We start from the raw sequence: 56,277 nt of genomic DNA on the forward strand, positions 1-56,277 counted from the left end.
CTCGTAAGTGAGGGTTTGACCGCCATACCGGACGGCTGCCCTGGCAGAGTGGCGCCGGGTGGAGGCAACGAGAGCCTGCGCAAGCATCAGCTCACCTCCTGTTCACCCGCTATAGAGCCGGAATGGCTTAAGGGACGGCTCAGCAGCGGTGATAAATAGAGTAGAACCACGGAAGCAACACCGAGGCATATTACGCCGGCGAGCAAGGAGGACAGTGACACGTTTCCGTTCATTGCGAAGGACAGCAACGGAATTACAAGCATTGTGGCCGCGGAAATAAAAAACTGCCGGATGCCGGATATTCTTCCATGGAACTCCGCCGGCGCCGTAAGCTGGAGCGAATAAGTGAAGCTCGATACCGAGAAAGCATTGGAGACTCCCAGAAACAGCATTAATGGCGAGAGCCAGACCGGGTGGTTCATGAGTCCGATTGCGGCAATATTCAGTCCCTGCACAACCAGCGCCAGCGCGGTGCGGTTCATACGGATTTGGGAATGGTCCATCCTTCCGAATAGATAGGCTCCGGCAATGGCGCCAATCGAGAAGGCGGAATCCCATATGGATAGCCACCAGGAGGGTGCATCCATAGTCTCCAGAATTGGCGCATAGGAAATGTTGATGAAGGATACAACGATGAAATCGGCAGTGCACAGCACGGCCAATCCCAGTACCTTTGCATTTTTTCTGAGCACCAGCGCAAGCAGATCGGTCCATTCCCGCCAAAAGCGCTTGGGACTGATGGAGGCCAGAGCGGAACCGAACCCGCTGCCTTGACGGGCTCTGAGTTTTTGTCCCGGAATGGCTGCTAAACCTATACAGAGTGCTGACAGAAGATAGGAGATACCGTTAAGGGCGATGGCCACTTCGGGTGACAGGAATGAAATAACCACACCGGCGATACCGGCTCCCAAGAACTGTCCAATCTGAAAAAAGGTGCTGGTCCGGGCGTTATAAACGGCTAGCTGCTTGCCATCGGCAATCATGGGGCCGATGGCGAAGCTGGCCGTTCTGTAGAACGGGCGCAGCAGGTTGATAATGACCGCAGCGAGCAAGATACTTGCCGGATGACCGGCGAATACGAAAGCGGCTGCTGTCAAAACCGCTAAGCCGCGTATCGATTCGGCGATAAATGCACATTGCTTGGCACGTCCTCTGTCAACGGCGGAGCTGGCAATAGCCTGGGTAGAGAAGGTCAATACCGCTTCCATCATCAGCAGCAGCGCAAAGGGAGTGGAGGAACCGGTCTGATCGTACAGCAGTTTGCCGACAGCCAAAGTATACATACCGTTCCCTATATTGGTAATCAGAACTCCAAGTGGCAATAACATTCTGGGATTTGTAAACCGAATGTTCATGATTCTCCCTCCGTAATATCCGGTCAGCTAGTTTTGTAACCAATTTCAATTGAGGTCTCCAGCCGACTAAGCCATTCATGGTAATCCAGAGCCGGATCCGGCTCTGGCAATTGTCCCGTAATCCAGCCGAAATAAGCAAAGGAGTCGCTTTCCGGGCTAAGGTAATCACCGGTATTCTTACGGATCGCCAGCTTGCTCACATAAGGATTGGACAACACCTTCTCGGTTCCGTGAATGCTGTTAATGATGCCGTAGCCCTTATAGCCCATGTTGTACCAGTACATCCGTGTCTTATGCTTGGCCGACCTTGAAGACAGTTCTTTCAGATAGCGGATATCATCCGGTGAATGTGCTCCAAGAGAAACTAGAATAAAGGCTTCGGAGAATGGAAGGCCGGTGGCCCGCTCGAATAATTCGTAGAAGCATCCGCCCGCACCCGGGCGAAGAGCCGCCTCCAGCACATAACCCTCCTGCTTGCGCATACGGATTTCCGTATGACTCGCTCCGCTATACACACCGGCCGCACTTACGGCGGCATGGGACAGGGCCAGCAATTGCTGTTCAATCTCTTCGTCAAGGGATGGGTCGGTGAAATATAAGCGGTCCGGAAAGGTGGGACCCTGCGGATTTCCTTTGCTCATAATTCCGTCCATTAGAGGCTGGCCCTTGTACCAGATCGTGTCCACGGAGTACTCCTCACCGTCGATATATTCTTCAATCAGCGCTCCGGGCTGTTCCACCGCTTCGTTACCCAGGGTCGTCGCATTGAAACGGAAGATTTGCCTGATTTGTTTCACAAGCTCCTGCTCATTGCCGACAATTCGTACCCCGGCGCTTGCTGCGCCATGCGTGGGCTTGACGATGACGGGATAATCCAAGCGGGCGGATTGAAGCTCTGAAGTACGCTGGATCAAGGCGGAAGAGGGAGTGCGCACACCTGCCGTTTCCCAAATGGATTTCATCCTCGATTTGCTGCGCAAAATTTCACATGCGGTGACCGGACCGGGGGAAATCCCGAGCCATTCGGCCGTTCGGGCTAAGTTCACTGACAGTTGTTCGATGCAGGACACGATGCCGAGCGGAGTCCCCATTGCTTCCTGTATCACTGTCCCAAGCTGCTCTGGAGGAAGATAAGGATCTGCCTGATGCCAAGGATGCCTTAACGGTTTGGAAGGCGGTTTGACAAAAAACAAATGCGGCTCAACGCCGACTCTTTGCGCGGCATCGGCCAGCAGAGGACCGGTTTCGTCGTCCGAAAAAATAGCAACTGTTCGATGGGCCATAATTATACCTCGCCTTCAAATTGTAGTGGGGCGTACGAATATGTACGGTAGCTGTCAGCTGACTTGTCCGGAAGCCAGCATATTCATGATAAGGCGCGGAGTTGCCACTTGTTCTACCGAGAATGTCTCGTAATCAATGATAATATCCAGTGATTCTTCAATCCGTAGCACAAGCTCCATAATCGCGAGAGAATCCACGCCCAGTTCTTTAATATTTGTATCGGCGATATCATCATACTGGCAGGCGATTTGCTGCAGAGTCTCCGGAGGAACGAGTCCGCTGAAGATCCCTTCAAGTTTATTGTTCATGACTTTCCTCTCCTATCATCATTGCCTGGACTCCCGCAGCTGCTGAGCTTAAAAGAAGCTTGTCCGCTTCGGCAGCAAGGTTCTGCAATACGCTGAATTCCCGGATCAATTCCGAGAACTCCTGCACATAGGAATCCAGAAAGCCGGGCCTCGGACGGGAGCAAATAAGACTGGTCCATTTCAAAACGGCCTTTAACCGGATGGCGATGCTGTTTATGGCTGCAAACAAGGCATGCGAGCGGTGATCCCCGAGCCGCGCCGCACATTCCGGATCGGACGCAATGGAGGACCAGGCCCACAATAAAGGCTCTATTTTATTCGCCACATGCTTATGCATTCTCAGCTGATCTCTCTTGCTTAAAGGCGGGGTGAGCAATTCCTGCCTGCGCTTGTCAATGTCGGCTAACAGATCATCCAGACCGTCTGTGGTTAAAGTACGTGGTTCGCCATGGTTGTAGAGCAGCTGATGAATCCGCTGATAAAGGGCAACACCTTCCCCCTGCAGACTGTTCAGCAGAGCCGGGGAAGCCTGCAAGAACTGCAGGCTGACGGTAGTATCCTCATTTCTCGCCAATCGTTCCGCGAATTCTTCAAGCGGCAGAGGCAGGCATGCCCGGGAAGAAGTTTCGTTGGTTTTGGTGTAGATGACAATGTCGTTATCCATTCCTTCAATTAAAGTGCTGGTGTAATGAGAGCTTCCGTCAGGACGTTCGAAGCGGACCATCGCACTGGCTTTCCAGCCATCCGCAAGTCTTGGACGTATCGCTTCCCCAAGTTTAGAGGGGGATACCGAGACATGCTCTCCAAGCGCATCAACGATAGAAGCAAGACCATTGTGGACCGGCTGGACCGGCTCGTTGGCTTCGGAATAATGGAAACCCCAATAACGGTCCGAGAACAGCCAGGAAAAATTGCGGATGCCCAGGTTTCTTTTGAAAAAATGATAGATCACCCGGTCATAACAAACATAGATCAAGCTTTCTTCCATCTCTTCCGCGCTAAGCTCTACAGGTTCGAAACGGCGCAGCATGGATTTCATAATTTGTTCTCCTTTGCAGCTGGCGAATGTGTTCTAGAGAAGAACCGGCTGCTGTTTTAGTTTCGAACATACCGGACAATCCGGATCAGGCTTCAGTTCAATCTCGCGGAAGCTGGCAGATAATAAATCAAAATAAATCATCCGGTTTTTGAGCGATCGACCCGTTCCGGCCACATATTTAAGCACTTCCGCCGCTTGAAGCGTGCCTACAATTCCCGGGGTTACGCCAATTACACCAAATTCCTGTTTCTTGGGCGGCTCCTGAGGCTCCGGATATACGCATCGATAGCACGCGCTATCCTCGTCCGGAGAGATGAGCATCACCTGACCTTCAAAGTGAAAGATACTACCTTCCACCAGAGGTATGCGAAGCTCTACACAGACATCGTTCAGCATATATCTGGTATCCAGATTATCGACGGCGTTCACGACAATATCATATTGCGGCACGATGGACAGCGCGGTTTCACGGGTTAATCTTTCCGCATGAAGCTCGTAATGTAGCCCGGGGTTCAGACGATTCAAGGTTTGCTCCGCCGATTGTACCTTGGGGACACCGACATTGCCGGAATCATGAATGATTTGCCGGTTCATATTAGTCAGGTCCAGAACATCATGATCATAGATGCTTATATGTCCGATGCCTGCGGCGGCGAGATACAGCAGCAGCGGAGAGCCGATGCCGCCCGCGCCAATGACCAGGACTTTGGCCTTTTTGATGCGTTGTTGTCCTTCGGGGCCAATCTCCGGTAAGATCAGCTGTCTTCTATACCGTGCGAGCTCGTCTTGCGTTAATTCCGTTTCGGAATGAGTGGTCATGCGGTGCACATCCTTATCTAATTAGTGTTTGTTAGCAGAGGGGCTTCAGCCGCCGGCAAATTGCAGGATGATGCCAAGCTCATCGCCGGAAGCAAATTCGGTATTCTCGTTGTTAGCCTTGATCAGTTCATCGTTAAGCACGAACAGTACATTCCGTTTGGCCGCTCCTTCTTCGGTCCAGATTCTTTCGCCGAATTCGGAGTAGCTTTGTTGGAAGAAGGTCTTCAACTCTTCCATACTGCCAGCTTCAACATGCAATTCTTGCTTTTGTTCAATCAGGTGGCTCAAAAATTGCGGGATCAATACTTTAACTGTGGACATAGGTCAACCTCCATTTATCTTTTGGATACTCTGAAACCCAAGTCATATGCGTAAAAAGAAGCGGGCTCATGATGTCTGAACGCAGGACGGCACATATCTGTAAAAGAGTGAAAGCTTCCACCCCGGCAGCTTTTGTTACCGGGAACCATCAAGTTGACGGGATTCAGTACATCGCTCTTGTGATAGAATTCACTATCATACGTATCCAAACACCATTCCCATACATTTCCGAGCATATCGTACAGCCCGTATGGGTTAGCGGCATGTTGGGCGATTTCATGCAGAGAACCTTTTGAATTCTCGCTGAACCAGGCATGAGCGGCTAAATGCTCCTCGGCGCAGAAGAAAGGGCCGTAGATGCCGCCGCGGCAGGCATATTCCCACTCAGCTTCAGTGGGCAGCTCTGCATCACACCAGACCGCGAACATGAAGGCGTCATACCAAGTCACGTTTACCACAGGAAACCGGCTGCCTGATACCTCATAGCTTGCGTTATATTCATGATACATTTCCTCTGTTACAGGAATTTTGGAGATCCTGTAGGGTGACAGTCTGACGGGATGCAACGGCTCCTCTCCACAATACAAGTACTTAGAGTCAGGTCCCGAGCCCATGTTGAAAGGCTGCGGCTTCAGATCCACCATATGTGGAGCTATGAGCGCTTCGTAGCGCTCCTTCCGGTCTTTATAGAACCGGTAATATAGAATTTCTTCCTCCAGCGCGTGGGGCATTTGCTTCAGCAGCTGATAACCGTTGTACAAAATTTCTCCGTCGGTAACGACGGGGCGGCCGAAGCGGTCCGTCTTGAATATTTCCCTTACCAGCCGGATCAAATCATCCGGTACGGTTTCCTGCTCCAGTAGCTCAATAGCTGCGTCCTTGCTCACCTTACCATCCCCTTATGAAGTATATTGGATATCAACTTCGCCCACCCGCTTGGCGGAATCCACCGAAAAGATACGAATTTGCGGATATTCAACGGTCCGAAGCGAAATAAGCAAATGCCATACTTCCGGGGAAGGATGCAAATCAACATCCACTTTGGCCAGAATGGCAGGATGGCGCTGGTGGCTGTGAAAGACGCCGACTTTGTGCAGGTGGCTGTTTCTTATGTACTTCTCAACCCGCACCGTCTCTTCCGGAGAGGTTAAGAATCCGGCGTCTTTATGATCCAGATAATAATTTCCGTAATCATAGAACTTATCCATCATATTGTCCTTCTGGTCCTCTTTCATAATGATGTACTCCGTGGGGGCCCCGGATCTCTCATTAGACAGAAAGAAACCAAACGCCTTCTTCGGATACTGGGCTTTCACTTCATTAACAAATTGCTGTGCTAAAGTGCGATTCAATACTACGGACTTAACTGCCATCCAATCACTCCTTTATTATGAGAATTATTAAAAATAAAAGAAAAAATTCCCATCTATTTTTGGATTATAAACCAGTTCCCACAGCTCGTATGTAGCGAAAGTGTGAAAACTATGTTAATTAACCCAATTTATGTTTTCGTTGTGTAAACTCACATGATATGTTGCCTTTTCAGAGAGGACAAGTGATAGATATGTTTTCATTAGGTGGACATTATTAAGTTCGTGTAAAATTAAGAGGTTATACAAGAATACTTTGAATTCATCTCCCGAGACTATAAGGACAAATTTGCATATCATGAAATAGAAAAGCAAATTAGAAGACTAGTCCGCTTCGGGCTGTTTGAACAAGAGAGAATAACAAACATGTTAAATGATCTTTTAATCAATGAGGCAAAATCTGAGCAACTGGAGATATTAGGTATACTGTATGAGGAGTATTGCAGTGGCTGCAATTTCCTGAGATACCTTGCTCTATCTTATATTCTAACTTCCGATGAATATTTTACAGAATCCTTTCCCGAAAAGTTTGTAACTGAGTACGTTAGCAATGGAAACCGGGGTGAAAATAAAGCTTCGGTTTTTTTGTTGGAAAAAAATCACATGGGGGAAGTTCTTTTGGAAGGGCAAAAGGGGATATTGTCGAATATTAAAAAGATTATGGGAAGCAAATCGGTCAGGGAGTGTGCCAATAGTGAACAAAAAGTTTATAATGTCTAGTTTTCTTATCATGTTTTCAGTGGTATGTCTATCCATTACGGTCTATGCAGCCACTGCAGCATACTCTTTAAGGGTAAACGGGGCTGCCATTAAAGGGGAAGCTAAAGTCATTGATGGAGTGACCTATGTACCTTTGCGCACAGTTATTGAAGGGATGGGTGGATCATATCATGTCATGCCTGAGTCGAATACAATTAGTATTTTGAGAAGAGATATAAGTATGTACGGCGGGTACAATGAGTCCAATCCATTAATGTTTGGTTCAAAAGCGTATTTCGAAATGAATGAAAATTTTGATAAATTCATTGGTTCAGTCTCTATCGAAGAAGCGAATACGGGAAAGGACGTTTTGAAAAACCTAGAGGAGAAAAAAGGAACTGCTCCAAGCGGTTATACCTATGTTCTTGTAAAAGTGAACCTTGAAATCTTAGCATCTGAAAAACCTGGGGCATCGCTATCAATAAATAATTATAGGTTTGAGTATATTGACGCGGTAACTTTAAAGAGAACCCCTTCTTTTATGTTCTCCAAATATTCGCCCAGCGTATCCGAAGGAAATCCCTTCAACGGTTGGGTTGGATTCTTAGTTCCTGAAGGTCATCAATCTGGGATGATGGTTTTATCAAGTCCAGATGACCGGCAGAATGCTCTATGGATGAAGATAGAGTAACATCGTAATACTTAAGGATAATTACATAAGCTTCCGGTACCAGGTCTCTTGACTCTAACGTCGCGTAAACCTGTATATTTACTCTCAGAAGGAGGGATAGTCATCGAACTGCAAACCATCAGTCAGGTGTCAAAGCACTTTTCAGTCTCTACCCGTACCCTTAGGTATTACGAGCAAATCGGATTGATTACGCCTGCGAAAAAGGAAGATTCCGCATACCGCGCATACGATGCCGAAGCCATTACACGTCTGCGTCAGATTATCGTTCTGCGTAAACTGCGGATACCGCTCAAACAAATTGCCGGGATTCTGCAGAGCGCGGAAGCGCGCGTTGCCATCGAAGCCTTTGAGCGTAACCTTGCGGATATTGAGGACGAAATCACCGCGCTCTCTACCATTCGCAGCGTCATCAAAGCCTTTGTCGAATATCTGAATCTCAGAGGTGCGAAATTCGCGCTGCCTGACGACGCAAGTTTACTGGAGGTTGTGGATTCCTTGACTGTCTCGAAAATCAACTTCAAGGAGGAAAAATCAATGGAAGAATTAAACAAGGCAAATGAAAATTTAAACAAGCTGGCGGACAAAGATGTGCGGATTGTCTATCTGCCGCCCATGACTGTAGCTGCTGCTTATGCAACAGGAGAAGGCTGCGAAGGCAAAGCACTGGATATGATCACGCAATTTGTAACCGAAAGCGGACTGCTAACCATTAAACCCGACGCCCGGAGTTTTGGTTTTGACTGCTCTAAGGGGGCAGCAGGAATCGGAGAACCATCTCATGTATATGAGGTGTGGGTATCCATTCCGGGCGACACAGAGGTTCACGCGCCTTTAGTCAAACGAACGTTCGACGGCGGGTTATATGCCGCACATGTGCTCAGGGCATGGGACTTCGAGGACTGGCGTTTATTAAAAGAATGGGTTGACGCAAGCAATAAATATGATAATGATTGGGATTCTCCGCGCTGGACATCGCTGGAGACGGTTGCGGGGCAAGGATTTGAAGAAACGTTGAATTTTTATAATTACGTACAAAAAGGCGGTAAAATGGACGATTTACAGCTTGATTTATTGTTTCCGATTAAGGAGAGGGTATAAGAGTAGATCGCCGGGTAAGGCAGATTGAAATCGGCGGTTATAATTGGGTGTACTTAACATACAAAACTACACAGCTGTGATTATAACCGCAGATACTATAGAACAACGTGCCAGTGAATTCCAATCGGTATTTCCTCTTACATACGATAAACCTCCCAAACCATGATCAACTACTCCATATATATCTTCGTACGTGTAACAAAGCTGAATTCATTTCGTTATAGTCAATGAGTAATGGTTCCCAATAAGAGCGAGAAATCAATGGAGGAGGGGACGGTTTGGTCAGAATTGTCTTAACATTAATGACGCTTCTATTCAGTTTAACGGGCTGTTCCGCTTCCCATAGTGCCACAACATTAGACCACAATGCTACTGCGGCAAAAGATTATTTGGAATCTAAGGGTTACAAGGTCTCTTCGTATGAAGGCTCCAGTGAAGTCTACACCTTAACAAAAGAAAAGTTAATGAATTTACCGTATTCCAATTACTGGGGGCTGCAAACCGAAGATCCCAGTGTTTATCTGGACAAAGAGGTTAACGTACAAAAGTTCATAGTAACAAACCATCCATTGGATAACTGGAAATCCACAAGCGCCAAACCGGAGAATATTGTTAAATCTAAAGGGAAAACCGCAATTTGGATCTATGTCGTGGATAACCAGGCAGTAGGCGGACATTCTTATCCAGTAATCGATCAGGCCATGGATGGCGGCGTATGGTCATTAGATGGAAGAACATTAGAAGAAGTGCATTCTATGAGTTATAAAGCTTGGTTAGAGCAATGGGAAGCAAAGTTTGGCAGCTAATGAAATATTAAGAATCGCAACGATTCGTTATGCCATGGGTGTCACATATCTAAGAAAGGGTGGATCCGATGTTCTACGTTAATTCAAGAGCAATCATTGAACGATTCAATGATGGAGAACCTGAGATTGTCATACAAAGAAGAATGAAAACAGATTCCTCCTTTAAGTTCGAGCTTCCCGGGGGGAGAATTGAACCCTTTGAGTCGTTGATCCAAACACTGATCAGAGAGGTTAAAGAAGAGACTGGATTAGATGTATACGAAATAGAAGGAAATGAGACAAGAATTGATACGATAGGAATTAATCCGGAATTTGAGGTGGAATGCCTTAAACCATTCGCAGCCTATCAAACGGTTAAAGGTCCGGTCGATTCGGTCGGATATTATTTTAGATGTAAGGCAAAGGGTGAAAGAACAACGAACATGTAAAGCAAGCTGCGTTTCAGGAAAGCGAAGCCTTTAAAGCCAAAACTAAAGAACGCTACAAAATTGAAGCCGAAAATAGCGAACTCAATCACAGACACGGGTACGATGTTGCATCCTCCTCGGGTTTAGTTGGCGTGGAAATTCAGGGAGCTATGGCGATATTCACTGTTAGGTTAAAACGAATATTGAAACTTATGGACGAGAGCAGTTTTTTCAAACTTATTTTTTGCTGGATGTCCCCAATTGGCCCTGATCGTTCGCTGCACATGTATACACTACACCGTACTCGGTAAGATGCAGAAAAATCATATCCTGTTAAAATTCCTTTACTTCTCGGAAGCCCTTGCACTTGTACAGGCGAAGAGCGAAACGTCGTCGCCCAGTTGTCCTTTGTCATTCATCCCCCAAGGGTCAGAAGCTTTTGTCATCCTTTAATAAAAGACCATGATTCTATAGAAACGATACTTTCACAAACTTTGAACTGGGGGTGGATGCAAAGATAGGCGTCGGATTCAAAACTAGACATATCATAAATAATAGTACATACCTTTTCATGTTACTCATTCGGAAAAATTCCTTAATAGTTGATTTAATTTTCAATTACACTTTCTGGTTTAATTTGGTCTAACTTAGTTTCAAAGCGGCTTTAAATTTGACTTATATAGAGTGAACTTAAGAATCTGACTTACTGCATCAGTGAAGTCCTTGCTCAGCAAGAGGTTCGCTCACCGGCTCGCCAACATTGTTAAGTTCAGCTTATATAGTGACATTATTCATGCAATATATTAGTAATTTATGGTAAAGTTCTTATATCAAAAAAGAAGGGATTGGTATTATTGAAAAAATTAACCTTGTATGCATTTTCATTTACATTAATTGCGAGTCTTTCTCTCTCTTCGGTAGTTTTGGCTGCTCCAATTGATAATAGTACATTGAGACAGGTGCAAACATCTGGGGCAGATAAGACTTGGGTCGGTGAATGGCAGGGGGAGGATACAATTATCGTTGACTCCCTTGGCAATGTTACTACCTCTGGGGAACTCAAAAAAACATCAAGTTTAGTATTTCCAACAGAATCTACAACTATCCGAGACGTATTAATTCAACCGGACTTACTAACTCCCACTTTTGAACTCCCAAACGAATCTTTTGCCACCTTGGCATCCGATTATGGTCATGCATGGCCCTATTCGGCTGTTAATAGTTCTGCAGTTAACTGTTATGGTTATGCTACCAAAGCCCCAGGGAAAATGAATCCTGGCGATGGAGATGGTGTTTCGAATCTCGCAGATTCACAATATTTTACGAATGTAAATTATGTTGCTAACCTGGTTGTCCAAGATGGAAATACAAATCCATTATATTTTATATCTGGCTGGCGAATACTAAGTAGCAGAACTGCTGCCGTTAACGCCGATGAACATCGAATAGCTTTAAGAATAGGTTGGATTGATACCAATGGTAATGGTAAAGTTGACCTTCCCGACCAGTATGGTTTTGGTGGAGATAATGTCGATTATCATTTTATGCTTCAAAATAGCACAGGAACCTGGTCAGAAAAACACGGTCCAAATCCATCGCAAAATACTGGAATTACTGATCCAAGTAATTTTATCTGGAGCAATGGTATCTACTATAATTTTTATAACAGTTCTACGGTTTATATTGCTGCCAAGGTTCACTAATATCTAACACACATACAAGCGGTGGTTGTCATTTCTGCCGCTTGTTTATCTTATTTTGATAAAAATATATTTCATTAAGAACTCAGACTTAATTAACGTTTTTAAATAATCATTTTTAACAAAACTCCGCAATCCGCTACAGTCATGATCATCTTTCTCTAGAATATCCTTTAATAGCGCTATCCCCTTATCGACTGGAGAGTCTTTATCCTTTGATGTTATGAAGTTGAACGAAGTGCCGGACTCTAAGGGATGGTTACTTGCGGTTGTGGTTTCTGTTATCGCAATTATTGTTACCACTATTGTTTGGGGTGGCTTTAAGGACTGAGGATCAGCTTTATTTGAATTTTCCGCTTGCTGTAGCAGTCCCGCTACTGGATTGTAAAGAAATGATTATGAAATTAATGAATGAAATGCATAATGATTTGATTGTGGTAACGGAGGAGCTGGGTTTTGGATTTGTTCTGAGTGAAGATGAATATTCAGATGTGACGATAGAGTATTGGAAGAAATGAGATCGCCAAGTATCACCAAAGATTCTTTATCCGCGGAATCACGTTAGCATCTGTTAAGGAAGACAGGCTGCTGTTCCATCATGCAGATTAATAATCAGAGCAAAGGAGATATAACATGCTACCATCACTTGCGTTTCTTAAACATCAATTAGAGGGGATTCTGCGTAATAAATTTGCCCAGGGGCACCAAACCTCCGGTTATCTAGCCCGGTTGGGACAGCTTCCCGCAAGCTATGATGCCTATTTAGAATTCGCCCATAGCCTGGCTGATATTCCAATGCGGGACAATTGGCCTTACTATGAGCCGGATGATTTGGAGGAGATATGGCGGGAATGCGACCCGGATAGACCTCTAGGCCAGATCGGAGTATTGAATCTGAAGGACAGCTCCAAGCGTGTAGAGGCAGGATTCCTCGCTTCAGTCTGTGGTTCAATGTTGGGCAAACCGATCGAGATCAATCCCAATTTGTCTGAATTACGTCAAGCGTTAATCTCGGCAGGCGAATGGCCGCTGAATGATTATATTTCTGAAGAAGTTCTCCATGCCTTGGATCGTCGTCATTGGTCCTGGTTCGAGACAACGCGGGGGCGGATTCGTTATGTAGCACCTGATGATGATATCAATTACACCTTAATGGGAATGATGGCGTTAGAGCAATTTGGTGAGGGTTTTACGAAAAGGAATCTAAGAGATTTATGGATCAATCATCTTCCGATAAGTACAACGTGGGGGCCGGAGAGGGCCATCCTGATTCGGTCGGGGATTAGCTATTTGGAGCATGACCGGGAACGATTCAATCCTTCTGAAATAGAGGCTTGGCCCGACTTCCTGGTGCAAGATACAGAACTATGCGGGGCGGCGATTCGTGCAGATGCTTACGGCTATGCCTGCCCCGGTCAACCCGCTCTTGCCGCTGAGCTGGCTTGGCGTGATGCAAGTTTTACACATCGCCGGACGGGGATTTATGCCACGATGTTCATTGCCGCTGCAATTGCTGCCGCACACGTACTGCGCGATCCGCTTGAAATACTAAGCACTGCACTACAATTCGTACCTAGAAGGAGCCGATTCTATGAGATTACCGAGGATTGCCTGCAGATGGTAGGGAATGCAGATAACTGGCTGGAAGCTTATCAGGGCATTCATCAGAAGTATGCGAATTATTCCCACTGTCAGGTGTATCAGGAAATGGGTACTTTAATGAATACATTTCGATTTGCAGACAATGTCGGTGACGGGATATGCAAGCAGGTCATGCAAGGCAATGATACGGACAGCTTCGGAGCAACAGCAGGTTCGCTGCTCGGGGTGTATTTCGGCTCGGACAGCTTGGAAGCGAGATGGCTTGAACCTTTTCAAGACCGGATTCATACGGGGTTATCTAACTTTCATGAGCAACAACTATCCCGCTTGGCTGAGCGCATAGGGCGTTTGCCAGAGCTGTTACATACCGGCCAGCACCGAATTCAACCCAGCGAGCTGTATGTGAATGAGAATTTGGGTATTTGAAGCAGGATTGGCTTGGCGGTTAGGTCTGGAAGTGTAAACATGGCTATAGCTGAGGAAGGACTAGATACATATGGGAAATATTGTACGGCAAGTTATTCATGAATGGAATCCATGCGGTTTATTACCAGAAGCACCTATAGATGAGTTTGATGCTGAAATTGAAAAAGTCGTCCAATCCCTAACAGCTGAAGTGGTTAAGCATTTGATATTCAAAGGTGACTTTGAAGTTATATCTGATAAATGTGTCGAGGATAACATGGACGAATGAAGACAGGATTTTATCGCTAAGGGGATCAACACGCATGACAATACAGGATGTATTGAAGGAAGTTGTAAAAGAAACCATTGCTCCCTTGTTTAAGGTAGAGGGGTTTAAGAAGCAGGGCAATAACTTTGCCCATGTTTGTTCTAACATCTCTGCGACAGTGAACATTCAGTCATCAAAGTGGAATACACAAGATGAAGTTGAGTTCTTTTTCAATACAGGCATTTATATAGAGGAATTATTCGGAACAGTTTATTTATACCCGAAACCATCTTTTCCAATGGAAATAAACTCCGTTTTACGGATTCGTGGCACTGAACTAACGAAAAATGATAGTTGGTACAGATTGACTATCAATACTAACATTGAACAACTTAAACGAATGATAATGAAAGACATTACAGAGTATATACTCCCTCACCTTCGGCAGTTTGAAAGTATTAACGATGTAATCAAAGTAATGGAGTTACGAGAGAAAGATGGGATTTACGAGAATCCCCACTACTTAACGGTACTCTATTGCTCAATAGGTGACATGGAAAAAGCACAGGCTCGCATGACAAGAGTGTTTAACGAACTGAAGCTAAACTCTCAAAAAGAGTTTGCTACAGGATTGGCTTACCGATTAGGTCTGCAAGTGCAATTACGGTGAACCTTATAAGTAAACACAATGTCGTCGTTTGGGATGTTCGTTATGCGACTTACAGATACTCTTCTCTAGACAAGAGGTGATTGACGTGGATAACAGAATGGTTCATGGCATACATATGCGGATGTTGCTTTTATAGGTATTATTTGACTCATATAAGGGACACGAGATAATGATATCAAAGATAATTTGCTAAATGAAGTTACTAACACTTACTCAAATGAGCTATAGAATTGTCTGGAGGCTGAATATTCAGTCTCCAGATTTCTTCAGTAGGAGGTAATTCATGAAAAAAATGAGTATCTTTTCAATTTCAATTTTACTTTTAGTCATTTTGATTTATGTATTTGCCAGACCAAAACCAGATATCATTAGTGTTAATCTTGTGTCCGAAACGAATGAGATCACTTACTCTGACAGTGAAAGCGTTCAAATCTTCGAAGATGCTATAAGAACTGTTAAAAAAGTACGCGGGTCTGTTGATGTGGGTCCACCAACTTATCGAATGACTGTTACTTACGCTAATTCTAAAGTTGTTGAATACAGCCTTTATATGGATTTTAAAACCAAAAACGGCTTCTTGATTAAACAAAGTAATAGTGAAAAGATGCTGGACTTAAAGGATCATAATTCGGAAGAACTCGCCGATCTGTTAAGTAAAGAAAACAAAAAATAATTTCTAAGGTATAGGGTCTGCTTATTTTTCTAAGTTATTGAACTTCTATAATATCCATAAGTAAGACATGGATTAGGTATGCGAAACTATGAGACACTAACTTCCCTTAGTGTCTTTTTTCCTTTTAACGGGTAATACTGACTATGATCAAAACCGCTTAAGGAGGCTACATAAATGGAGAGCAAGGAAGGCAAACAGCCTAATCGATTAATAATTAATCAAATATTTTTTGAAATGCCAGGAGGTCGTTGTCCTAGTGAATAATATATTTGATCTATCACATTCAAAAGAAATTTTAGTGCGCATTGATCAATTAATGCAAAGCACTCAACCGCAATGGGGTCGAATGGATGTTGCTCAAATGCTAGCGCATTGCTCCTCTTTTCAAGATATAGCAATGGGAAAGTCCCATTCCCCAAGAAGTTGGTTAGGAATGTTGATAGGAAAATTTGCAAAACCAATTTTTTATAACGACAAACCACTTCCTCGCAATATGTCTACTATTCAAACCATAATGATTGTGGATAAGAGAGAATTTGAAGTAGAAAAAGAAAAGCTAAAACAAAATATACTAATATTACAAAGTGATGGTCCTAAGAATTGTAACAATCGTCCACATCCTTTTTTCGGAGTACTCACTTCCGAGGAGTGGGGGAAAGGGATTTACAAGCATTTGGACCATCATTTAAAGCAATTTGGCGTTTAGATTAAGTCCAACAAAAGGGAATCGATAATACTATGACAATATGCAGCCGAGAGATCGGCTGCATATTCAGCTTAAGGGCAGGATAACACTATAACTTCGGTAGGAACAAGTAAGTACTTAGACATTCTTTTGCGAAGAACAATAAGAATTCTATCCCTCGTCTCTATGTATATAATCGCTGAGTTTGAGCAATCAGAAGTCAAACACTTTGTCGTCAGTGATTTGAGGTAGGTAAAAGTTCGGAACCGCTGTTGCCTTTCAAAGTGTGATTGTTGAGGGAGGGAATATGGAAATAGAAGCGGATTATTTAAACTTTATAGTAAATAAATGAGGAATACAGAGGTTAGACCATGGTATTCGCTATGATCTCGCATGAGAATAGGGTATTAACAACAAGAAAATAATATACTCTAGTGTAAAGACATTTTTATTAACTGCGCCTACCCCCACAATTTTGGGTAAACTATCCCTAGACAATACTTTACCCAAATTATCCGAAATGAGGGGACACCCCGTGACAATTCACAAATCATCTAATAGATTAGCTAACGAAAAATCACCCTATCTTTTACAACACGCCCACAACCCCGTGGACTGGTACCCATGGGGAGAGGAGGCTTTTACCAAAGCGAAGTCGGAGAATAAGCCGATCTTCCTTTCAGTCGGCTATTCAACTTGTCATTGGTGTCACGTAATGGAACGCGAATCCTTCGAGGACCCAGAAGTCGCGAAGCTCCTCAACAATCACTACGTAGCCATCAAAGTAGACCGCGAGGAGCGGCCGGATATTGATGCGCTGTATATGTCGGTGTGTCAGGCGCTGACGGGGAGCGGGGGATGGCCGCTGACGGTGCTGCTGACGCCGGAGAAGAAGCCGTTCTATGCCGGGACGTATTTCCCGAAGCGGCAGATGTTCGGGCGGATCGGGCTGATGGATGTGCTGGAGCAGATTCATACGAAGTGGGAGCAGGATGGCGAGGCGCTGAATAAGCTGGGCGATGACCTGCTTGAAGAGCTGCATACGCTTGACCGTAAGAATGCGTATAACTCGGCTGATGTGGACGGCGGTATCCCGGGCGATGAGCTGCTGCATGAGGCGTATGAGCTGTACCGGCGCCAGTTCGACGAGGAATATGGCGGGTTCGGCAATGCGCCGAAGTTCCCTTCACCGCATAATTTGTCCTTCCTGCTGGCGTACAGCCAGATGCACAATCAGCCGGAAGCGCTCCGCATGGTGGAGAAGACGCTGGAGTCGATGTACCGGGGCGGAATGTACGACCATGTGGGCTTCGGGTTCTCGCGGTATTCCACGGACCGGGAATGGCTGGTGCCGCATTTTGAGAAAATGCTCTATGATAACGCACTCCTTGCGAACGTCTATCTGGAAGCCTTCCAGATTACCGGGAAACCGCTGTATGCGGAGATTGCCGAGCAGATCTTCACCTATGTCCTGCGCGATATGACCTCTCCCGAAGGCGCTTTCTACTCTGCGGAGGATGCGGATTCGGAAGGTGTGGAAGGGAAGTTCTACGTCTTCTCCCGTGATGAGATTGAGGAAGCTCTGGGGCTGGAAGATATGCATTCGTATTGTCATGTCTACGGGATTACCCCGGAAGGCAACTTCGAGGGAGCTAATATTCCGAATCTGCTGCAGGGGCTGCCGGAAGAAATGGCGGAGCGCATGGGCATGAACCCGCTGGGTCTGCGGACCCGGATGGAGGAATGGCGCGGGAAGCTGTTTGAGTACAGGGAGCAGCGCATTCATCCGCTCAAGGATGATAAGGTGCTCACTTCGTGGAACGGGCTGATGATCGCGGCGCTGGCCCAAGGGGCCATGGCGCTGCAAAAGCCGGAATATGCCCAGGCCGCAGAAGCGGCGGCGAATTTCATCTGGGACAAGCTGCGGCGTGAGGATGGCCGGCTGCTGGCCCGTTACCGTGACGGGGAGGCGGCGATTCCGGCTTATGTGGATGACTATGCCTTCATGATCTGGGGACTCAGCGAATTATATGAGGCTACGGGTCAAGCGGTCTATCTGGAACGCGCTCTGATTCTTAAGGATGGGCTGTTGGAGCTGTTCCACGATTCTGAAGGCGGAGGCTTCTTCTTCACCGGCCATGACGGGGAGAAACTGCCGATCCGCTCGAAGGAATTGTATGACGGGGCTATTCCATCCGGGAATTCTGTAGCGGCGAAGCTGCTCTGGAAGCTGTCGGTGATTGCCCAGGATGTGGAGTTAAAAGGCATTGCAGAGCGTACAGCTGCGGTGCTCTCATCTGCAGCAGCAGAGTATCCTCCTGGTTATGCGATGTATCTGCAGGGTCATCTGGCGATGGCCTCCGGCGGCAGGGAATGGGTCCTTTCCGGCAAAAAAGAAGACCCGGCCCTGCACGGAATGCTGGCTCAGGTCCAGCAGGCCTATCTGCCAGACGCTGCGTTAATCGTCAAATGGGAAGGGGATAGCGAAGGCATTCTCCGCCTACTGCCTCATTTGGCCGACAAACCGGCGATTCGCGGCGATGCGACCGCCTATGTCTGCCGGAATTTTTCCTGCCGGGCGCCGGTTACGAATATGGAGGCGGTCCGGGAGCTTTTGGCCTCCGGCAATCGCGAAGGGTAGTATATATAACAAAGAGCAGCCTGCGGTTAGGGCTGCTCTTTGTGTTAAGTGCCTTGCCAAGAATATCTTACCGGACGAAAGGGGCATAGAACGAATCCGCAGGGATTGCCTGTGCGGCCTTGCGCATATGTTCGTTCATTGCGGCGATGATCACTTTACCCGGCCAATGGTCCGGCAGCAGTTCATCCGGGAGATAAGGATCGGCCATAAACAGGCCGCTTAACTCCTCTCCCATCTGCAAATATAGCAGGAATAGCTGCAGAGGCTGACCCGCATGGAGAGCTTCGTGTAAAGATGGAACGAATTCTTCCTGCAGCCAGACCGATTTTAGCTGATACATGGCTTCGATTTCGTCCAGATGCCAGATCGCTTGTGCTTTGTGCGGTGTAATGGAGCCTTCCTGGAATTGGCCTTGCAGAATGGACACCTTACCTTCCAGCTCCAGCTTCTGGATATACGCTGCGACTTCGTCGCGATAGTTCCAAGGTGAAATGTACACACTGTTATATAGAAGACCATAGCCCAGCTGTCCGAGCGCCGTACGGAACTGGTCGCGCTTCTTGCGTTCAGATTCAGGAACCTCCAGCATGACCACATCCCAGGTGTGATCCCACTGCTCCTGATACCGGGCGGGCTTGCTGTTAATCGCTTTAATGTAAGCGAGGCCCTCGGCAGTAACGTTGTACCAGGAGCGTGACGGGGAAGCGATATAGCCTTCCTTTTTCAGACGGGACAGGGCATTGCGGATATAGGTGGAGGTATACCCCCTTTGCTCGTAAATCTCAACAAACTGCTGGGCGCCCATCTGCTCCACCTTGGATACCAGGAACAGCATGGTTTTCTCAACGGACAGCAATGTTCTTCACACCTCTCTTGACAGCTGGCAGAAATGAATATATCATAAAAACGAACGAACGTATTAAAAATAGTTATATTGTATCGATTCACTAGCATGTCTGGTTTCAGAGCAGCTTGGTGTCATTGTAACGTAAACTTTGGGTTTTTGCACGATTCAATCGCTTAATGCCCATTGAAAATAACAACGAAGAGGAGAGACAATCTATGAAAATTATCTACCACGGCCATTCCTGTGTGCAAATTGAGGTGAACGGCAAGTCACTGATTATCGATCCGTTCATTAGCGGCAATTCCGCTGCTGTCACGAAGGTCGAGGATATTAAGACAGATGCCGTGCTGTTGACGCACGCTCATGGGGACCACATTTTGGACGCTGCACCGATTGCTGAGCGCAATAGCGCCCCAATTGTAGCCACTGTGGAATTAGCTTCTTACTTCGAAGGGAAGGGTGCCAAGACGATTGGCATGAACATTGGGGGGACGGTGGATCTTGGTTTTGCCAAAGCGACGATGATCCATGCCTTCCACACCTCCAGTATTACACTCGAAGACGGACAGCGCATCTATGGAGGCACACCTACGGGTTTCATTATTGAGGCTGAGGGACGGACTATCCTGCATGCGGGAGACACTGGGCTATTCAGTGATCTGAAAATGTTCGGGGAGCTGTACGAGATTGATCTGGCGATTCTGCCGATCGGCGGGCATTTCACTATGGGACCTGAGCATGCACTCCTTGCTGCGAAATGGCTGGGGGCCAAGAGTGTGCTGCCGGTACACTACAACACCTTCCCGCCGATCCGCCAGGATGCGGGAGCTTTCGTCCAGGCGCTGGAAGATGCGGGAATCCGTGGTACAGCACTTGCTTATGGAGAGACGCTGGAGCTGTAAGGTTGGATACAGAAAGATTAAGGATGAACTAACTGATACGTGATTTAAAATGACTAAACAGCCGTTTTTTTGCTTCCGCAAAGAAACGGCTGTTGTTATATGGCGGATGACTCTACTTGGCGAACCGGGATAGCTCCAGGTTGAATTTGTCGCGTTCGTCATAGAATAAGCCGTGGCCGCTATTCTCGAAGGGGATCAGTACCGAATTACGGATTCCTTGATGCTGTGCCTCAGCCAGCGGGAAAAAGCACACTTGATCATGAATACCGTGCAGAATCAGCGTAGGCACCAGTATCCGGGGAAGATCATCAAACAGCTCTTCCTCAAGCCAGGCTTTGGAGACAGCGATGGTAGACCAGCTTGCGGCCTCAAGCCCTAATTGGAAGAACCAGTCTGAGAACGGCTGCGATACTTTTTGATAGAAGAAAATTTCTCCGAAATCATGCAGCATCTTGGGACGATCCTCATAAGTAGTCTGAATGATCTGCTCAATAGCTTCTCTGGTCGTCCCGTAAGGGAAACCCGGCCGCTGAATCAGACTGGGGGCTGCCGAAGCGAATAGTGCAAGCCTGGAGACACCATATCCCTGGTGCCGGGCCATATAACGGATCGCTACGGCTCCGCCGGTTGAATGCCCGCCGAGCGTAATATCCTGCAGTCCCAAAGCTCCGATCACACAGCGGATGTCATCAGCTAAGCGGTTGTAGTCGTACCGGCCCAGCGGTTTATCCGATTTGCCGAATCCCCGCATGTCCATCCCGATGCAACGGTAGCCCATCGGCACCAGCTGGTTGTACTGATATTCGAACATCTGGTGGTTAGCAGGCCAGCCATGGATGAAGAGAATCGTTCGGCTGCCCAGAGGGTTGATATCATTAATATAAATCTTCACGTTCGGTTCGACTCTGATCCAATGTTCCATATAGCTTCCCTCATTTATCCGTTGTATTGTTTAATTGGGATATATTATTCAGGCGCCTGAGGAAAGTGCCTAGAATACAAGCAATTGAATTTACAGCAGCTGCATAATGCAAGGCGTAAAGGAATCATTCATAAGAAATTCAACCGAAAGGAAGGTTCATAACCATGAATAATATTCTAAGCAATGTCCGCTGGAAAGATCGAAGTACAGAGTGTGAGTTGCTACTGGGTAACGCTGGTGAGGCAGTTATAACCCCGCTTAAGGGCGGGCTGGAAGCCGAGGTGTACAAAGTTACAATGCCGGATACTGAGCTTGTGTTCAAAATATGGAACCGGGATTCCCGGCCGGATATCTCTCTTCAATATAAAGTGCTGGAGCAGATGTACAGGCACGGCTGCGCGGTGTCACAGCCGTATGCCTGGGGATTGGACCCTGAGGACAATCAGGTGCTGTTAACCAGCTTCGACGGTGTGCCCCTCAAGGAAGCGAATCCCTCAATTCTTACAGCCATAGCAGAAAATCTGCTGGATATACATAACCTTCCGGGCGAATCTTTAACCAGAATAAACGTACCCGCATATGATTTCGCAGATTACTTCTTCCCGGAGTGGGGAGGTCAGCCGGAGATCAGAAGGCTGGCGCTGGGGTTGGCAGACAAGGCTGGAATAACCTCGCATCATCTGATTCATGGAGACTACCATGCGGGCAATATTCTGGAGGCAGCCGGATCATACACCATTATTGACTGGACGAATGTCCAGCTGGGCGATCCTAGATATGATATAGCCTGGTCTATTCTAATCCTCCGGATCTATGCGGGGGAGCAGTACTCAGAAGTCTACCGTGCGGCATTTCTCGCCAAAAGCAGTTACTCAGCAGCAGAGCTTGAGCTATTCGAGGCGCTGGCTTGTCTGCGCTGGCTCCAGCTGCATAGAACTACAGGTATTCCGGTGTTTCAAGATACACTTTCAGTTGTACAGACTGTCCTGAGGCGGAATTCATATTTGCCGGAGGGCCTGCTCTGAAGCAACGCAGAATGATATTCAAACTTGATTGTGGTATGATCTGGGAAGACAAGCGTTCAATTTCAAACCGGGAGGCGGAGGCAGGGAATGAATACTAGAGTGTTAGGCGGTAAACTGAAGGTATCCGCATTAGGATTGGGCTGCATGGGCATGTCCGATTTCTACAGCGGCCGGGATGAAGCGGAATCCATCCGCACGATTCACCGGGCTATTGACCTGGGCGTTACTTTTCTGGATACGGCAGATATGTATGGTGTGGGAAGGAATGAGGAACTGGTCGGCAAAGCGGTTAAAGGCAAACGGAACGAGCTTGTGCTGGCGACCAAATTCGGCAATGTGCGCAGTCCGGAAGGGCAGATGCTCGGCATCAATGGCCGTCCGGACTATGTGAAGTCGGCTTGCGATGCCAGTCTCCTGCGGCTTGGCGTTGATCATATTGATCTATATTATCAGCACAGGGTAGATCCGAACACGCCCATTGAAGAAACCGTTGGTGCGATGGCCGATCTCGTTGCAGCAGGCAAAATCCGCTACATTGGGCTGTCTGAGGCAGGGCCGGCTACTATCCGCCGCGCTCATGCCATTCATCCGGTAACGGCGCTGCAGACCGAATATTCCCTGTGGAGCCGTGAGGTGGAGGACGAGATTCTGCCGCTTGTCCGCGAGCTGGGGATTGGCTTCGTGCCGTACAGTCCGCTGGGACGCGGTTTCCTGACCGGACAGATTCAGAGCTTCGAGGATCTGGCCGAGGACGATTACCGCCGCAACTCCCCCCGCTTCCAGGAGGATAATTTCAAGAAGAATCTGGATCTTGTGGAACGCATCAAGCAGATTGCTGCCGGGAAAGGCTGCGAGCCCTCGCAGCTTGCGCTGGCCTGGCTGTTGAAGCAAGGGGAGGACATCGTGCCGATCCCGGGAACGAAACGGACGAAGTATCTGGAAGAGAACGTAGGTGCACTGGATATAGAGCTGACCGCTGAGGAGCTGCAGCAGATTGATGAGGCTGCGCCTCAAGGGGCTGCCTCGGGCATGCGTTATCCGGAGCAAAGTATGAGAAGCTTGAATCTATAGCAGCTGCACTTCGGGAACCAGCTAAGAGTGTGCGTTTTATGATAAAAGAGGAGCCGCGTAAGGCATGCGGATCCTCTTTTTTGGATGCAGGTAATCTTCAGCTGCTGCCTATACAAGGCAAGCTACTTATTGCGCTCAGGGTTCTGCGGCTTCACGCGGGCGGGTCTGGATACCCAATTGCTGCGGTTCATCGGCTTCACCGTATCAATCCGCGGATTCGGAGTCTCCAGGGGGCTGATGTCCTCTGACGGAGCCGTATCTGCTGCGCCTTCGGATTCTACGTTAGCGGGGGTCTTTTTGGACAGGCCGGCACCATTATGTTTGCCTCTGTTCCACACTCTGTTCTTGCTCATCGTTACACTCCATTTCTATTCACTTATGCATAAACCATATCATAAGACGGGAAGTTAAGAAAGAACCTGATGCAGCTATGGGTAGCCGCAGAGAGTCACAATCCTTCAGGGAGAATAGTCTGCTGAGCTGTGAAAAATAACACTGAGCACAAAAAAATGCTTTTGACAAGTTATAAATTGTACTATTGGTTTACATAAAAGGTGACTATACTAGTATAGAATTGAAAGGAGAGCACTCTGATGCCCATCAAGATTATTACGGATAGCGGTTCCGATTTACCCCCAGATTACGTAGAGCAGTACGACATTTCCATTGTTCACTTACCGGTTCATTTCGGACATGAACTCATGCCATATGATACGGACGCGAAGACCTTTTATGCGAAGATGCATGAAGCGAAGGAGTTGCCGACTACGGCAAGCCCAAGTCCGCAGGTATTCCTGGACAATTTCAAACAAGTGGAAGCAGGCACTGACATTATGGTCATCTGCATGTCCTCTAATATCAGCAGTACTTATCAGACCGCAATGATCGCCAAGGAGATGTACGAGGAAGAAGGACATCCGAATGCGATTGAAATTATAGATTCCAAGCTTTTTTCAGGCGGATTGACACTGATTGTGGCTATGGCAGCGAAATGGTCGCTGACGGCAGCAAGTCTGGCTGAATTGAAAGATAAAGTAATGCACAAGGTTGAAGAAACCACTGCTTATTTCACACTGGATACTCTGGAGAATGTGATCAAAGGCGGGCGGCTGAGCCGGATCTCCGGTGCCGTGGCTTCTGTACTGAACATTAAGCTGCTGCTGAAGATCAGCGATGAGGGAACTGTTGAAGTGGTCGAGAAGACCCGGGGACTTCCTAAGGCGCTGACTCATCTGCTGGCGAAGCTGGATCAGAAGCAGCATGATTATGAACAGGCGGTGATCGCCATTGTTCACAGCAATTGTGAGGCGTTGGCGCTGGAGATCAAGAAGCGTATTCTGGAGAAGCATCCCTTCAAAGAAATTTTGCTGTCCACCATGGGACCTGTGATGGGTACATATGCAGGACAAGGCGGAATCGGCGTTGCTTTTTAGGCTGCTGCAGCAGATTTAATGGAGAATAAGTGAATAGCTAAGCCGTATACAAGGACTTTCCGGTGTACGGCTTTTTAGTTTGCTTTGGTATAGAGGCGGAGGAATTACAGGAAGCGGGGTGGAGGGACGGCAGCGGCTAGGCACCCTGGGCTGGGCATGTGCATAGAATGTAGCAAATCCATTTATACGGAGGTCAAACATTCATGTCGACATATCATAGTGGCCCGCAAACGGCGGTTATCTATCAGGCAGACCCTGCGGTGGTCCAGCATCTGCACGGTGTCCGCGAGTCTCTGCACCAGTCATGCAAGCCTTATTTGAACCATAATGTGAAGGTACAGACCATCGATGGACAGATGCATGAAGGCACCATTGCCGGCATGGATAACAAACATCTGTACCTCACGGTGACTATAACTACAGAAATGGGACGCGGATACTATAATCCGTACTACAAGCCTTATCCAGGTCCAGGTTATCCCTTTCCGGGGCCAGTGAATAATAATGTCATCCTGCCGCTGGTATTATTCGAACTGCTGGCTATTTCGTTAATCTGAGGCGGGGCGGGCCGAGAGTTGCCCGAATGCGCGATTGAATACTGAGGTTATTGTATTAAGTGCTGTGAGTAAAGGGGATAACCTGCACATGGAAAAATAACCGGATCAGCATCTTGCCGATCCGGTTATTGTGGTACGCCCATGCTAGGCGTACCACAAAAAAACCGCCCGCTGAATGAATCAGCAGACGGTATTCAAGTTTTACATAGTAACAACAGCGGTGATCTCCTCGTCCAGCTCCAGGCGTACATTTTCACGGTAAGCGCGGATACCGTATTCGCTGTGCAGATAACGCAGAATCGATTCAATCAAATTGGATTCGACCAGGAACTGGCTGCGGCCCTGAACCCAGACCTCTGCGGTGTAGCCGGTGTCTTCGTCCCAGCTAAGCTCCACCCGGACTTCCTCCACCCGTACAGCTTTGCGTTCAGCCATATGCAGGCAGATTGCATTGATAATCTCGTCCATACTGAGTACGGTAACACTCATTAGTAACGCCCGTCTCTTTCCTGCATTCTGCGCCGTTCCTGTCTGCGCCGGAAGAAGGACATGATCATCATAACGACAAGATAAATGGCCAGCATGTTAATGAAGAGGCCGATGATATTGCCGAAAGCGCCCATGCCGGAGAACATTCCACCGAAGAGGAAGCCTGCGATCCCGCCGATCATTAGGCCTTTCATCAGACTGCCGCCGCTGAAGAATCCGCGGTTTGCCTTCGTTGTGCTTCCGGCTGTGGTGCCTTTGGTGCTATCACTTTGTTTCACATTGTTTGTTGTTGATTTCTTCGGGGTAGTGGTGAATCCCCGGCTTCCCGATTTGAAGCCACCGCCACGGCGGGCATCTGCAAAGTCAGGAGCAGTTACGGCAAAGAATAGAGTGAAAGCCATGACGATCATCATTACACGTTTCATTGATTTCATTTAATACGAGAACCTCCATCTTGTTCACATTAGTTTCTGTGTGTCTGCCCGGTAATACGCAGGTTACCCTCAGGAGGTTTCAATTTTTAATAATCACAAATAGAAATGTTAACTGGCTTCAAGGCTCCAGCAGGCCAAAAAAAAGTGCGTGGATCCAGGATCCACGCAAACAGCAGTTTCAGAGAGTTGCCTTATGCTCCGCGTATCCATCCGAGACAAGCTCAAGCGCTCCGGTTGCCGGATCGATGATCATGCCGTGAATAGGTACGTTTGGGGGGAGTAAGGGATGGCGCTTGATCAGCTCCACAGTCTGAATTACCCCTTCCTCCACATTGTCAAACCCGCGCAGCCATTTGGTCAGCTTAATTCCCGAATTCTCCAAAGTGTCGAGCACCTGCTCCGAAACACCGCGTTCCTTAATAGAATTGATCATCCGGTCCGCATTCAGGGAGGCCATGCCGCATTCATAATGCCCGACGACGATAACTTCATCCGCATCCAGCTCATACAGCGCAACCATTACGCTGCGCATTACGCTTCCGAACGGCTGGGAGATGACGGCTCCGGCATTTTTGATGATTTTGACATCGCCGTTCTTGAAATTCATCGCTTTGGGCAGAAGCTCAACTAACCGGGTATCCATGCAGGTGATGATCAGCATTTTTTTATCCGGAAAGCGGCTGGTCAGATAGGCTTCGTATTCTTTTTCCTCAACAAAATGCTTGTTAAATTTCATAATTTCTGTGACCTGACTCATGAGCGTGCTGCCTCCTCAAAGTTAAATGATAATAGACTTCTTCTGAAATCCCCTCGTACAGCTCCCACTTGGGAAGCTTACGCAATAAGTTGTTATTCATTCTACATCTTCTTGCCGCGAACTTAAAGTCAGTAATCAGAATTCCCCGGGTTCACTGTATTCATTAGAATATAAGTATTTCAAATTGAAGATGTCTATTCTGAATTTGATTATAGCCATTAATAAAAGTATCATCAAGAGGAGTGGATAAATTAGACAAGGGCAGGTGCTCAACCAATGGAACAATTGGTCAAAGAAGAGTGGGATAAATTTAAAGAGCTATTATCCAAAATCAGAGGTTATTATGAAGCTATTGGGCTCCTGGGCTGGGATTTGCGTACAGGTGCGCCGCGTAAAGGTGTGGAGATGCGATCAGCCACGCTTGGCATGCTGAGTGCAGAAGCGTTCAAACTGCAGGTATCGGAGGAGATCGGTGCTTTTACCGAATTCTTCAGCCGTCCGGAAGTGATGAGCCAGTTAAGCGATAATGAGAACAAGATCGTGAAGGATACCCGCAAGGAGTACAGCCGCAGTAAGAGCATTCCTTCCAAAAAATTCGAGGAGTACTCTGTCCTGACCGCCCATGCCCAGACCATCTGGGAAGAAGCCAAGGATAACAATGATTTTGCCTCCTTCGAGCCTTACCTGACCAAGATTGTTGAGTTCAAACAGGAGTTCATCGATTATTGGGGAGTAGAAGGCTCACGTTATGATACGCTGCTGGATATGTATGAACCGGATCTGACGGTGGCCAAAGTGGACGACATCTTCAGCCGTCTACGCAGCCGTCTTGTTCCTCTTGCCGAAGCGATCAGTGCGTCGCCGAACAAGCCGGATACGGAATTCCTTAGTCAGATTTTCCCCAAAGAGCAGCAGGAGAAGTTCGGCCTCTTCCTGCTTGAGCAGATGGGCTACGACTTTGAGGCAGGACGTCTGGATGAAAGTGTGCATCCGTTCGCTACGGGCCTGAATCCCGGCGATGTGCGCATCACAACAAATTATCTGCTGGATAATGTGACCAGTTCGATCTTCAGCTCATTGCATGAAGGCGGACATGCCCTGTACGAGCAGAATTTCGGTCAAGAGATTATGGGTACACCGCTGGCTCAAGGCGCATCCATGGGGATTCACGAGTCCCAGTCCAGACTATGGGAGAATATGATCGGCCGCAGCCGGGCCTTCTGGCAGCGTTACTACGGTGATTTGCAGCAGCATTTCCCGGAACAGCTTGCCAATGTGGAGATGGAGGATTTCTACCGCGCCATCAATAGTGTTGGCAATTCCTTCATACGCATCGAAGCCGATGAGCTGACATACAACCTGCATATTATTGTTCGCTACGAAATCGAGAAGCTTATTTTCAATGAAGGGCTTGAAGTGAAGGATCTGCCGAAGACCTGGAACGCGAAGTATCAGGAATATCTCGGCATAACCCCTCCTACGGATGCGCTTGGCGTGCTGCAGGATGTTCACTGGTCGGGAGGAGACTTCGGATATTTCGCTTCTTATTCACTGGGCAACATGTACGCAGCCCAAATGCTCAATACGCTGCGCAAGGAGCTTCCGGAGTTCGAGGAGCTGATTGCTGCCGGAAACCTGCTGCCGATTAAAGAATGGCTCACCGACAAAATCTACCGCTACGGTCAGAGCCTGACACCCTCGCAGATTATCGAGCAGGTAACAGGGGAGCCGCTGAATCCGGATTATCTGGCGGATTATCTGGAAGCAAAGTACACTGACCTGTACAAGCTGTAAACGGATAAGTATTCCTTGCGGCTGCCGTAAGCTGGAAGGACCTCAGGGAAAGAGCTATAATAGAAGGAAACCGCAAATGGAAGGAATAGTGGGATGGCTAATACTCACACTTACAGCCGCAAGGAAGAGGTTGCGAACGCGATTACACACGGGATTGGTGCAGTATTAAGTATTGCTGCGCTGGTTCTGCTGGTCGTATATGCTGTCCAGAATGGTACGGCCTGGCATGTTGTCAGTTTCTCCATATATGGGGTAACTATGCTGCTGCTGTATTTTAATTCAACAATGGTGCATAGTCTCAGGGACGGCAAGGCGAAGGACTTCTTTGAATTCCTCGACCACTCCTCGATTTATTTGTTTATCGCCGGAACGTATACACCCTTTATGCTGGTGGCGATCCGGGGGCCGCTGGGCTGGACTTTATTCGGAATCGCCTGGGGAGTAGCGGTATTCGGCGTCTTTTTCAAAGCGTTTTTCGTCAAAAAATTCCTGTTCATGTCGACCATATTCTACATCGCCATGGGCTGGATGATCGTGATCGCCTGGAGCCCTCTGTCTGAGGTTGTAGCCAGCGGCGGCATGACTCTGTTGATGGTAGGCGGTCTGCTGTATACGCTTGGCACAGTTTTTTATGTGTGGCGCGGCTTCCCGTACCATCATGCCATCTGGCATTTGTTCGTGCTTGCAGGGACGATTCTTCACTTCTTCGTTGTATTCATATACATCCTGCCGATTCACTAAGCAGGCCGGAATTTACCTCCGAAATGCCGGTTTCGGGCAAAGAAAAAGATGACAAGCAAAAAGGCTTGACATCTTTCTTTGTTTTCGGTATCATAAGGGACGTTGTGAAGCTGTAAAGTGTTTTTCCTTGACGAAGGGAGTGCCCTTAATGAGTCAGGAGAATAGGCTCGAGAAAACCAACCGGATCAACCTGTTATTTGCTTTCTACGAACGGCTGCTTACTGACAAGCAGCAAACGTTTCTCAAATATTATTTCCACGATGATTTCTCCCTGGGTGAGATCGCAGCGGAATTTGAAATCAGCCGTCAAGCTGTGTATGAGCATATTAAGCGGGCAGAGCAAGTTCTTGAGAATTACGAAGAGAAGCTTGGACTGCTGTCCAAACATGAAGACCGCAACAGATATTTAGAAGAACTGCGCAGACTGCCGGACAATGGGATGCTGCCTGAGCAATATAAACTGCGGTTCACGGACATCGTGGATCGTTTGCAGAGGTTAGAGTAGCATGAAGGGAGCAAGCCGCATATGGCATTTGAAGGTTTAACCGGAAGATTGCAGAATGTGTTCAGCAAACTGCGCGGCAAAGGGAAAGTGTCCGAAGAAGACGTTAACGAAGCCATGCGCGAAGTGCGGCTGGCCCTTCTGGAAGCCGATGTTAACTTCAAAGTCGTCAAGGACTTCGTGTCCAAGGTGAAAGAGAAGTCCGTCGGCAAGGAAGTGATGGACAGCTTCACGCCAGGCATGGTCATTATCGACATCGTTAATAAGGAACTGACTGAGCTGATGGGCGGAAGCCAGGCGAAGCTGGCGAAGTCGAACAAGCCGCCGACCGTCATTATGATGACAGGTCTGCAAGGTGCGGGTAAGACAACCACTTCGGGCAAGCTGGCGAAGCTGCTGCAGAAGGGCAATCACCGCCCGCTGCTCGTAGCGGCTGACATCTACCGTCCTGCGGCGATCAAGCAGCTGCAGGTGCTGGGAGAGCAAATCAAGGTTCCGGTCTTCTCGCTGGGTGATCAGACAAGTCCGGTGGAAATTGCCAGACAAGGTGTTCAGCATGCGAAGGACAACAACCTTGATTATGTCATTATCGATACTGCAGGCCGCCTGCATATTGATGAAGAGCTGATGGAAGAGCTGAAGCAGATACATAACGTCGTAACTCCTGACGAAGTGCTGCTTGTAGTCGATGCCATGACCGGTCAGGATGCCGTGAATGTGGCTGACAGCTTCAACAAACAGCTGGAGCTTACCGGCGTAGTGCTGACGAAGCTTGATGGTGACACCCGTGGTGGTGCCGCGTTGTCCGTCAAGGCTGTAACCGGCTGCCCGATCAAATTCGCCGCTCTTGGCGAGAAGATCGATGCACTGGAGCCGTTCCATCCGGAACGTATGGCATCACGGATCCTCGGCATGGGCGACATGCTGTCGCTGATCGAGAAGGCTCAGGCCAATATCGACACCGAGAAAGCGAAGGAAATGGAACGTAAGATGCGTAATGCGGAATTTACGTTCGATGATTTCCTGGAGCAGATGGATCAGGTCAAGAAGCTTGGTCCGATCGACCAGATTCTTGATATGCTGCCTGGCATGAACAAAGCCAAGGGCATGAAGGATCTGAAGGTTGACGATAAGCAGATGGGACGCGTCGAAGCCATTGTTCATTCCATGACCAAGGCCGAGAAGGCCCAGCCTGAGATCATCAACCATAACCGCCGCAAGCGTATCGCTGCCGGCAGCGGTACCAACGTCGCCGAGGTTAACCGGCTCATCAAGCAGTTCGATGAAATGCGCAAGATGATGAAGCAGTTCTCCGGCATGATGGGCGGCGGAGGCAAGGGCGGCAAGAAGAACGCTATGAAGCAGCTTAAAGGCCTTGGCGGCAAGGGCGGTATGAAGTTCCCTTTCCGTTAATCTTAATAAGGTTTACCATAGATCAGATATAGTGCAACATCAGATGATCGCAAGGGTTTTGTTCTTTATAGATCAGACATAGTACAACATCAGATGATCGTAAGGGTTTTGATCTTAATCTCTTGATCTTAATCTCTTGATCTTAAAATCTTTACCCTGTATCAAGGTAACGCCGCAGTCAAGCGTATCCCGCAGGGAAGAAAAGCGTTCCTGCTCCAACATCTCAAGGTCCCGCCAGTCTGAACGCCTACGCTAGTTGCACTTAGCCGGGTGTCCAGAGGGCAGAGCCCTTGGGGCCCTCCCTTGGAAGGGAGGGTTTGGGAGGGATCGAAAAGGGTTTCCCAAACCGTTTCCAAATTTCCGATATTCTTATAAGGAGGTGAATTTCGTGGCAGTACGTATTCGTTTGAAAAGAATGGGAGCACATAAAGCGCCTTTCTACCGTGTAGTGGTTTCCGATTCCCGGTCCCCTCGTGACGGTCGTTTTATCGAGGAAATCGGTTATTATAATCCGATTGAAGTACCGGCAATCGTTAAGATTGATGAGGAAAAAGCTCTTAAATGGCTTCAAACAGGTGCACAAGCATCTGATACCGTCCGCAACCTGCTTTCCAAGGCTGGCGTGATGAAGAAGTTCCATGAGCTGAAGCAACAGAAATAATGACTGATTGCGAGGGTCCTCTATGGAAGAATTAGTTGGTGTTATTGCTAAGGCTTTAGTGGATCATCCAGAGGATGTGACCGTACGGACCGTGGAGAAGGATCACCTGATTGTCTATGAGCTCTCCGTACATCCTGATGATGTCGGTAAGGTCATCGGCAAGCAGGGGCGGATCGCCAAAGCGCTTCGTACCGTAGTTACATCTGCAGCAGTCAAGAGCGATAAACGCGTTACCGTAGATATTTTATCTTAAGTGTGCGTACAATGAGGGGCTAGGGATAGTATATCCCGGCTCCTTTTTGTTGAAATATATAAAGTTCGAAACTTTGTCAAAGGAGAGGATCACATGACGGAAGAGTTAACAGTAGGCAGACTGGTGAATACCCACGGTATCCGCGGAGAGGTCAAAATCCTGTCACATACCGATTTCCCGGAAGTGCGCTTTGCACCCGGCAAAAAGCTGCTGCTGATTCCGGCGGACGGAAGCCCGAGATTTGAGGTGACCGTAGAATCCGCGAAAGAACACAAAGGTATGTATATAGCCAAGCTGAAGGGCTATACCAATATTAATGAGGTTGAGAAATATAAGGGCAGTATGCTTAAAGTGCCAAGCGATGACCTGGTGGAGCTGCCGGAGAATGAATATTACTTCCACCAAATCGTTGGCTGTGAAGTGTACACCGATGAAGACGCCAGCCAGCCGCTGGGTACAATCACGGAAATTCTGCAGCCGGGTGCCAATGACGTCTGGGTGGTGAAGCCGGCCAAAGGCCAGGATATTCTGATTCCGGTCATCAATGATGTAGTACTTGACGTCGATATCGAGGCCAAAAAAATCACGGTGCACATTATGGAAGGGCTGCTTCCATGATCCGGATTGATGTGCTGACACTCTTTCCGGAGATGTGTGAAGGTGTATTCGGCACAAGCATACTCGGCAAAGCCCGTGACAAAGGCATCGTATCGCTGAATGCCGTGAACTTCCGTGATTTCTCAGGAAACAAGCATAACAGCGTAGATGATACGCCGTATGGCGGAGGCGGGGGGATGGTGCTTAAGCCAGACCCGATCTTTGCGGCGGTAGAGCATGTGCTGGCCTGGACCAGCGCTGAAGCAGGTGCGGCTGAATCCGCTATAGACCCGCCGGCGAAGCCCCGGATAATTCTCATGTGTCCGCAGGGCCAGACGTATAATCAGCAGATCGCCGAGGAGCTGGCGCAGGAGCAGCATCTGATATTCATCTGCGGCCATTATGAAGGCTACGATGAGCGGATCCGCGAGCATCTGGTGACGGACGAGCTATCAATTGGCGACTATGTACTGACTGGCGGCGAATTGCCTGCCCTGACCGTCATTGACTCGGTAGTGCGGCTGCAGCCGGGGGCACTGGGTAACGAGACCTCTGCAGTAACGGACTCCTTCAGCACGGGGCTGCTGGAATATCCGCATTATACCCGTCCTGCGGAATTCCGCGGCTGGAAGGTGCCTGATATGCTTCTGAGCGGACATCATGCCAACATTGAGGTATGGCGGCGCGAGCAGGCGCTGCAGCGCACACTTGAGCGCAGACCGGATCTGCTGGAGACAGCAGAGCTTTCTGCGAAAGATAAGCTGACACTGAAGCGGCTGCAGGAGCAGGCAAGCCTGAATAACAAATAAATGAAATTTGGGCCCGGAGAAGAGTCATAGATAGCGTCTTTTTAACGTATATTACGTTAGGGAGGCGTTTTTTGTTATGTGCTGAGAAGTGGAGACTGATCAAATCCATAGAACAAATTAGCAGACACAGAAGATTCACACAAAAAATAAGAGCAAATGTGCGTTAATGCCCTTTTTTTAGGGTAATGAATAGAGGTGCCGCGATCATACATGCAGCATTAGACGCAGCTAGCTTAATTATCGAAAGGAATGACTGAAAGTGACTACGAATACGTATGAACCCTTCAAGCCAGCCGTGGACACTGTCCACAAGGAGGCGGAGCCGCTCCGCACAGTAAGCGATATTATTGATTTCTATAAGAATCGTAAATCGTAACCCTCTAACTCAAGGAATGAACAAGACCCTGGCAGCAGGTTCAATAGGCTCAGTGATACTGTAGCAGAGCACACAAATAACCGCTAAAGACAGACGGACCTAAGGTACGCTGGCTTTAGCGGTTATTTATTTTGTGATGGATTATAGAGGAACAGGTCTATAGACGTAAAATAACCCGTCTACATTCTGATCCCATAAAAAAAGACCGTCCGTAGACGGTCTTTTTACCCGAGGCGCTAGTTTGTTACTTTGATCCGTATCCCGCGCCACCAGGGCCAGTGATTCAGCCGTTGGTCCGGGTAAGGGATACGTTCAGCATGTCATGCTTGATGTGAACGCACCTCCTTTCCTTGTGCCAAGAGTATAGCATAGCTTATATGAAAAATCCATAAAATTTGAATAATAGTTTAAAAAATAAATATATAAGGTACTTGAAAGTAAAATAATTCTGCGGTATATATAAAAATAAACAGGAAGTAACCGCCTTCCGGCATAATGTTAAAAGAGGGTGCGTATCTTATTTCGTAGGCAAGCATACATAGCTGTCGGGGTATAGCGCAGCCAGGTAGCGCGCATCCTTGGGGTGGATGAGGCCGCAGGTTCGAATCCTGTTACTCCGATCCAAAAAAAACACTTCCGTCAGGGCGGTTAGCTCTGTGGAAGTGTTTTTAACTTTTATGCGATTAACGCCGGTTAAGCTCTACCCCTGTCCCTATCCCTATCCTGGCGGGTAAGCATGATGATCCCGGTGACCAGCGAATATACAGCAACAACCATAAGCAGTACTATAGCCCAAGTATAATTGCGCACCGTGTAGGTGAGCGATGTGAATATGATGAACCAGGCGATACGAAGTACTCCTTCATTAATGAAACGTCTGCCTGCTGTGCTCATGATTCCTGCCTCCTTATGAATTGTAGATTATTGTTCACAATCGTAAGCGCTTCAATTCGTATTATTATCTTAATAATACCCCTTTTCTTCGGAAAATGATACACAATGTTCACAAGTTCTTGAATTCACAGCTAATATAATTATAGACATTTGCCTCATGGCGATTGCCGTTGCCGGCTTATCCCTCCCCTCATAAGATACAGAAATACGATTGAGGAGGAATCAGCAGATGGAAGCTTATTATAATTGTCTCCATTGCAAAAATAAGCGGGTGCGCATTTTGACCACTGACGGCAAACGTCATGAAGGGGTTATTGTGGATGTGGACCAGAACAATGTGTACCTGAAAACAAAAGGCAACGGCAAAATGAAAACTTCGGCATTCTATCCGGGGGGCGCGGGGAATTATTATGGAGGGTACTTCGGTTATGGCAGCGAAATCCTTACACTCAGCCTATTTACATTGCTGGCCATTGCGCTGATCTGATCATAGCACAAATTAAAAAGTGGGCTCCTGGAAAACAGGAACGCCCACTTTTTGTGTACCGGCTGCCAGAGCCGAAGAGAATATTTGATCCAAATCCATAAGGAATGTCTAGTTATTAACGGATATTGCTCCAATCTGGGTTGTTAGTGTTACCAGCGGACCGCCACCGTTATAATCCTGCTTGCCGCCGGAAGCGCCGGCTATATGACCAAGCTCACTCTCAGCTTCCACAGTACATTGCACTGAACTGGCGAGATCGGCGGATATTTTACCTATATCGCTTGTAGCTTTAAGACTGCTGCCGCTATCCATACCGGAAATACCAAGCTCGATACTTCCTGTATTTGACTTAATAGAAGATTTGCCTGTAAAAACAGTATCCTGAAGGATGATGCTTCCGATATTGCTGACGATATCAAAGGTACCCTGCATACCGCGAAGCTGTGTGGAGCCTACATTATTATTGATCTCAATATGGTTCACTGTATCCGGAAGCTCAACTACATAATTAATACTGAAGTCTGAATGCCCGTATTCCTTCTGTGACCAGTCCCAGAGATTCTTCTTCGGACTATTCTCTCCGTGAGTAGAGACGGTCAGCACGCCACTTTTATGTTCAATCGATACTTCAGCGTGGTCAAGTACCTTGGAGGCGTCGTCGTTAGATGTACGTTCATGGACAACGACGGTGGCTTTGACAACAATCTCGTCCCCGGATGCGGGAACTAAGGTGATTTCACCCAGAACATTATCAAGCTTAAATTCAGTAGCTGAACCCGCCGGTAGGGACGTGGAGAATTCCCTGCTGATGCCCTCATCAATAATGTTTTGTTCAATCCTATCCGTTGTTGTCTGGACTGCATCTCCTAGCGTGACCGTTGCCTTGCTAAGACTCTGCTTAACCGCCTCTGCGGCCTCCTGCTGGAAGTTTCCGGACAGACGCTGCTCCAGCTGATGATCTGCTGCCTCTTTGCCGGGAAGGTCCCTGCATCCGGCCAGTAAAGCGATGGAGAAGACGGCTACTGCTGCAATAATTGCGGTGTTGTGATTTTTCTTCAATATATATACCCTCCTGAAGGTTAGTGATTTGCTTATGTATATTCATTATTATATATTATGGAAAATAGATGGATAACGGGCTGGCGGCGGGTTGCTGTACTGGACCATAGTCCAGTAAGCCTGTTGACTACATTTTGATGCAGCAATATGTTAAACTAGCGTTAGATCTAAAGACCGGAATCTGGAACAGACCGGCACAGAAGGTAAGGCTGAGCCTGGTCTGTTTACTATTTTGACTGATGAAGTCAGAGGAGCGGATGAGCCAAATGCAATATGCGGCGGTCTTCATTATTTTGTTGGTTGGTGCAGTTGTTTATGTAATATCCCGCAACCGGACGAACAGGGAGCAGTCTGAGGCACCAAGAATGGTTAAAGCCAGCAACGTAATATCTATGGAAGGGCACCGCAAGGCTAAGCAGAACACTGCAGATCAGCTTTGCTCTTCCTGTAAGAAGAAAAACGGCAAACTGGTTTTTTATGCCCAGGATAACGGTAGTGTGGTCGGACTCTGCAAGGATTGCAAGGTTAAGGCGAAGAAACGAGATATGCTGCCGCTTTGAAGAATAAATATATATTGCATAGGCCTGTCTTTTGTGATAATATTATTTCTGTTGTGTGGAATACGGTGGTCCTCTGCGGATAATGAGGGAGAGCAATGGCTCTCCGGAAGAGGCAAGAACACCTGTACGGAAGGAGGAAGTCCTAAATGAATATCCTACAAGCAATTACGCAAGAGCAACTTCGCAAAGATATCCCGAGTTTTCGCCCGGGTGACACTTTGAAGGTGCATGTAAAAGTTATCGAAGGAACTCGTGAACGGATCCAGTTGTTCGAAGGCGTTGTAATCAAACGTCGCGGCGGTGGTATCGGTGAGACTTTTACAGTTCGTAAAATCTCTTATGGTGTTGGTGTGGAAAGAACATTCCCAATCAACTCCCCTAAGCTCGAGAAAATCGAAGTGGCTCGCCGTGGTAAAGTTCGTCGTGCGAAGCTGTACTATCTTCGTGAACTGCGCGGTAAAGCTGCAAGAATTAAAGAAATCCGTCGCTAGAATAGCGGCAAGTGAAAGGGGCTTGAATTCAAGCCCCTTTCGTTTATTCTTACTATGTAATCAAAACAATGAATTAAGAAATATGTGCCTTAGGAACAGCTTCTCCGAAAAGGCCTCCTGAAGGAGTAATCGCGGGGGAGTTTTTGGCAGGAGTTTTTTTGTATTGTATAGTGGAGATAACAACATATGGAGAGGACGGTGAACTATGCAGCAGGATTTGCAGCCAGGGCAAGGAGAGATTACAGAATCTAACAGCCAGAGCCCCCAGAAGCCTAAGAATGAAGTCCTGGAATGGATTAAAGCGATTGCGATTGCATTGGTTCTGGTTATACTAATACGCTGGCTTTTGTTCAAACCATTTATCGTGGATGGACCTTCCATGAAGCCTAACTTCCATACTGGCGAACGGGTTATTGTTAATGAAATTCTCTATGATATTCGTAAACCTCAGCGTGGTGAAGTCATCGTATTCCATGTGCCGTCTGAAGGCAGAGACTTCATTAAACGTGTCATCGGTGTAGCGGGCGATACGGTAAAAGTTGAAGGGGATGTCGTAACTGTGAACGGCGAACCGGTAAATGAGACGTATATCCAAGGCGCAATTGATGATGCGCATAATAACAACTCTTTGTACAACAATAAGAACTTCCCTAATGAAGACTTTACGGATGGCACAGTGCCCGCAGGACACGTGTTTGTGATGGGGGACAACCGCTCAGACAGTACAGACAGCCGGATGATCGGTTATGTGCCGCTGGGTGATATTGTCGGCCGTGCGGACCTTATTTTCTGGCCGGTCAAAGATATTACATTAATTAACCATTAAGCTGACAGAAGTCAAAGGAGGTGACGGCAATGGCCATTCAATGGTTTCCTGGTCATATGACGAAGGCTAGACGGCAAATTGAGGATAAGCTGAAGCTGATTGATATTGCAATAGAACTGCTTGATTCCCGTCTGCCGCTTTCCAGCCGCAATCCGATGATTGACGATATTTTGCGGGATAAGCCAAGGCTGATTATACTGAATAAAGCGGATCTAGCCGATCCGGAAGCAACGCGCAAGTGGCTTGCTTACTTCAAGGAACAGGGCCATGTTGCCTACCCTGTAGATGCTTCTACGGGGACAGGCATTAAGGAGATTCCTGAGCAGGTCAAGCTGCTGTTGAAGGAAAAGATTGACCGGCAGATTTCCAGGGGAATCAACCCGCGGGCAATGCGCGCATTGATCGTCGGTATTCCCAACGTAGGCAAATCGACACTCATTAACCGGATGGCGGGCAGAAGTATCGCGATTACCGGAGACCGTCCAGGGGTCACCAAGGGCCAGCAATGGATTAAAACAGGCGGGAATCTGGAGCTTCTGGATACCCCGGGTATCCTCTGGCCGAAGTTCGAGGACCAGGTTGTAGGCTATAAGCTGGCGGTAACCGGAGCAATCAAAGAAGAAATCCTGAACATTGAGGATATCGCGTTCTATGCGGTAAAATATCTGGTGAAGGATTACGGCAGCCGGTTCCAGGAGCGTTTCGGCATCGACAAGCTGCCTGAGGATCTGGAAAACCCGGACGAAATCGTTGCCGTGATGGAAGCGGTAGGACGTAAACGGGGCTGTCTGCTCAGCGGTGGACGCGTAGATCTGGAGAAGGCTTCACGCGCACTCCTGCATGAGCTGCGCGCCGGCAAGCTTGGACGCTTTACGCTGGAGACGCCTTAACTTAAGATTGAATTGTGGAATGGAAGAGCCATCCGAGTTTGTGGACTGGCTCTTTTTTTGCGTGCAGGACGGGAGTTGGAGATGAGAACGGGTGAGTGCGGAGAAATGGTGTACTTAATGCAGCTTTGGGTTATGGATAACTGGATGTTTTGCTGGATTGTTGTATGAAATACAACAATAATCCCGTTGAGTCGCTTGGAGGAGGGGGAATGCTGCAATTTTATACAACAATTTTCGATTGGGGCGGAAATAGTGAAGAGAATGTTTATTTGGTGCAGGAATGTTAATCGGGAGACTGATATGATGCAGTAATTACCCCGACTATTTAATGACAAGCGAGAATTAACGAAAGCGAAAAAAACAGAGAGAATTTTGGTCTTGTACGAGCGCTAGCGGGCGGTTTGGTTTACCGAATTCAACTGCGAACAGCGGAATAGATCAAGAAAACTGGTGGCGGGCAGCGGCTGGAAATCGAAATGTTCACCGCAGGGAAGGCTGAGCTTCAAGTCAAAAAATCATTATAATGACGGATGACCGTAATGGCCACGTATGTTAAGCTGGCTAGTAGAGGAACCGGATAAATTGCTGATTGGCAGGTGGGTAGAAGTGAGCACAATAGATATGCTGTTGTATGAAAAAGAAGGCTGGGAGCTGTCTTATCAGCACATTGCAGGTGTGGATGAAGTGGGCCGAGGCTGCTTGTTCGGGGATGTGGTGGCTGCTGCAGTAATATTGCCGGCCGGGCTGATTATTGAAGGTGTGGATGATTCCAAGAAGCTGACGGCCAAGAAGCGTGACGCCTTGTATGAGATTATTATGGATCAGGCACTGGCGGTAAGTGTAGGTCATGTAGAATCAACGGTGATCGATGAAATAAATATTAAGCAGGCTTCGCGTCTGGCTATGCGCAAGGCAGTTGAAGGATTAATCCAGCAGCCCGATTATATGCTGATTGATGCAGAGAAAGTGGACTTGCCTTTGCCGCAGCGTTCGATCATCAAGGGGGATGCGAGCAGCCAGTCGATTGCTGCCGCCTCGATTGTAGCTAAGGTTACACGCGACCGGCTCTGTGAAGGCTTGTGGGAGGAATTATACCCGGATTACGGGATTAAATTACATAAAGGATATGCAACCAAGCTGCACCGTGAACAGATTAAGACGCTGGGTGTAACGCCTATGCACCGGCGTAGCTTCATCGGTAATATTCTTGCTGAACAGCAGACATTGTTCTAAGGATATAAGCAGTTATCAAAAGGACAGATAATTCCGATATTAAATAGAAGAGACAGGAGGCGGACAACATGAATATCGGATCACTCATTCGCGGCTTGCTCGGGGACAGCAAGGCGGGAGAGCCTAAATCTGTAGAGCTTAAGGAAGGTCAGGTTGTTCGCGGCGTTGTACTCAGCGTGTCTGATTCAGGCAAGGAAGCCGTGGTCCAGATTCAGGGGACTCCTGTCCGTGCTGAACTGGAAACACCGCTTACGCCTGGACAGACACTGAACCTGCAAGTGGGTACACCCGGTGAGAATGGCTTACCGGTGCTGAAGCCGGTCTCTCTTGGTGAAGCGGCCCTGGCTTCACCGCAGAGTATGGGGGAAGCTATTGAATCGCTTGGCCTTACGAATTCGAAGGCAGGGCGGGAGATTATTCAGGCGATGCAGTCCGGCGGATTGGGATTGACCAAAGAGACGGCGGCGAAGCTGGATGCGGTCATGAATGCCAAGCCGCCTGGTGTACCAGCCTCGGAATGGCTGGAAGCGGCCGTCATCTCCGTGAAGCGCGGATTGCCGGTTACAGCTGAGACGGTGAAGGGGCTGCAGCAGGCAGTATTCGGGCCGAAGCTGCATCAGCTGCTGGCAACGCTGGAATCTGAGCTGAACGTATGGGCGCAGCAGGGTGATGCTGGTAAGGGAGCAGAAGCGGCAGGGGGGAATAAACCTGCGGCAGGTGTGCTCACAGGAGGCACCCAAGCTTCTGCGACCGGTACGGTAACGGCTGGTGTGCTGCCGGGAACCCATGCAGATGCTGACCTTCCGGCAGTGAGAGCTGGCGCTACAGGTAATAATGTTCCTTCGGGAACTGCCGGTTCTCTAGAAACCCAGTCTGGATCAGGAATGGTAAGCAACACTGGGAGTAATAATGGTAGCGGCAGTGCTGGCAATACGCAAGCAACAGGCAATCCAGTACAGACGGCTGCAGCTTTGAATGCAGATGCTGCAGCAGAGGGGGAGCTGCCTGGAGGCCCGGCGCAGAAACTGCCGATTTCCGAGGTGGCGTCCGCCAATAAGGCTGTGTCCGCAGGAGGTGCAGAGCCTGCTGGAGCTGCGCCTGCGGGAGCGAGGGTGGCCAGTGGAAGCGGCAGCACTGACCCGGTAGGTTCGGGAGCGGCTACGGCTGGCCGGAACGAGGCCACAGGAGCGCGGGGAGGCTCGGGAGCTGCTGCGGCTGGCCGGAACGAAGCCGCAGGCGTGCGGGAAGGCGCGGGTGCCGCTGCGCAGGTAAGCAGTGGTCCGCAGCCGCAGAGCACTGTATCGGGGACCGCCCTGCTCGCGAAGCTGCAGGGCGTGCTCACTGAGCTGCGCGGCACGCTGCCGCAGCTCGCCTCAGCCCCGCCCGCCTCCGGAGCGGCGGGCGAAGGCCCTGCCCCTACGGCCGCGCAGCCGCCGCAGGGCAATGCCGCCCCGCCAGCACCGGCGGGGCAAGGGCAAGTCCCCGCTGCGCCGCGCGGGGACGCCTCTGCTGCGGCTGCGCAGCCGCAGCAGAGCATGACGCCCGCCCCCGACACGGAGTCGTGGGTGGGGCGGGTGCTGAAGCTGCTCGGTGCGGAGCACGAGCAGCAGGCCGTGCGCGGAGGCGTTGCCGCAGCCGCGCACGGGCGTGAAGCAGCGCTGCCGGCTGCGGCGCTGCAGGGGGCGTCCGGCGGCGCGGAGGATGCCGCCGATACGCTCAAGGGCGTGCTGCTGCAGGTTCTCGGCAGCAGCGAGGCCCCGCCCGCGGTCAAGGAAGCCGCGGGCCAGCTGGTGCAGCAGCTAACTGGACAGCAGCTGCTGCTGAATACAGACCGCACCGCGCCGTTCGCGCAGGTGACGATGTTCCTGCCGCTGCGGGGGCCGGACGGCCAGGAGACGGCTTCCGTCCATATCCAGTCCCGTCGCGGCCGCAAAGGCGAGCTGGATGCGGCGAACTGCCGCCTGTGGTTTGACCTGGATATGAAGCAGCTTGGCCAGACTATGGTGGACGTACAGGTCGTTGACCGGATTGTCAGCCTTAAGCTGCATAATAATGAACCCTGGGTGCTGGAACTGCTGGAAGGACGCCGTGAGGACATTAAAACAGCGGTTGAATCTATAGGATATCAGCTGTCCAGCCTGCGCACGGAGCCGTTGCCCGAGCTGAGTACGGCTGCAGCTCCCGCCAAACAGTCCGATTATGTTCCGGATTCCTACAAAGGAGTCGATTACCGCATATGAGTGAGTCGGAACATGAGGTTTCACAGAACCTCAAAAAGGCGGTTGCCCTTAAATATATCCCTGGCCAAAGCGAAGCCCCGGTTGTTGTTGCTAAAGGACAAGGCTCGGTAGCCGATATCATTCTGCAAAAAGCTAAAGAAAACGGGGTTGCTGTACAGGAGGATGCCGCGCTGGTGGAGGTCCTCTCTAAGCTGGATCTCGATCAGCAGATTCCGCCTCAGCTATACCAGCTGGTCGCGGAGATTCTGAGTTATGTATATCAGAGTGACCGTTCTGCCGGGGAACGGAGACCGAAGTGAGCCACGGGGTGGACAGGGCGAATTATACTCGCAGGCAAAAAGGGGCCGCTGCCGAGCAGGCGGCAAGTCTGTATCTGTCCTCCCGGGGATACATAATCAGGGAGTGCAACTGGCGCTGCCGCAGCGGAGAGCTTGATATTATTGCTGAATACGAAGAGGGGATTGTCTTCATTGAAGTGCGCAGCCGGAGCGGGGCTGGTGTGCAGGGAACCCCGGAGGAGTCAGTGGATGAACGCAAAATCCGCCAGGTGAGAAGTACAGCCCAGGTGTATTTACATATGCAGGGTCTGCATGATGCGGTGATTTCCTTTGATGTAATCGCCGTACAGCTAAATAGAGATTTAAGTATTGCTTCACTACGGCATATCCGTGAGGCATTTTAGCTCTTTTTTTGCCTGTATTCAACGATTTTGCTTATTTATCCTTGACATATCATGGACTCCATGGGTCATTTCTCGAAAGAAATGGGTAAACATTAGTGTAACTTTTAATGTCACCATGAGGAGGGCTGTCCGAGTGAGAAATCAACCGATTGATATACAGGTAAGTTTTACTTGCCAGCATTGCGAGCACAGAGTCGTAGCGGAATTGGGCGGAGAGCCACTATCCGTTGTCTGCTGCAGCAACTGTAATAAGACATTTACCGTTATGCGGCCTGCAATAGCGGAAGAGATATTAATTGACTGGGAGCATGAGGCTTTATTCCATAAAATGCGTGCGGAAAAAACGGAAAGCAGCAACAGTAGCTTGTTGTCACTGGTCATCAATGTCATCGAACTGCTTACCTGGAAAGATAAGGGGAACGGTCAAGTAGAGGCCATTAAGCAAATGCGTCAATGGCTGATTGAGCATGAGGAAACCCCTCCTTTGGCCGAATTGATTCAGGTTGACGTCAATCGGCGTTCGTCCAAAAGAAACTGGAATAAATGAACCATTCCTGAAGTACTTGAAATGGGGGAGCTATTTTGACTAATGTCTTTTTTACCTCGGATCATCATTTTGGCCATAAGCTGATCATAGATTTCGAATCCCGTCCCTTTGGCAGTGCTGGGGAGATGGATCAGTCGATGATCGCCAGCTGGAACGCTGTGGTCGGCAAAGGGGATAAGATTTTTCATCTGGGGGATTTCTCATTCTTGAATCAAGAGGCCACTCGGAATATCATTTCCGCGCTGAACGGCTACAAAATCCTGATTCTCGGGAATCATGACCGCGGACGCGGGCGGAATTGGTGGCTGGAAGCGGGGTTTGACGAGGTCAGTGAATACCCGATCATTTATAAAGAGTTTTTTATGCTCTCCCATGAACCTATGTATATGAACAAGCATATGCCTTACGTAAATGTGCATGGCCATATTCATGGACAGAAATATGAAGGCAACAGCCATTTTAACATTTGTGTAGAGCACTGGAATTACGCGCCGTTGTCCTTTGAACAGATCAGGGATGCCGTTGTGGCCAGTGAGGAAGGCTAACAAATTGATTCTCTAGTCATATATGCACAATTATGCAATTTGGATGTAAGTTGGGATTTGTGCAGCGGCTTGTGCGTAATAGTCCTTGCATGACAGCAGGGGCTTTAGGTATACTCAACATAATAAAGCTAACGGAAAAAAGAGGAAGCACCCTTTTTCTTGGAAATAAACGCCCGTTCCGGGCGTATTTCAGGAGGAGAGGTGTTTTTTTGTGTACGGAAAAATGCATAGTGCATGTTTGTACGGGATTGAAGGCGTAATGATCGGCGTGGAAATTGATCTGGCGAACGGGCTTCCGCAGACGATAATCATCGGATTGCCGGATTCTGCTGTGAGGGAAGCAGTAGAGAGAGTCCGGGCTGCGGTTAAAAACTGCGGCTACAGCTATCCTCAGCAGCGCGTTACGATCAATCTGGCACCTGCAGATCTGCGCAAGGAGGGATCGGCGTTCGATCTGGCCATCGCCCTGGGGATTCTGACAACAAGCGGCCAGCTTATTATGCCGGATGCCGGGAAAATGCTGCTCATCGGAGAACTGGCGCTGGACGGCAGTCTGCGTCCGGTGAATGGGGTGTTATCAATGGTAGAGGCAGCGCGCCGGGCAGGGTTTCAGGCAGTCCTCGTACCACCGGGAAATGCGGCCGAAGCGGCGTTGATTACGGGAATCCGTGTATATACGGCCGGACATTTGCGCGAATTAAAACCGTCAGCTGCCGGAGTGCCTACTTCTAGGGTTATGGAAGAGTCAGGTCCAGGACTGGAACCGCCATTACCTGCAGAAGTTCCGGATTCGGAAGTTCAGGAACTACCCATGCCGCAGACAGAGTTGCCTTTTCCGGTATCGGTTAGCAATGAGTCATCCCCGAGGAACCGTCCGCCAGTTCAGGTGATGACGCTGGACCATCTGAGATATCAGCCGGAAGGGAGAAAGATTCTTGCGCCGAGCCGTGAGGATCATCTGATGAAGGAGGATTACAGCGATGTCATTGGACAGAATCACGTGAAGCGTGCGCTTACTATTGCTGCTGCCGGAATGCATAACATCATCTTGATCGGCCCTCCGGGGACAGGCAAAACGATGCTGATTAAACGCCTTCCCGGTATTCTTCCTGACCTGAGCGATGATGAATCGCTGGAGGTAATGAAGATATTCAGTGCCGCGGGTAAGCTGAGGGACGGCAATGAGGGTCTGATGCGACTCCGCCCGTTTCGTTCCCCGCATCACACGATTTCGGCTGCCGGACTGATTGGAGGAGGGGGAATACCGAAGCCGGGAGAAGTCAGCCTGGCGCACCGCGGAATTCTGTTTCTGGACGAGCTGCCTGAATTCTCCCGTACGGTACTTGAGGTGCTCCGCCAGCCGCTGGAGGACGGGGTAGTGACCATCAGCAGGGCCAGGGCGTCGTTCACATTTCCCGCCCAGTTTCTGCTCGCCTGCTCCATGAATCCCTGCATGTGCGGGTTTCTCGGGAACGGCAGCTCACAGCAGCGGTGTACCTGCAGTCCGGCACGAATCGCCCAGTACCGCGCCAAAATCTCAGGACCGCTGCTGGACCGGATGGACATGCAGGTCGATGTCCCCCGCCCGAAAGAATGGGACCGGAATATGCCGGCGTTGTCTACAGCTCGAATGCGTGAGGATGTTCTGCGGGCTCAGGCTATTCAAGCTAAGCGTTACCAGCACCTGCCGATCTCCTGGAACAGTGAGCTTTCCGGAGCGGCGTTACGCCGTTACGCAGTTCTAAGGCATGAAGAGAGTATGCTGCTGAACCATATTCTGGAGAGTCTTGGCCTCAGCATGCGGGCGCATGACCGGATCATTAAGCTGGCCCGCACCATCGCTGATCTGGAAGGGGCAGAGGAGATTGGATCTGCGCATCTTGCCGAAGCTGTCCAGTACCGTAATCTGGACCGCCAGGTGACGGCAGAGGAGGAATACTGAGTGAGCAGTGAGAAGAATGAAGCGGACTGAGAAGTGTTATCTTGTTCATGAGCCTGAAATGATCGGGAACTGGTCCGCCGGGGAACGCGCGTCAGCAACTCTTTTGATAGTTAAGTGTAACACGCACCAATAGCATAATGTTTGCCGGTTAACGGCAAACACCCTGTCCGGTGCCGCCGGACAGGGTGTTAATACTAAGAAAATATCGCTATTTCTTCTTACAGTACATTCAGTTCAACTTCAATATTGCCGCGGGTTGCGCGGGAATAAGGGCATGCGCCGTGAGCCGCTTCAACCAGCTGGACTGCAGTTTCGTGATCTACGCCTTTGACCAGAACATCCATCTTCACGGCAATGCCGAAGCCGCCGTCTTCAACTTTGCCGAAGCTTACAGTTGCTGTTACTTCACTGCCCTCAATCTTGATTTTACCCATACGGGCCACCATATTCAGTGCGCTGTCGAAACATGCGGAATAGCCTGCTGCAAAGAGCTGTTCAGGGTTAGTGCCTTCACCGCCGGCTCCGCCCATTTCTCTTGGTGTGCTGATCGTAAGGTTCAGCTTAGGACTTTCAGATTCGATATATCCTTGTCTTCCTCCAACCGCTTTTACTGTTGTTTCATACATTTTCTGTTGAATAGTCATCATTATAAATCGCTCCCGTTCGTTTTCAAATTGTATTGTACACAACTTAATTTAACACAATTAAAATAAAAGTCAATCTATTTTCCGCTATTAACATGATATTATGAATGAATTGTGATAAACTAATGTCACAAAGGCAGGTGAAGAAGATATGCAAGAAGAAACTATGACCCCACCGGAGCTAATGCTTGAGAATCAGCTCTGCTTTACGATTTATGCCTGTTCGCGTGAATTTACGAAGCTGTACCAGCCTCACCTGGACAAGATCGGATTAACGTATTCGCAGTACCTGGTTATGCTTGTCCTCTGGGAGAGACGGCAATGTACGGTCAAGGAGCTTGGTGAAGCTCTGTTCCTGGACTCCGGTACGTTGACTCCGCTGCTTAAGAGACTGCAGGCTGCAGGCCTGATTCTGCGGGAACGTTCTTTACAGGACGAGCGGAAGGTGTTAATTTCATTAACCGCACAAGGTTTGGCTCTGCAGCAGGATGCGATGTGCATTCCCGGTAAAATGGCCGAAGGCACCATGCTCTCCCCCGAGGAGTTTATTGGACTGCTTGGCCAGTTCAAAGACCTGCTCGCCCGTGTTCATGAAAGCAATATTAGTAACTCGAAATAGTCTATTAACACAAAGTCAATGCAATCGTTCGCATTCCGGCATGAAATCGAGCGAAAATGTATGTATAAATAGTGAAAGTTTTTAAGGAAAGCGCTTATAAAACATGTTACAATATTCTGGGTTTCACATTCTGGCATATAGGTAATTATAGATATCACTCTGTAATATGTTCTATATGCCACTAGCAGAAAACTGTACCGTTTGCGGATCTAATATTCAGGCGGCGGTTTTCTGCATGTGCCGGGATATTGCCAGTTTTCACCGGTCTGGACCCGGCTTTGGACAATCAAAACGGAATGCGGAATGGCTGCAGGCTGCCTGCTACACGGCCACCGCAAAACTTTAGGAGGCTTCCGGTATGAATATCCACGAGTATCAGGGAAAAGAAGTACTTAAGAAGTACGGCGTAGCCGTACCGAACGGAAAAGTAGCTTATACAGTGGAGGAAGCAGTGGAAGCTGCCGCAGCGCTGAGTACACCGGTAGTTGTAGTCAAAGCTCAGATTCATGCAGGCGGACGCGGTAAAGCCGGCGGCGTCAAGGTGGCGAAGAACAGTGATGAGGTTCGTGCCTATGCGGCTGAAATCCTCGGCAAGACGCTGGTCACCCACCAGACGGGACCCGAAGGCAAGGTAGTGAAGCGGCTGCTGATTGAAGAGGGCTGCCAGATTGTTAAAGAGTATTATATCGGACTGGTTGTAGACCGTGGTTCCGGCCGGGTAGTCATGATGGCTTCCGAGGAAGGCGGTACAGAGATCGAAGAGGTGGCGGCCACACATCCGGAGAAGATTTTCAAGGAAATCATTGATCCGGCAGTGGGACTACAGACCTTCCAGGCGCGTAAACTGGCTTACAGCATAGCCATACCTTCAGAGCTGGTAAATAAAGCGGTCAAGTTCATGCAAGCGCTATATCTGGCTTTTGTGGATAAAGATTGCTCTATCGCGGAGATTAATCCGCTGGTTGTAACGGCTGACGGAAATGTGATGGCGCTCGATGCCAAGCTGAATTTCGATTCTAACGCGCTGTTCCGGCATAAGGATATTCTGGAGCTCCGTGACCTGGACGAAGAGGATGCCAAAGAGATTGAAGCTTCCAAATACGATCTTAGCTATATCGCGCTTGACGGCAACATCGGCTGTATGGTGAATGGCGCGGGCCTCGCGATGGCTACCATGGATATTATTAAATATTACGGCGGAGAGCCGGCCAACTTCCTGGATGTAGGGGGCGGCGCAACCACGGAGAAGGTAACTGAAGCTTTCAAGATCATCCTCTCGGATGATAAGGTCAGCGGGATTTTTGTTAATATTTTCGGCGGAATCATGCGCTGTGATGTCATTGCTACCGGTGTAGTTGAGGCAGCGAGACAGCTCGGGTTAACGAAGCCGCTGGTTGTACGACTTGAAGGCACGAATGTAGCACTGGGCAAAGAAATTCTCGCCGGTTCGGGACTGAATATAGTTGCTGCCGATTCCATGGCTGACGGTGCCCGTAAAATTGTTGCTCTGGTGTAATATTCGACAATAAAAGTGAGGATGTGACCTGACGCATGAGCATTCTTGTAGATAAACATACGAAAGTCATCACACAGGGAATTACGGGCGCTACGGGCTTATTTCATACGAAAGGGGCACTGGATTACGGCACCCAGATGGTAGGCGGGGTAACCCCGGGCAAGGGAGGAACCTTTGTTCAGATCACGCTTGAAAATGGCACGGAAGCCAGTCTCCCGGTATTTGATACGGTCGTTGCCGCAAAAGCAGCTACAGGTGCAACCGCCAGTGTGATCTATGTACCGCCTGCCTTCGCGGCTGATTCCATAATGGAAGCTGTGGATGCTGAAATGGAACTCGTCATTTGTATCACAGAAGGCATTCCCGTGCTGGATATGGTTAAAGTATCAAGATATATGGAAGGCCGTTCTACTGTATTGATCGGTCCTAACTGTCCGGGGGTTATCACGCCAGGAGAATGTAAAATCGGGATTATGCCGGGTTATATTCATATGCCGGGTTATGTAGGTGTTGTCTCGCGGAGCGGAACATTAACCTATGAAGCTGTTCATCAGCTGACAGAGCGTGGTATCGGCCAGTCTTCGGCTGTAGGTATCGGCGGAGATCCGGTCAAGGGATCGGAGTTCATAGATATTCTGAAGCTGTTTAACGATGACCCGGGCACCAAAGCTGTCATCATGATCGGAGAGATCGGCGGAACGGCAGAGGAAGAGGCGGCTCTGTGGATTAAAGAGAATATGACAAAGCCTGTAGTCGGCTTTATCGGGGGCGTTACTGCACCTCCTGGCAAACGGATGGGCCATGCCGGAGCGATTATTTCAGGCGGCAAAGGAACGGCCAGCGAGAAGATCGCTGTGCTGGAGTCCTGCGGGATCAAAGTCGCGCCAACGCCTGCGGAGATGGGATCTACGCTCGTCAGTGTGCTTGAGGAACGCGGCATTCTGAATGCTTTTACCACCCACTAGAGCTCAGCTTGTAGAATCACACAAAGATCACTGCTTTTACCGTTGATTCATGTATAATCATCTTAAAGGTAAGCAACCTTTTGTTCCGGAGTGCCGGGGCGAAAGGTTGCTTTTTTTGTCTTTTTTAGCAGGTTATGTAATCAATAAGGAAGGCTGGCCCTTCCGTATAGGAGAGAGTGCATATGGAAACGCGGGATCTGCTGTTCGGTTTAAATGAAGTAGAAGGCATTGGCTGGAAAAGTATGGACAGAATACGTCAGGCGGGCCTTTTGACGAATGAAGCGTTGTCCTGTTCCGTTACAGATTGGGAGCGGGCTGGAATCAGAGGCAAAATGTCGGCGAGGCTTAACGCTCTCTTCAATGAAGAATGGATTCTGCAGCGCCGCTCTTTAATGGAAGCAAGCGGTGTTTCAATGGTGACTTTGCTGGATGAAGGGTATCCTGTCCAGTTAAAGGAAACACCCCAGCCGCCTTGGGTTTTGTATTATCGCGGACGTCTGGAGCTGGCTTCCCGTCCTTCTGTAGCCATGGTTGGTACCCGTGTGCCGACTGCCTATGGACGCAAGATTGGTGAAATGCTGGCTGAACAGCTTAGTGCGGCCGGTCTCACGGTTATAAGCGGCCTGGCGAGAGGGATTGACAGTGTCTGCCACGAAGCTGCATTAACGGGAACCGGAAGTACCATTGCGGTGGTTGCAACAGGGCTGGACAAGGTCTATCCGCCTGAGAACCGTGAGCTGGAGCGGCAGATTTCACGTGTCGGTCTTGTGCTAAGCGAATATCCGCTGGGCACCCCGAGCCATCCCGGGTTATTTCCGCAGCGCAACCGGATTATCGCAGGACTGTCGCTCGGCACGGTGGTGGTCGAAGCAGACAGCCGCAGCGGTTCCCTGATTACGGCCGACGCTGCGCTAGAAGCTGGAAGAGATGTGTTTGCTGTTCCGGGTCCGCTAACCTCGCCCAAGAGCAGAGGCGCATTAGAGCTGATTAAACAAGGTGCGAAGGTGGTGACAAGCTCAGCGGATATCGTAGAAGAATACATAGCTTATCTGCCTGGAAAGGGTACTTCAGAGTCTTCGGCAAGCGGTTCCGGGCCTTTCGCCGGAGACGGGTTAATCGAAAAGAAATTGACAAGTGAGGAGCTACACCTTTACCATATACTGCATCAAGGCCCCTTTACACTCGATGAGCTACTGGCGTCCACGAGGTGGGATTTTGGACATTTGCATTCAGTTCTGTTATCTTTAATCATAAAAAAAGCGGTAACACAATTGCCGGGTGCAATTTATAAGGTAATTTAATATAGAAGTAACCGTGTTAAGCATAGACTCTTGATTTCCGGCCGGGCCTGAGGGCAGGTTCAGGAGGATGTATGCTTACAACTTTTGGGAGGAAAACCTATGGCAGATGCGTTGGTTATTGTAGAGTCACCGGCAAAAGCAAAAACGATTGGTAAATATCTGGGCAGTAAATATATTGTAAAGGCATCAATGGGACATATCAGAGATTTGCCGAAAAGTCAGATTGGTGTGGAAGTGGAGAATGATTTCAACCCCAAATATATAACAATCCGCGGCAAGGGCTCTATCTTGAAGGAACTCAAGGATGCCAGCAAAAAAGTGAAAAAAGTCTATCTCGCAGCTGACCCGGACCGCGAAGGTGAAGCTATTGCCTGGCATTTGGCGCATGCGCTGGATTTGGACAACACACAGGAATGCCGGGTTGTCTTTAATGAGATTACGAAGCAGGCTGTGAAGGATGCATTCAAGACTCCGCGCAAAATTAACATGGATCTTGTGAATGCCCAACAGGCCCGCCGTATTCTGGACCGGCTCGTCGGATACAAGATTAGCCCCCTATTATGGAAGAAAGTCAAAAAAGGCCTGTCCGCAGGACGGGTACAATCGGTAGCAGTGAAGATTATAATGGACCGCGAGAACGAAATTTCTGCTTTTGTTCCCACGGAATACTGGAGTATTACTGCGAAGCTGGGCATCCGCGATTCCCTGTTCGAAGCCAAGTTCCACAAGCTGAATGGCGATAAAAAAGAGCTGGGCCAGGAGAGCGATGTACAGGAAGTATTGGATGCTATTCAAAATTCCGCCTTCCAGGTTAAAGAGGTAAAAGAGAAGGAAAGACAACGGCATCCTTCCGCTCCGTTTACGACAAGCTCACTGCAGCAGGAAGCTGCCCGTAAGCTGGGCTTCCGCGCATCCAAGACCATGTCTGTTGCTCAGCAGCTCTATGAGGGGGTTGAGCTGGGCAAGGAAGGCACTGTCGGTTTAATTACCTATATGCGTACGGATTCCACCCGTCTGTCTCCTACGGCCCAGGAAGAAGCTAAGGAGCTGATCCTCTCCAAATACGGTGAGAAGTTCGTTCCCGAGACACCGCGCCAGTATTCCAAGAAAGCTGCGGGAGCCCAGGATGCGCATGAAGCGATCCGTCCTACCTCGGCGCTCCGAGAGCCTGACATGGTCAAAGGATTCCTGAGCCGTGACCAATTCCGCCTGTATAAGCTGGTTTGGGAGCGTTTTGTTTCCAGTCAGATGTCTTCCGCCCTGCTTGATACACTGTCTGTGGATATTACAGCAGGCACTGCGATTTTCAGAGCCGTCGGGTCCAAGGTTTCTTTCCCGGGCTTCATGAAGGTGTACGTGGAAGGCAATGATGACGGCACAACGGATGAGGAGAAGTATCTTCCGCCGCTTAAGGCCGGCGATGATTTAACCAAACATGATATTGAGCCGAAGCAGCATTTCACTCAGCCGCCTCCAAGATATACGGAAGCGCGTCTGGTCAAAACGCTGGAGGAACTGGGGATCGGCCGTCCGAGTACGTATGCGCCAACACTGGAGACGATCCAGAAGCGTGGATATGTAGCGATTGAAGAGAAGAAGTTTATGCCAACCGAACTCGGTGAGCTAATCATAGAGCAAATGGAAGAGTTCTTCCCGGAAATTCTGGATGTGGAATTCACAGCCCATATGGAAGGGGATCTTGACCATGTGGAGGAAGGTGCTGAGGACTGGGTGAAAGTGCTGGCCCAGTTCTACGAATCTTTTGAGAAACGTCTCCTCTACGCCGAAGAAGAAATGAAGGAAATTGAGATTGAAGATGAAGTTTCCGACGAGCTATGCGAGAAATGCGGGAAGCCGATGGTCTACAAGTTGGGCCGTTTCGGTAAATTCCTGGCCTGCTCCGGATTCCCGGACTGCCGTAATACGAAGCCGATCATCAAGGATATCGGAGTCAGCTGTCCGAAATGTCATGAGGGTAAGGTTGTGGAGCGCCGCAGCAAGAAAGGCCGTGTCTTCTACGGCTGCGATCAGTATCCGGGCTGTGACTTTGTATCCTGGGATAGACCATCGGTTAAACCATGTCCTGTCTGCGGCTCCTGGATGGTAGAGAAGCGCAACAAACAGGGAACAAAGCTGCAATGCACTTCTTGTGATCATACTGAGGAAGTGCTGGACAACGAAGAACTGGCAGAATAAATGTGTTACAGGAGGAAAGGGAATTGACTGATATAGCTAAAGTAACTGTGATTGGAGCCGGACTTGCCGGCAGTGAAGCCGCCTGGCAGATTGCCTCGCGCGGGGTTCCGGTCAGATTATATGAGATGCGTCCGGTTGTGAAGACACCTGCGCATCATACGGACCAGTTCGCCGAGCTGGTCTGCAGTAACTCTCTTCGGGCCAACGGCCTTGGTAATGCGGTAGGTGTGCTCAAGGAGGAAATGCGCCGTCTTGACTCTCTGGTACTAGGTGCAGCCGACCGGCATGCGGTTCCGGCCGGAGGCGCACTTGCCGTAGACCGCGATGGTTTCTCCGGTGAGATTACGTCGATGCTGCATAATCACCCTCTGGTGGAAGTCATAAACGAAGAACTTACGCATATACCGGAGGAAGGGATTGTTGTCATTGCGACAGGCCCGCTGACCTCTCCGTCACTCTCCGCAGAGATTAAAGGGCTGCTTGGCGAGGAGTATTTCTACTTCTATGATGCGGCTGCCCCGATTGTCGAGAAGGACACCATTGATATGAGCAAGGTGTATTTGGCCTCCCGATATGACAAAGGTGAAGCTGCGTACCTGAATTGCCCGATGACGGAAGAGGAATTCGATGTTTTTTATGATGCACTGATCTCGGCTGAGACTGCCGCACTCAAAGATTTTGAGAAAGAGATTTACTTTGAAGGCTGTATGCCGATCGAGATTATGATGAAGCGCGGCAAGCAGACAGCACTCTTCGGGCCGATGAAGCCCGTAGGTTTGATGAATCCTCATACAGGCAAGCTTCCTTACGCAGTTGTGCAACTTCGTCAGGATAATGCAGCCGGAACGCTTTATAACCTGGTTGGCTTCCAGACCCATTTGAAGTGGGGCGAACAAAAACGCGTGTTTTCACTTATCCCCGGTCTTGAGAACGCAGAGTATGTCCGGTATGGTGTCATGCACCGCAATACATTTATCAATTCTCCCAAGCTGCTGCATCCCACCTATCAAATGAAGGGACGGGAAAGACTGTTCTTTGCCGGCCAGATGACAGGGGTTGAAGGTTATGTGGAGTCTGCGGCTTCAGGCATGATCGCCGGTATGAATGCTGCCAGAGCGGCGCTCGGTGAGGACGGTCTGATCTTCCCGCAGGATACCGTGCTGGGCAGCATGCCAGCCTACATTACTTCCGCAGATCCCGAGCATTTCCAGCCAATGAACGCCAACTTTGGTTTGCTGCCAAAGCTTGAAACGAGATTCCGCAGTAAAAAAGAGAAAAACGAACGCCTGGCTTACCGTGCGCTGGACAGTCTTGCTGCCTATGCTGCCGACAAAGGCCTGGCCTATACTGAGCCGGAGGTTGTAGAACCTGAGCTTACCGAAGCGGAAAGTCCAGCACAATAAAACTTAATCGTAAGCTCCTGGACGGATTGTCTGAAGCTGGTCCGGGATGCTTATGCCACAACACTAAGTGTATGCTTCCGGATCAGGTTTGTTCTAAGTGATTCAAGGAAGCTATGCTCACAAAACTTTAGGAGGGTGCCCATTATGTTACCCAGCTTTCATGCGACTACGATTTGTGCGGTAAGACATGACGGTCATGCTGCGATTGCCGGCGATGGTCAGGTTACATTCGGAGAGAGCGTCATTATGAAGACGACGGCAAAAAAGGTCCGCCGCCTGTACAGAGGACAAGTAATTGCCGGTTTTGCGGGCTCCGTAGCGGATGCGATTACTTTGTTTGAGAAGTTTGAGGGTAAGCTGGAGGAGCATCACGGCAACCTGCAGCGGGCTGCAGTAGAACTGGCCAAGGACTGGCGCCAGGATCGTATCCTGCGTAAGCTTGAAGCGCTCATGATCGTGATGGACAAGGAAGGCATGCTGCTTATTTCCGGAAACGGCGAGATTATTGAACCCGATGATGACGTGCTGGCAATTGGCTCCGGCGGCAACTTTGCGCTGGCTTCCGGTCGCGCGCTCAAACGTCATGCATCGCATCTTGGCGCAGCCGATATTGCCAGGGAAGCTCTGCAGATCGCTTCCGAGATCTGTGTGTATACCAACTCCAATATTATTGTCGAACAATTATAGGCATGGTGCCATAGAAAAAGGGAGGAAGTCACAATGGTGAATCAATCGCTTACACCCCGCCAGATCGTAGCAGAGCTGGATAAATATATCGTAGGTCAGAAGCAGGCTAAGAAATCGGTGGCCGTT

Annotated in this window: 64 protein-coding genes, 1 tRNA gene and 1 pseudogene (2 of these 66 only partly in view); 48 read left to right on the forward strand and 18 right to left on the reverse strand. The window is 49.0% G+C overall.

The window, feature by feature from the left end; genetic code table 11:
* The 9 genes in view from MKX70_RS19065 to MKX70_RS19105 are tightly spaced (at most 54 nt apart) and all read right to left on the reverse strand, a layout consistent with a single transcriptional unit that may run on beyond the window.
* Positions 1–87 carry the start of an AMP-binding protein gene (locus MKX70_RS19065; RefSeq protein WP_042237239.1) on the reverse strand. Its footprint begins 1,479 nt before the window's first position, so only the first 87 of its 1,566 coding nucleotides appear in the window; the start codon lies at positions 85–87; its stop codon lies beyond the left edge, outside the window.
* Positions 87–1,355, reverse strand: a complete 1,269-nt coding sequence (locus tag MKX70_RS19070) for an MFS transporter (RefSeq protein WP_042237236.1) — start codon at positions 1,353–1,355, stop codon at positions 87–89. Before MKX70_RS19070 ends, MKX70_RS19065 begins: the two co-directional genes overlap by 1 nt.
* Positions 1,356–1,378: 23 nt before the next feature.
* On the reverse strand, positions 1,379–2,638 hold the full coding sequence (locus MKX70_RS19075) for an ATP-grasp domain-containing protein (protein ID WP_340785216.1): 1,260 nt from the start codon (positions 2,636–2,638) through the stop codon (positions 1,379–1,381).
* A gap of 54 nt (positions 2,639–2,692) precedes the next feature.
* A complete protein-coding gene (locus MKX70_RS19080; protein ID WP_042237233.1) occupies positions 2,693–2,947 on the reverse strand; it encodes an acyl carrier protein in 255 nt (84 codons plus the stop codon).
* Positions 2,937–3,986: a hypothetical protein gene (locus tag MKX70_RS19085; protein ID WP_340785221.1), complete on the reverse strand. Its 1,050-nt coding sequence runs from the start codon at positions 3,984–3,986 to the stop codon at positions 2,937–2,939. The genes MKX70_RS19080 and MKX70_RS19085 overlap by 11 nt, the downstream gene beginning before the upstream one ends.
* Positions 3,987–4,019: 33 nt before the next feature.
* Positions 4,020–4,805 carry a HesA/MoeB/ThiF family protein gene (locus MKX70_RS19090; protein WP_340785223.1) on the reverse strand — a complete coding sequence of 262 codons (786 nt, stop codon included), beginning with the start codon at positions 4,803–4,805 and terminating at the stop codon, positions 4,020–4,022.
* A gap of 45 nt (positions 4,806–4,850) precedes the next feature.
* A complete protein-coding gene (locus MKX70_RS19095; protein WP_340785225.1) occupies positions 4,851–5,126 on the reverse strand; it encodes a MoaD/ThiS family protein in 276 nt (91 codons plus the stop codon).
* 14 nt (positions 5,127–5,140) lie between these two features.
* Positions 5,141–6,013 (reverse strand): formylglycine-generating enzyme family protein, encoded by an 873-nt coding sequence (locus tag MKX70_RS19100; RefSeq protein ID WP_340785227.1) that lies wholly within the window; start codon positions 6,011–6,013, stop codon positions 5,141–5,143.
* A gap of 12 nt (positions 6,014–6,025) precedes the next feature.
* Positions 6,026–6,499, reverse strand: coding sequence for a Mov34/MPN/PAD-1 family protein (locus MKX70_RS19105; RefSeq protein ID WP_042237226.1), 474 nt, complete (start codon positions 6,497–6,499; stop codon positions 6,026–6,028).
* Positions 6,500–6,862: 363 nt separating this feature from the next.
* On the opposite strand from MKX70_RS19105, the gene MKX70_RS19110 reads away from it, so the two are divergent.
* From MKX70_RS19110 to MKX70_RS19175, 14 genes and pseudogenes are all read left to right on the forward strand, one after another.
* Positions 6,863–7,216, forward strand: a complete 354-nt coding sequence (locus tag MKX70_RS19110) for a hypothetical protein (RefSeq protein WP_340785230.1) — start codon at positions 6,863–6,865, stop codon at positions 7,214–7,216.
* Entirely contained in the window at positions 7,191–7,886 is a 696-nt protein-coding gene (locus MKX70_RS19115) for a hypothetical protein (protein ID WP_340785234.1), read from the forward strand. Before MKX70_RS19110 ends, MKX70_RS19115 begins: the two co-directional genes overlap by 26 nt.
* Positions 7,887–8,012: 126 nt before the next feature.
* On the forward strand, positions 8,013–8,984 hold the full coding sequence (locus MKX70_RS19120) for a MerR family transcriptional regulator (protein WP_231637908.1): 972 nt from the start codon (positions 8,013–8,015) through the stop codon (positions 8,982–8,984).
* A 278-nt stretch (positions 8,985–9,262) separates the two neighbouring features.
* Complete coding sequence (locus tag MKX70_RS19125) at positions 9,263–9,790, forward strand: hypothetical protein (protein ID WP_340785236.1); 528 nt, start codon at positions 9,263–9,265, stop codon at positions 9,788–9,790.
* 143 nt (positions 9,791–9,933) lie between these two features.
* Positions 9,934–10,218 carry an NUDIX hydrolase gene (locus MKX70_RS19130; protein ID WP_445253835.1) on the forward strand — a complete coding sequence of 95 codons (285 nt, stop codon included), beginning with the start codon at positions 9,934–9,936 and terminating at the stop codon, positions 10,216–10,218.
* Positions 10,200–10,421 (forward strand): annotated as a pseudogene (locus MKX70_RS19135) (IS5/IS1182 family transposase); the annotation flags it as partial. The gene MKX70_RS19130 and the pseudogene MKX70_RS19135, both read left to right, overlap by 19 nt.
* Before the next feature lie 630 nt (positions 10,422–11,051).
* Positions 11,052–11,900, forward strand: a complete 849-nt coding sequence (locus MKX70_RS19140; protein ID WP_340785240.1) for a hypothetical protein — start codon at positions 11,052–11,054, stop codon at positions 11,898–11,900.
* A gap of 341 nt (positions 11,901–12,241) precedes the next feature.
* Positions 12,242–12,415 carry a hypothetical protein gene (locus tag MKX70_RS19145; protein WP_197072944.1) on the forward strand — a complete coding sequence of 58 codons (174 nt, stop codon included), beginning with the start codon at positions 12,242–12,244 and terminating at the stop codon, positions 12,413–12,415.
* A 115-nt stretch (positions 12,416–12,530) separates the two neighbouring features.
* Complete coding sequence (locus MKX70_RS19150) at positions 12,531–13,925, forward strand: ADP-ribosylglycohydrolase family protein (RefSeq protein ID WP_340785243.1); 1,395 nt, start codon at positions 12,531–12,533, stop codon at positions 13,923–13,925.
* Between the two features lie 70 nt (positions 13,926–13,995).
* A complete protein-coding gene (locus tag MKX70_RS19155) occupies positions 13,996–14,193 on the forward strand; it encodes a hypothetical protein (RefSeq protein WP_042237218.1) in 198 nt (65 codons plus the stop codon).
* 34 nt (positions 14,194–14,227) lie between these two features.
* Complete coding sequence (locus MKX70_RS19160; protein ID WP_340785247.1) at positions 14,228–14,842, forward strand: DUF4304 domain-containing protein; 615 nt, start codon at positions 14,228–14,230, stop codon at positions 14,840–14,842.
* A gap of 283 nt (positions 14,843–15,125) precedes the next feature.
* A complete protein-coding gene (locus tag MKX70_RS19165) occupies positions 15,126–15,515 on the forward strand; it encodes a hypothetical protein (protein ID WP_340840518.1) in 390 nt (129 codons plus the stop codon).
* Positions 15,516–15,771: 256 nt separating this feature from the next.
* Complete coding sequence (locus tag MKX70_RS19170; RefSeq protein WP_042237212.1) at positions 15,772–16,221, forward strand: DUF1569 domain-containing protein; 450 nt, start codon at positions 15,772–15,774, stop codon at positions 16,219–16,221.
* Between the two features lie 499 nt (positions 16,222–16,720).
* Positions 16,721–18,841, forward strand: a complete 2,121-nt coding sequence (locus tag MKX70_RS19175) for a thioredoxin domain-containing protein (protein WP_340840519.1) — start codon at positions 16,721–16,723, stop codon at positions 18,839–18,841.
* 67 nt (positions 18,842–18,908) lie between these two features.
* Here the strand turns inward: MKX70_RS19175 and MKX70_RS19180 are convergent, their stop codons facing one another.
* A complete protein-coding gene (locus MKX70_RS19180) occupies positions 18,909–19,697 on the reverse strand; it encodes a PaaX family transcriptional regulator C-terminal domain-containing protein (protein ID WP_340840520.1) in 789 nt (262 codons plus the stop codon).
* Between the two features lie 206 nt (positions 19,698–19,903).
* Between MKX70_RS19180 and MKX70_RS19185 the strand changes: the two genes are divergently transcribed.
* A complete protein-coding gene (locus MKX70_RS19185) occupies positions 19,904–20,590 on the forward strand; it encodes a metal-dependent hydrolase (RefSeq protein ID WP_042237204.1) in 687 nt (228 codons plus the stop codon).
* A 112-nt stretch (positions 20,591–20,702) separates the two neighbouring features.
* Here the strand turns inward: MKX70_RS19185 and MKX70_RS19190 are convergent, their stop codons facing one another.
* The gene (locus MKX70_RS19190; RefSeq protein ID WP_042237202.1) at positions 20,703–21,512 is read right to left on the reverse strand and encodes an alpha/beta fold hydrolase; all 810 of its coding nucleotides are present in this window, start codon (positions 21,510–21,512) and stop codon (positions 20,703–20,705) included.
* 164 nt (positions 21,513–21,676) lie between these two features.
* Here MKX70_RS19190 and MKX70_RS19195 point away from each other — a divergent pair, with 164 nt between their 5' ends.
* Together MKX70_RS19195 and MKX70_RS19200 are read left to right on the forward strand one after the other, a co-directional pair.
* A complete protein-coding gene (locus MKX70_RS19195; RefSeq protein ID WP_052416499.1) occupies positions 21,677–22,537 on the forward strand; it encodes an aminoglycoside phosphotransferase family protein in 861 nt (286 codons plus the stop codon).
* 87 nt (positions 22,538–22,624) lie between these two features.
* A complete protein-coding gene (locus MKX70_RS19200) occupies positions 22,625–23,608 on the forward strand; it encodes an aldo/keto reductase (RefSeq protein ID WP_042237196.1) in 984 nt (327 codons plus the stop codon).
* A gap of 122 nt (positions 23,609–23,730) precedes the next feature.
* Here the strand turns inward: MKX70_RS19200 and MKX70_RS19205 are convergent, their stop codons facing one another.
* Complete coding sequence (locus tag MKX70_RS19205; protein ID WP_042237194.1) at positions 23,731–23,961, reverse strand: hypothetical protein; 231 nt, start codon at positions 23,959–23,961, stop codon at positions 23,731–23,733.
* A gap of 240 nt (positions 23,962–24,201) precedes the next feature.
* On the opposite strand from MKX70_RS19205, the gene MKX70_RS19210 reads away from it, so the two are divergent.
* Both MKX70_RS19210 and MKX70_RS19215 read left to right on the forward strand, forming a co-directional pair.
* Positions 24,202–25,041 (forward strand): DegV family protein, encoded by an 840-nt coding sequence (locus MKX70_RS19210; protein ID WP_042237192.1) that lies wholly within the window; start codon positions 24,202–24,204, stop codon positions 25,039–25,041.
* Between the two features lie 203 nt (positions 25,042–25,244).
* Positions 25,245–25,598: a hypothetical protein gene (locus tag MKX70_RS19215; RefSeq protein ID WP_042237189.1), complete on the forward strand. Its 354-nt coding sequence runs from the start codon at positions 25,245–25,247 to the stop codon at positions 25,596–25,598.
* A gap of 201 nt (positions 25,599–25,799) precedes the next feature.
* On the opposite strand, the gene MKX70_RS19220 is transcribed toward MKX70_RS19215, so the two are convergent.
* The 3 genes from MKX70_RS19220 to MKX70_RS19230 all read right to left on the reverse strand — a co-directional run bounded on the left by MKX70_RS19220 (position 25,800) and on the right by MKX70_RS19230 (position 27,278).
* Positions 25,800–26,087: a YxcD family protein gene (locus MKX70_RS19220; protein ID WP_039309385.1), complete on the reverse strand. Its 288-nt coding sequence runs from the start codon at positions 26,085–26,087 to the stop codon at positions 25,800–25,802.
* Positions 26,087–26,512, reverse strand: coding sequence for a membrane protein (locus tag MKX70_RS19225; protein WP_042242751.1), 426 nt, complete (start codon positions 26,510–26,512; stop codon positions 26,087–26,089). The genes MKX70_RS19220 and MKX70_RS19225 overlap by 1 nt, the downstream gene beginning before the upstream one ends.
* A gap of 187 nt (positions 26,513–26,699) precedes the next feature.
* Positions 26,700–27,278, reverse strand: coding sequence for a beta-class carbonic anhydrase (locus tag MKX70_RS19230; RefSeq protein ID WP_039309384.1), 579 nt, complete (start codon positions 27,276–27,278; stop codon positions 26,700–26,702).
* A gap of 276 nt (positions 27,279–27,554) precedes the next feature.
* Between MKX70_RS19230 and MKX70_RS19235 the strand changes: the two genes are divergently transcribed.
* From MKX70_RS19235 to MKX70_RS19275, 9 genes are all read left to right on the forward strand, one after another.
* Positions 27,555–29,072 carry a carboxypeptidase M32 gene (locus MKX70_RS19235; protein ID WP_042237188.1) on the forward strand — a complete coding sequence of 506 codons (1,518 nt, stop codon included), beginning with the start codon at positions 27,555–27,557 and terminating at the stop codon, positions 29,070–29,072.
* A gap of 93 nt (positions 29,073–29,165) precedes the next feature.
* Complete coding sequence (trhA, locus tag MKX70_RS19240) at positions 29,166–29,813, forward strand: PAQR family membrane homeostasis protein TrhA (protein WP_042237186.1); 648 nt, start codon at positions 29,166–29,168, stop codon at positions 29,811–29,813.
* Between the two features lie 148 nt (positions 29,814–29,961).
* A complete protein-coding gene (locus MKX70_RS19245) occupies positions 29,962–30,318 on the forward strand; it encodes a putative DNA-binding protein (RefSeq protein WP_039309377.1) in 357 nt (118 codons plus the stop codon).
* A 21-nt stretch (positions 30,319–30,339) separates the two neighbouring features.
* Positions 30,340–31,728 (forward strand): signal recognition particle protein, encoded by a 1,389-nt coding sequence (gene ffh, locus MKX70_RS19250; protein WP_042138192.1) that lies wholly within the window; start codon positions 30,340–30,342, stop codon positions 31,726–31,728.
* A gap of 388 nt (positions 31,729–32,116) precedes the next feature.
* Positions 32,117–32,389 (forward strand): 30S ribosomal protein S16, encoded by a 273-nt coding sequence (gene rpsP / locus MKX70_RS19255; protein WP_039309374.1) that lies wholly within the window; start codon positions 32,117–32,119, stop codon positions 32,387–32,389.
* A gap of 22 nt (positions 32,390–32,411) precedes the next feature.
* On the forward strand, positions 32,412–32,642 hold the full coding sequence (locus MKX70_RS19260; protein ID WP_019910364.1) for a KH domain-containing protein: 231 nt from the start codon (positions 32,412–32,414) through the stop codon (positions 32,640–32,642).
* A gap of 93 nt (positions 32,643–32,735) precedes the next feature.
* A complete protein-coding gene (rimM, locus tag MKX70_RS19265; RefSeq protein ID WP_042237185.1) occupies positions 32,736–33,260 on the forward strand; it encodes a ribosome maturation factor RimM in 525 nt (174 codons plus the stop codon).
* Entirely contained in the window at positions 33,260–34,048 is a 789-nt protein-coding gene (trmD, locus tag MKX70_RS19270) for a tRNA (guanosine(37)-N1)-methyltransferase TrmD (protein ID WP_042242748.1), read from the forward strand. The genes rimM and trmD overlap by 1 nt, the downstream gene beginning before the upstream one ends.
* A gap of 921 nt (positions 34,049–34,969) precedes the next feature.
* Positions 34,970–35,048, forward strand: a tRNA-Pro gene (locus tag MKX70_RS19275).
* A 69-nt stretch (positions 35,049–35,117) separates the two neighbouring features.
* Here MKX70_RS19275 and MKX70_RS19280 read toward each other — a convergent pair.
* A complete protein-coding gene (locus tag MKX70_RS19280; RefSeq protein WP_042237184.1) occupies positions 35,118–35,318 on the reverse strand; it encodes a hypothetical protein in 201 nt (66 codons plus the stop codon).
* Between the two features lie 229 nt (positions 35,319–35,547).
* Between MKX70_RS19280 and MKX70_RS19285 the strand changes: the two genes are divergently transcribed.
* On the forward strand, positions 35,548–35,805 hold the full coding sequence (locus MKX70_RS19285) for a hypothetical protein (protein WP_042237183.1): 258 nt from the start codon (positions 35,548–35,550) through the stop codon (positions 35,803–35,805).
* Between the two features lie 108 nt (positions 35,806–35,913).
* On the opposite strand, the gene MKX70_RS19290 is transcribed toward MKX70_RS19285, so the two are convergent.
* Positions 35,914–36,864 carry a hypothetical protein gene (locus MKX70_RS19290; protein ID WP_042237182.1) on the reverse strand — a complete coding sequence of 317 codons (951 nt, stop codon included), beginning with the start codon at positions 36,862–36,864 and terminating at the stop codon, positions 35,914–35,916.
* A 266-nt stretch (positions 36,865–37,130) separates the two neighbouring features.
* Between MKX70_RS19290 and MKX70_RS19295 the strand changes: the two genes are divergently transcribed.
* The 11 genes from MKX70_RS19295 to MKX70_RS19345 all read left to right on the forward strand — a co-directional run bounded on the left by MKX70_RS19295 (position 37,131) and on the right by MKX70_RS19345 (position 46,820).
* The gene (locus MKX70_RS19295; protein ID WP_042237181.1) at positions 37,131–37,424 is read left to right on the forward strand and encodes a hypothetical protein; all 294 of its coding nucleotides are present in this window, start codon (positions 37,131–37,133) and stop codon (positions 37,422–37,424) included.
* A gap of 146 nt (positions 37,425–37,570) precedes the next feature.
* Positions 37,571–37,915: a 50S ribosomal protein L19 gene (rplS, locus tag MKX70_RS19300; protein WP_039309361.1), complete on the forward strand. Its 345-nt coding sequence runs from the start codon at positions 37,571–37,573 to the stop codon at positions 37,913–37,915.
* Between the two features lie 205 nt (positions 37,916–38,120).
* Entirely contained in the window at positions 38,121–38,741 is a 621-nt protein-coding gene (gene lepB, locus MKX70_RS19305) for a signal peptidase I (protein ID WP_042237180.1), read from the forward strand.
* A gap of 29 nt (positions 38,742–38,770) precedes the next feature.
* Positions 38,771–39,631 carry a ribosome biogenesis GTPase YlqF gene (gene ylqF, locus MKX70_RS19310; RefSeq protein WP_039309356.1) on the forward strand — a complete coding sequence of 287 codons (861 nt, stop codon included), beginning with the start codon at positions 38,771–38,773 and terminating at the stop codon, positions 39,629–39,631.
* A 621-nt stretch (positions 39,632–40,252) separates the two neighbouring features.
* Positions 40,253–40,864 (forward strand): ribonuclease HII, encoded by a 612-nt coding sequence (locus MKX70_RS19315; protein ID WP_231575431.1) that lies wholly within the window; start codon positions 40,253–40,255, stop codon positions 40,862–40,864.
* 68 nt (positions 40,865–40,932) lie between these two features.
* Positions 40,933–43,104 carry a DNA ligase gene (locus MKX70_RS19320; RefSeq protein ID WP_340840521.1) on the forward strand — a complete coding sequence of 724 codons (2,172 nt, stop codon included), beginning with the start codon at positions 40,933–40,935 and terminating at the stop codon, positions 43,102–43,104.
* Positions 43,101–43,403, forward strand: a complete 303-nt coding sequence (locus MKX70_RS19325; RefSeq protein ID WP_340785305.1) for an EscU/YscU/HrcU family type III secretion system export apparatus switch protein — start codon at positions 43,101–43,103, stop codon at positions 43,401–43,403. Before MKX70_RS19320 ends, MKX70_RS19325 begins: the two co-directional genes overlap by 4 nt.
* Positions 43,400–43,786, forward strand: a complete 387-nt coding sequence (locus tag MKX70_RS19330; protein WP_340785309.1) for a YraN family protein — start codon at positions 43,400–43,402, stop codon at positions 43,784–43,786. The genes MKX70_RS19325 and MKX70_RS19330 overlap by 4 nt, the downstream gene beginning before the upstream one ends.
* Positions 43,787–43,919: 133 nt before the next feature.
* Complete coding sequence (locus MKX70_RS19335; RefSeq protein WP_340785311.1) at positions 43,920–44,333, forward strand: hypothetical protein; 414 nt, start codon at positions 43,920–43,922, stop codon at positions 44,331–44,333.
* Positions 44,334–44,368: 35 nt separating this feature from the next.
* Positions 44,369–44,878, forward strand: a complete 510-nt coding sequence (locus MKX70_RS19340) for a phosphoesterase (protein WP_340785314.1) — start codon at positions 44,369–44,371, stop codon at positions 44,876–44,878.
* Between the two features lie 211 nt (positions 44,879–45,089).
* Positions 45,090–46,820 (forward strand): YifB family Mg chelatase-like AAA ATPase, encoded by a 1,731-nt coding sequence (locus MKX70_RS19345; RefSeq protein WP_340840522.1) that lies wholly within the window; start codon positions 45,090–45,092, stop codon positions 46,818–46,820.
* Positions 46,821–47,038: 218 nt separating this feature from the next.
* Here the strand turns inward: MKX70_RS19345 and MKX70_RS19350 are convergent, their stop codons facing one another.
* Complete coding sequence (locus MKX70_RS19350) at positions 47,039–47,467, reverse strand: organic hydroperoxide resistance protein (RefSeq protein ID WP_042214922.1); 429 nt, start codon at positions 47,465–47,467, stop codon at positions 47,039–47,041.
* A 148-nt stretch (positions 47,468–47,615) separates the two neighbouring features.
* Between MKX70_RS19350 and MKX70_RS19355 the strand changes: the two genes are divergently transcribed.
* The 8 genes from MKX70_RS19355 to hslU form a co-directional block, all read left to right on the forward strand.
* The gene (locus tag MKX70_RS19355) at positions 47,616–48,083 is read left to right on the forward strand and encodes a MarR family winged helix-turn-helix transcriptional regulator (protein ID WP_042214920.1); all 468 of its coding nucleotides are present in this window, start codon (positions 47,616–47,618) and stop codon (positions 48,081–48,083) included.
* A gap of 358 nt (positions 48,084–48,441) precedes the next feature.
* Complete coding sequence (gene sucC, locus MKX70_RS19360; RefSeq protein WP_039295138.1) at positions 48,442–49,599, forward strand: ADP-forming succinate--CoA ligase subunit beta; 1,158 nt, start codon at positions 48,442–48,444, stop codon at positions 49,597–49,599.
* A 35-nt stretch (positions 49,600–49,634) separates the two neighbouring features.
* On the forward strand, positions 49,635–50,564 hold the full coding sequence (gene sucD / locus MKX70_RS19365; RefSeq protein WP_039295139.1) for a succinate--CoA ligase subunit alpha: 930 nt from the start codon (positions 49,635–49,637) through the stop codon (positions 50,562–50,564).
* Between the two features lie 182 nt (positions 50,565–50,746).
* Complete coding sequence (gene dprA, locus MKX70_RS19370; protein ID WP_197072943.1) at positions 50,747–51,865, forward strand: DNA-processing protein DprA; 1,119 nt, start codon at positions 50,747–50,749, stop codon at positions 51,863–51,865.
* A gap of 99 nt (positions 51,866–51,964) precedes the next feature.
* Positions 51,965–54,061, forward strand: coding sequence for a type I DNA topoisomerase (gene topA, locus MKX70_RS19375; protein WP_042237164.1), 2,097 nt, complete (start codon positions 51,965–51,967; stop codon positions 54,059–54,061).
* Positions 54,062–54,084: 23 nt separating this feature from the next.
* Positions 54,085–55,464 (forward strand): FADH(2)-oxidizing methylenetetrahydrofolate--tRNA-(uracil(54)-C(5))-methyltransferase TrmFO, encoded by a 1,380-nt coding sequence (trmFO, locus tag MKX70_RS19380; RefSeq protein ID WP_042237162.1) that lies wholly within the window; start codon positions 54,085–54,087, stop codon positions 55,462–55,464.
* Positions 55,465–55,608: 144 nt separating this feature from the next.
* Complete coding sequence (gene hslV, locus MKX70_RS19385; protein ID WP_039295147.1) at positions 55,609–56,151, forward strand: ATP-dependent protease subunit HslV; 543 nt, start codon at positions 55,609–55,611, stop codon at positions 56,149–56,151.
* Positions 56,152–56,184: 33 nt separating this feature from the next.
* Positions 56,185–56,277: the 5' end (the start) of an ATP-dependent protease ATPase subunit HslU gene (gene hslU / locus MKX70_RS19390; protein ID WP_039295151.1), read on the forward strand. It continues 1,308 nt past the right edge of the window; 93 of the gene's 1,401 nt are visible here — the first part of the coding sequence; the start codon lies at positions 56,185–56,187; its stop codon lies off the right edge, out of view.

Origin of the sequence: Paenibacillus sp. FSL R7-0312, from assembly GCF_038004445.1 — a bacterium.
Taxonomy (GTDB): Bacteria; Bacillota; Bacilli; order Paenibacillales; family Paenibacillaceae; genus Paenibacillus_AQ.

Bases quoted from the DNA above. Each gene is read 5' to 3' on its own strand.
- ffh (WP_042138192.1), top strand. From the start codon at position 30,340: ATGGCATTTGAAGGTTTAACCGGAAGATTGCAGAATGTGTTCAGCAAA.
- MKX70_RS19215 (WP_042237189.1), top strand. From the start codon at position 25,245: ATGTCGACATATCATAGTGGCCCGCAAACGGCGGTTATCTATCAGGCA.
- MKX70_RS19205 (WP_042237194.1), bottom strand. From the start codon at position 23,961: ATGAGCAAGAACAGAGTGTGGAACAGAGGCAAACATAATGGTGCCGGC.
- MKX70_RS19210 (WP_042237192.1), top strand. From the start codon at position 24,202: ATGCCCATCAAGATTATTACGGATAGCGGTTCCGATTTACCCCCAGAT.
- MKX70_RS19175 (WP_340840519.1), top strand. From the start codon at position 16,721: ATGAGGGGACACCCCGTGACAATTCACAAATCATCTAATAGATTAGCT.
- MKX70_RS19110 (WP_340785230.1), top strand. From the start codon at position 6,863: ATGTTAAATGATCTTTTAATCAATGAGGCAAAATCTGAGCAACTGGAG.
- hslV (WP_039295147.1), top strand. From the start codon at position 55,609: ATGTTACCCAGCTTTCATGCGACTACGATTTGTGCGGTAAGACATGAC.
- MKX70_RS19130 (WP_445253835.1), top strand. From the start codon at position 9,934: ATGAAAACAGATTCCTCCTTTAAGTTCGAGCTTCCCGGGGGGAGAATT.
- MKX70_RS19285 (WP_042237183.1), top strand. From the start codon at position 35,548: ATGGAAGCTTATTATAATTGTCTCCATTGCAAAAATAAGCGGGTGCGC.
- MKX70_RS19185 (WP_042237204.1), top strand. From the start codon at position 19,904: ATGAAAATTATCTACCACGGCCATTCCTGTGTGCAAATTGAGGTGAAC.
- MKX70_RS19090 (WP_340785223.1), bottom strand. From the start codon at position 4,805: ATGACCACTCATTCCGAAACGGAATTAACGCAAGACGAGCTCGCACGG.
- MKX70_RS19190 (WP_042237202.1), bottom strand. From the start codon at position 21,512: ATGGAACATTGGATCAGAGTCGAACCGAACGTGAAGATTTATATTAAT.
- MKX70_RS19165 (WP_340840518.1), top strand. From the start codon at position 15,126: ATGAAAAAAATGAGTATCTTTTCAATTTCAATTTTACTTTTAGTCATT.
- MKX70_RS19095 (WP_340785225.1), bottom strand. From the start codon at position 5,126: ATGTCCACAGTTAAAGTATTGATCCCGCAATTTTTGAGCCACCTGATT.
- MKX70_RS19160 (WP_340785247.1), top strand. From the start codon at position 14,228: ATGACAATACAGGATGTATTGAAGGAAGTTGTAAAAGAAACCATTGCT.
- MKX70_RS19280 (WP_042237184.1), bottom strand. From the start codon at position 35,318: ATGAGCACAGCAGGCAGACGTTTCATTAATGAAGGAGTACTTCGTATC.
- MKX70_RS19245 (WP_039309377.1), top strand. From the start codon at position 29,962: ATGAGTCAGGAGAATAGGCTCGAGAAAACCAACCGGATCAACCTGTTA.
- sucC (WP_039295138.1), top strand. From the start codon at position 48,442: ATGAATATCCACGAGTATCAGGGAAAAGAAGTACTTAAGAAGTACGGC.
- topA (WP_042237164.1), top strand. From the start codon at position 51,965: ATGGCAGATGCGTTGGTTATTGTAGAGTCACCGGCAAAAGCAAAAACG.
- rimM (WP_042237185.1), top strand. From the start codon at position 32,736: ATGACGGAAGAGTTAACAGTAGGCAGACTGGTGAATACCCACGGTATC.
- MKX70_RS19195 (WP_052416499.1), top strand. From the start codon at position 21,677: ATGAATAATATTCTAAGCAATGTCCGCTGGAAAGATCGAAGTACAGAG.
- sucD (WP_039295139.1), top strand. From the start codon at position 49,635: ATGAGCATTCTTGTAGATAAACATACGAAAGTCATCACACAGGGAATT.
- MKX70_RS19325 (WP_340785305.1), top strand. From the start codon at position 43,101: ATGAGTGAGTCGGAACATGAGGTTTCACAGAACCTCAAAAAGGCGGTT.
- MKX70_RS19225 (WP_042242751.1), bottom strand. From the start codon at position 26,512: ATGAAACGTGTAATGATGATCGTCATGGCTTTCACTCTATTCTTTGCC.
- MKX70_RS19075 (WP_340785216.1), bottom strand. From the start codon at position 2,638: ATGGCCCATCGAACAGTTGCTATTTTTTCGGACGACGAAACCGGTCCT.
- MKX70_RS19235 (WP_042237188.1), top strand. From the start codon at position 27,555: ATGGAACAATTGGTCAAAGAAGAGTGGGATAAATTTAAAGAGCTATTA.
- MKX70_RS19080 (WP_042237233.1), bottom strand. From the start codon at position 2,947: ATGAACAATAAACTTGAAGGGATCTTCAGCGGACTCGTTCCTCCGGAG.
- dprA (WP_197072943.1), top strand. From the start codon at position 50,747: ATGGAAACGCGGGATCTGCTGTTCGGTTTAAATGAAGTAGAAGGCATT.
- lepB (WP_042237180.1), top strand. From the start codon at position 38,121: ATGCAGCAGGATTTGCAGCCAGGGCAAGGAGAGATTACAGAATCTAAC.
- MKX70_RS19315 (WP_231575431.1), top strand. From the start codon at position 40,253: ATGCTGTTGTATGAAAAAGAAGGCTGGGAGCTGTCTTATCAGCACATT.
- MKX70_RS19155 (WP_042237218.1), top strand. From the start codon at position 13,996: ATGGGAAATATTGTACGGCAAGTTATTCATGAATGGAATCCATGCGGT.
- MKX70_RS19200 (WP_042237196.1), top strand. From the start codon at position 22,625: ATGAATACTAGAGTGTTAGGCGGTAAACTGAAGGTATCCGCATTAGGA.
- MKX70_RS19260 (WP_019910364.1), top strand. From the start codon at position 32,412: ATGGAAGAATTAGTTGGTGTTATTGCTAAGGCTTTAGTGGATCATCCA.
- MKX70_RS19105 (WP_042237226.1), bottom strand. From the start codon at position 6,499: ATGGCAGTTAAGTCCGTAGTATTGAATCGCACTTTAGCACAGCAATTT.
- MKX70_RS19085 (WP_340785221.1), bottom strand. From the start codon at position 3,986: ATGAAATCCATGCTGCGCCGTTTCGAACCTGTAGAGCTTAGCGCGGAA.
- trhA (WP_042237186.1), top strand. From the start codon at position 29,166: ATGGCTAATACTCACACTTACAGCCGCAAGGAAGAGGTTGCGAACGCG.
- rplS (WP_039309361.1), top strand. From the start codon at position 37,571: ATGAATATCCTACAAGCAATTACGCAAGAGCAACTTCGCAAAGATATC.
- MKX70_RS19295 (WP_042237181.1), top strand. From the start codon at position 37,131: ATGCAATATGCGGCGGTCTTCATTATTTTGTTGGTTGGTGCAGTTGTT.
- MKX70_RS19355 (WP_042214920.1), top strand. From the start codon at position 47,616: ATGCAAGAAGAAACTATGACCCCACCGGAGCTAATGCTTGAGAATCAG.
- MKX70_RS19220 (WP_039309385.1), bottom strand. From the start codon at position 26,087: ATGAGTGTTACCGTACTCAGTATGGACGAGATTATCAATGCAATCTGC.
- MKX70_RS19150 (WP_340785243.1), top strand. From the start codon at position 12,531: ATGCTACCATCACTTGCGTTTCTTAAACATCAATTAGAGGGGATTCTG.
- MKX70_RS19350 (WP_042214922.1), bottom strand. From the start codon at position 47,467: ATGATGACTATTCAACAGAAAATGTATGAAACAACAGTAAAAGCGGTT.
- ylqF (WP_039309356.1), top strand. From the start codon at position 38,771: ATGGCCATTCAATGGTTTCCTGGTCATATGACGAAGGCTAGACGGCAA.
- MKX70_RS19230 (WP_039309384.1), bottom strand. From the start codon at position 27,278: ATGAGTCAGGTCACAGAAATTATGAAATTTAACAAGCATTTTGTTGAG.
- MKX70_RS19320 (WP_340840521.1), top strand. From the start codon at position 40,933: ATGAATATCGGATCACTCATTCGCGGCTTGCTCGGGGACAGCAAGGCG.
- MKX70_RS19070 (WP_042237236.1), bottom strand. From the start codon at position 1,355: ATGAACATTCGGTTTACAAATCCCAGAATGTTATTGCCACTTGGAGTT.